We start from the raw sequence: 57,671 nt of genomic DNA, 5'->3' as shown, positions 1-57,671 counted from the left end.
CCACGTGGCTACCGGGTCTCCAGTTGGGCCAGCAGGCAGATCATCGCGGCGACGGTCACCGACGTGACGATCGCGCGGCGGTTCAACGAGGTCGTCTCGTTGCGGGAACATCCGCGTTCGCTGGCGTCACCCGGCGTGATTCTGGGCGCCCTGCGCGCCAACCGGCGAGCGCGCTGATCGGAGCGTTATCGCGGGAGCTTGCGAAGGATGTCGACGACGAAGCGGTGGTCGTCCAGTTGCGGAAGACCGGAGACACCCACCCAGCCCACCACGCCGGTGCCGCGAACGCGCAGCGGCACCGCACCTCCGGCGGCCGCGTACCGGGAGGCCGGCAGGCCGTACTTCTCCGTCAGCGTCGTCTGCTTGTCCTGGCACAGCCGGGCCATGTACAGCGACGAGTGCTCGAACCGCATCACCACGCGTCCCTTGCGGCGCAGCCACGCGTCGTTGTCCACGGTCGAACCAGGCAGACCGCAGTGGAAGAGCTGACGCCCGGCCCGCCACACACCCACCGCGACCGGGAGCCGCTGCTCGCTCGCGGCGGCGACGGCCAGCATGCCCAACTCGTACGCGTCGGTCTCCGACAGGCCCGGCAGCTCCAGCTCGATCTCCTCACGCTGCAGCTCGTCCAACGTCGGCCAGGCGTCACGGTCAGATGGCATGCGTACCTTCTCCTCATCGAGTGGCGGCCGCCCCGGGTGTGGGTAGGGCCGCGTGTGCGTACCTGGTGATTGTCGCAAACCCGCTGGACGCGCCGTGGCGGGTGGAAGCGCCGATCACCAGGCGCAGGGCGCGTAGTCCTTCAGGAAGCAGCCGTAGAGGTCTTCGCCCTGCTCGCCACGGACGATCGGGTCGTACACCCGGGCGGCTCCGTCGACCAGGTCCAGCGGGGCATGGAAGCCCTCGTCCGCCAGTCGCATCTTCGTCGGGTGGGGTCGCTCATCGGTGATCCAGCCGGTGTCGACGCTGGTCATCAGGATGCCGTCGGTCAGCATCTCCTGGGCGCTGGTCCGGGTCAGCATGTTCAGCGCGGCCTTGGCCATGTTGGTGTGCGGATGCCCCGGCCCCTTGTACCCGCGGCCGAACTGCCCCTCCATCGCCGACACGTTCACCACGTACTTGCGGCGGGCCTTCGCTGCGGCCATCGCCGGTCGTAGCCGGCTGACCAGCATGAACGGCGCCGTGACGTTGCACAGCTGCACTTCGAGCAGCTCGACCGGGTCCACCTCGTGCACCCGCTGCACCCAGCTGTTGACCGAGTCGAGGTCCGGCACGAGACCGCCGGCGTCGATGGCCGTGGACGCCGCGATCCGCTCCGGCGAGGCGGAGCCGCTGGTCAACGCCAGTGCGGTGAGCGCGTGCGGGGTGAGCGCGGTCGACTGCGGCCCGGCGGTCAGGCTGCCCACCGGCGCGCCCTGGCCGCCCGGCTTGGCGAACGTGATCAGCTCCGGCAGCGGGCCGTCCGGCAGGGCCGCGGCCTCCGCGGCGACGAGCTGCGCGTACGCCCCGGGCGAGCGGCGGACGGTCTGCGCCGCATTGTTGATCAGGATGTCGAGTGGACCCTGGCTGCTGACCGAATCGGCGAGGGCGATCACCTGGGCGGGGTCGCGCAGGTCGATCCCGACGATCCGCAGGCGGTGCAGCCAGTCCGCGCTGTCGGGCATCGCGGCGAACCGGCGGACCGCGTCGTGCGGGAACCGCGTGGTCACCGTGGTGTGCGCGCCGTCACGCAGCAGCCGCAGCGCGATGTACATGCCGATCTTCGCCCGGCCGCCGGTGAGCAGCGCCCGCCGGCCGGTCAGGTCGGTGCGGGCGTCCCGGCGCTCGCGGTTGAGCGCGGCGCAGGAAGGGCAGAGCTGGTGGTAGAAGGCGTCCACCTCGCGGTATCGCTGCTTGCAGACGTAGCAGCCACGCGGATTGTGCAGGAGCCCGGCCGTGGCACTCGCGGTGGGAGAGGCGAGCGGGATGCCCTGGGTCTCGTCGTCGATCCGGCCGGGGGCACCGGTGGCGGTGGCCGCCGTCACGGCGCGGTCGGCTGCCGCGATGGCGTCGCGCCGCTCCTCGCGTCGCCGCTGCTTGATCACCTTGTAGAGCTTCGCGGTGGCCCGCTGCACCCGCACCACGTCGGGGTGATCGGGAGGCAGGGCCTCCAACGCTTCGAAGACGCTGAGACAGGTCTCCAGCCGGCTCCGGTCAATCGCGTGCTGACCGTTTTCGGTAATGTCGTCCGCCGTCATACGTCTCTGTCTCGTCCCGTTCCTGTACCGGATTCCGCCCGGCCCACCTCACGTCCGACCAGGAACTGTACGCACCGTGCGGCCTCCGACGCATCCCGCGCCGCCTTGTCGGCCAGCCGCACCTGAGGATCGGTCCGCACCGGCACTCTGGTCACCGGTGGGCCCGCGGAGGCCGGCAGCGTCGGCTCTGCCTGAGCAGTGCGTCGATCTGGGTGCCGAGTTGGTCCGGATGGCGTATCGGGGCGGGAAACCTCAGCCGGATGTCCCGGTCGCAGTTCAGCAGTTCGAGTCGTAGCACGAGGCCGTGGCGGTCCAGCCGCAGCGGGCGGACCATACGGACGCCGTGCAACTGGTGGGGATCCACCAGCCGGCACAGTCGTTCGACCGTGTGCGGGTGGTGATGGTCGAGGTGGCACAACAGCTCGGCTTCGGTGGCGGCCAGCGGGTCGGGCTGGGCAGTGGTGAAGTCGGTCGGGTCGATCGCGGTGGTGCCCTCGCTGGTGGTCAACTCGGCGGTGGCGAGGTCGAGAACGGTCACCAGTTGGTTGTCCTCGGCGTCACAGTCGATGGTGTCGGCCGGGCTCAGCCAGCCGGTGAGCGTGCCGCGTGCCCGGACCCGGTCGCGTACCGGGGTGGGTGCCAGGTCGGTCACCTCGATCATCGCCACCGTCTCCCGCTGGTGGGCGATGTCCTGCGCCATGCGGCAGCCTGCCGGCAGCTCGACCCGTACCCGCCCGTCGCCGGTGACGGAGTGCCGGCCGGCGATGTCCGCCCGATAGCCCGGTGTGTGCAGGCCCAGGGACTGGGCGGCGACGAGCATCGATCGGAGCCGGCTTGCCGGGCTGTCTGTCGCGTCCGTCATGTCGGTCGGCTGGTTGCTCAACCCGATCACCTCCTAATAAGGTAAGGCTTACCTTAGTTGAGAGGTGAAGGATGAATCAGACCCGCCCCAAGGTCAAGCGCTCCCGCGCGTTGGGCATCGCCCTGACTCCGAAGTGCGTGCGGTACTTCGAACGCCGTCCGTTCCCGCCGGGTCAGCACGGCCGTGCCCGCCGTACCACCAGTGACTACAAGGTCCGCCTGTTGGAGAAGCAGCGCCTCAAGGCGCAGTACGACCTGCACGAGGGCCAGCTACGGCGCGCGTTCGACCGGGCCGTACGCCGGCCGGGCAAGACCGGTGAGGAGTTGATCGTCGACCTGGAGACCCGGCTCGACGCGCTGGTGCTGCGGGCAGGTTTCGCGCGCACGATCTATCAGGCCCGCCAGGTCGTCACCCACCAGCACCTCACAGTGAACGGTCGTCGGCTGGACCGGCCGTCGGCACGGCTGAGCCCCGGCGACGTCATCGCGGTGGCGGACCGGAGCCGGGGCAAGGCCCCGTTCGTCGTGGCGGCGGCCGGAGCGCACGCCCCGGAGCGTCCCGCGCCGTATCTGGAGGTCAACCTGACCGGTCTGACCGCACGCCTGGTCCGGGTTCCGCTGCGGACGGAGGTTCCGATCCTCTGCGACGAGCAGCTCGTCGTCGAGTACTACTCGCGCTGACCACTCGGGCCGGTCCGCATCCAGGACCGCGACGGTGGGCCGGTACGCCCGTCGGTCCAGGTATCCGGCCCGGCGCGACCGGGGGGCCAGTCCACCGACCCGGGACCCGACGGCGACGGTGATCGCCCGGGCGACGGCGGTGACCTGGACGACGGACGGCATCCTGGTTGGCGGGAACCGACGGTCGGGCGGTTCAGGTACCGCAGGGGAGAGCTGACGGGATGCGAAGGTGGTTGGCGACCGCCCTGGCCACGGTCGTCGCGGTCACCGGCTGCGCCGACACCACCTCGACCGGACCCGCGCCGGACGGCAGCGGGAGCGGAGCCCCGGCGTCGGCCAGCGGTGCCGGCCGGCCCGTGGTGCTGCCGCCAACCAACGGCAGCTTCGACTACCAGATCGGCGGCGCCTACGAGCCGGACGTGGGTGTGACCATCGTCGAGCGGGACCACTCCGGTGTGCCCTCCGGCGCCGCCTACAACATCTGCTACGTCAACGCCTTCCAAACCCAGCCGGAGGCTGCGGCGTGGTGGAAGGCGGAACACCGCGACCTGTTGCTGAAGGCGGCGGACGGCTCGTACGTCGAGGATCCAGAATGGCCGGGCGAGATTCTGTTGGACACCACGACGCCGGCGCGCCGGACCGCCATCGCCGGCGTCGTTCAAGGCTGGATGGACGAGTGCGCGGCGAAGGGGTTCCGGGCGGTCGAGCCGGACAACCTCGACTCCTGGACGCGGTCCGGCGACCGGTTGACCCACGACCACAACATGGCGCTGGCGCGGTTGCTGGTCGAACATGCGCACGACGCGGGGCTGGCGGTGGCGCAGAAGAACACGCCGGAGCTGGCGCCGTATGGCCGCGACCAGATCGGCTTCGACTTCGCCGTGGTCGAGGAGTGCCAGCACCACGACGAGTGCCAGAGCTACACCGACGCGTACGGTGACCATCTGATCGAGATCGAGTACACCGACAACCCGGTGGGCGCGTACCTCCGGGCCTGCGCCACTCGTGGAGCCCGGATCTCCGTCATCCTGCGCGACCGTGACGTCGCTCCCCTCGGACGCCAGGGCTACCACTACGAGCGGTGCTGACCATCGCGCGCCTGAAGCGCCATGGTCAGCGGCCCGGTCACACCGAGCCGACGAACTGGCTGACGTGGTAGGCGGTGCTGCGACCGTCCGGCGTACGCGTCCACTTCGAGACCATCAGGTGCAGGTCGTTGGCGTTGCGGCTCGACCAGGGATGGATGAACCCGCCGTAGAGAGCGGGCTCCTGCCAGCTCGTCACCTGGATCTTCTCCGCCGTCCACGCCCGGTCCGGCCCGGAGGCGGTCCGGGTGACCACGCAGCCGGTCTGGCAGTTCAGGTACGACATCACCCAGGTGCCATCACTCAGGCGGCGGACCGACGGCTCGCCGAAGCGGCCCGTGAGAATGGGTGTGCAGGGCCGCCCCCAGCCCCAGTTCGCGCCGTTCCAGCCCCATCCCTCATACGATTCGGGGTAGAACAGCCGGTCCCACCGGACGCGACGCAGCATCATCGGGCCGTCCTGGCGCCCTGATCGCACCGAGAAGACGTAGACGTGGTCACCGTCCCGCTGCATGGTCCACATCTGGAACGGGTCCTTGTTGTCGGAGCTGTTCCACCACTTGAGCGGCGTACGGATGAAGTCGTTGCCGTTGTCGGAGTAGGCCAGCCCCGCGTAGCGCGACTTCCAGTGCGGTCCCGCCGGGCCGGCAGAGTTCCAGTTCTCGATGCTCATGTAGGAGATGAGCTGCCGGCCCGTCTCGGGAAAGCCGATGCCGTCGTTCGGGATGACGGTCACCTCCGGAAGACCGTCGATGCCGATGCCATGGTGGCCGTTGTGCATCAGTTCCGGCGCGCGTCCGTTGCCGGCGACCCGTGCCGCGCTGTCGAAGACCACGCCGCCCGGCGCGCCCGGGTGGACGGCGGAGCGCAACATGACCGGTGATCGCCAGTCGTTCGGCAGGGGCGGGCCCTCCGGCCACGGTGTGTCGAAGGTGTCGCCGAAGAGGTAGCCGATCGATCCGTTCTCCAGCACGTAGGGAATGCCCAGGTCCGTGCCGGCGACCCGCCACCGGCTGTTGGTGTCGAGGTCCGCGCCGGTCAACCGCTTCTTCCACACCGCCGCCTGGGCCGGACCGGCGGTCGTCAGGACGGCTCCGGCGCCACCGAGTGCGCCGACCGCGCCAACTGCGGCGACGCGACCGATGAACGAGCGGCGACGCATACCCATGGTCGTCCTTCCCGGCGGCAGGACATCGATTGCCGGCGAGTTAACCTGCGACAGTGGCGGATGTCAATGCCTGACCTTCATCGCCATCACAGCGAAGGAAATCTTCAGATGACATTGACGGCGATCATCGATTTGGTGGCACTCTCAGCATTCGACACCGGCGACGCCGGCTGACCGCGGGCGTCCCGGCCAGGCCGGAACCCCCGCGGTCAGCCGATGGCTACGACGACCCTGCCGTCGGCCGCTGACTGGTCAGGGTGCCCAGGGAGCGGCGATGTTCCAGGTGCTGTCCGCGGCCCACAACGTCGGCGTGTTGTACGCGTCGCCGCCGGTGCCGTTGCTGAGCCAGACCTCCGAGTTGTAGTGCCGCAGGTACCTGCCCCGGAAGTTGTACGACTCCAGCGACACCCCCGTGCCGCTCAGGCCCACCCGGGCGCACCAGGTGGCGTCGGCGCGCGTGAGCGCGGAGCCGTCGTTCGGCGAGTTGCGTACCCGGGACGCCTGATGGCGCAGGTACTGCCCCGGATAGTTGACCGACTCGAACGAGTAGCAGTTGGTGTCGGCCAGGCCGGGCCGGATGGTGTAGGTGGCATCGTTCTTGAGCAGGTCCGGGCTGCCGGCGTCGACCACCTCGGTGTAGGCCAGACTGTCCTGGTGGCGCAGGTACCGGTTGGTGTAGCCGGGCGTCGTCACCTGCAACGACCGCCGGGTGTTGACCGGGAGCGCGACGGGTGCCGAGCTGCCGATGGTCTTCGACGCGTTGATCAGTGCGGTGTTGGCGGCACGGACGCGGGCCGGATCCATCTTGATCACCTGGCGGTCATAGGTGAGGAAGCCGTTCAGCTCGCCCTCCAGGTCGGTGATCTCCGTGTAGACCGAGGCACTGAGTCCCTTGCCGAGCATCAGGTTCTGGGTGCCCTGCACCAGCCCCACGTAGCGGTCCGTGAGCGCGGTCGAGCTGGTCTGCCACTCGTAGGCGAAGAATTCGCCGTTCGGGCTGTACTCGTGGCCCGGGGTGTGGATGCCCAGGCCGCCGAACTCGCCGAGCGCGGCGACGCGGCTGTTCGACGGTACCGGGGAGTCCGGTCCGAGGTAGACGTGCCAGTCGTCGATGTCGCCGTTACCGGGGTTGCCGAGGGACTGGCAGCAGTTGTGGCCGCTGTGTGGGTTGACCAGGCGGGTCGAGTCCTGGTTCTTGATGTTCTGCGCGACCCGACGGGTGTCGGCCAGGGCCCGCTCACCCCAGCCCTCGTTGTACGGCGTGTATTCGATGACGGCGGGGGAGCTGCGGTGCTCGTCGACGATCTCGCGTGCCTCGGTCTCGAACTGTGCCTGCTGCGCGTCGGTGGGGTTGATGTCCTGCGCCGTCATCGACGGGATGTCCTGCCAGACCAGCAGGCCGAGCCGGTCGGCGTGGTAGAACCAGCGCTGCGGTTCGACCTTGATGTGCTTGCGCACCATGTTGAAGCCGAGGTCCTTGTGCTTCTGCAGGTCGAAGGCGAGCGCGGCGTCGGTCGGCGCGGTGTACAGCCCGTCCGGCCAGAAGCCCTGGTCGAGGGTGCCGACCTGGAACACGAACTGACCGTTGAGTTTGGGACGCAGCACCCCGTTCACCAGGCCGGTGGTGATCTCGCGCATGCCGAAGTAGTGCGTGGTCCGGTCGACGGCGGCACCGCCGGCGTTGCGCAGGGTGATCCGGAGGTTGTAGAGGAACGGGTCGTCGGGTGACCAGCGGCGGACGTTGGGCACCGGCACGCTGAAGTCGGTGAAGCCGCCGGTGGCGGTACCGACCACGGTGTTTCCGTTCAACGCCTCGGCGAGCACGCTGTGCCCGCTGACGTCGCCCCGGGTGAAGACCCGCACCCGCAGGGTGTTGTTGCTCAGGTTCGGGTAGACGTCCACGCTGCTGATCGAGGCCGTGGGCACCGGCTCCATCCACACTGTCTGCCAGATGCCGGAGCTGGGCGTGTAGAAGATCCCGCCGGGTTGCTTGGTCTGCTTGCCGATCGGGGGCAGGCTGCCGTTCTGCCGGGTGTCGGTGGGGTCCCACACCTTGACGACGATCTCGTTAGCTCCACTGGTGAGCTGCGGGGTCACGTCGAAGGTGAAGGCGTCGTAGCCACCGGAGTGCGCTCCGACGCGGACGCCGTTGACCCAGACGGTGCTCTGCCAGTCGACCGCCCCGAAGTGCAGCAGCGTCCGCCGGCCGGACCAGTTCGGCGGGATGGTGACGGTGCGTCGGTAGAACAGGTAGTTGCGGTTGTCGTTGGCGGCCCGCTGAATGCCGGAGAGGGCGCTCTCCACCGGGAACGGCACGTTGACCCGCTCGGGCAGGTTGGTGTTGAACTGCGGGGCGTCGTCGGTGGCGGACTGGCGTAGCTGCCACTCGCCGTTGAGGTTGAGCCAGTCAGGCCGGGTCATCTGCGGTCGCGGGTACTCCGGCAGGGGCGTGCCGAGCAACGCCTGGTTGGTCCACGGGGTGGTCAGCGGCGGCGTTTTGGGCGGTACGGCGTGGGCTGGCGGCGCCGGCGCGGCGAGGACGCCGGCGATCAGCGCGAGGATGAGCAGCAGGGGCAGGGCGGGGCGGATTGGGACGTGACGTGTCATGCCGTCTCCGAGGGGCGAGTCGCCGCGGGCGGTGCAGCTGGGCCCGAAGCGCGTTGGCGGTGGGCATCGGGTGGTCACTCGACCGGGGGCGGGCCTCATCGACAGATGTCCGTGGGATTTCCATCAGCAAGCAACGGCAATCATATTGACATCCATCACCACCTGTTTAACGTTATAGAGGCACGGCGGACGTCCCGTCAATCCTTGCCAGCCGCCGGTGGCACCCGGAAGGGTCGGTGGATGGGCGTCAGCCTGAAGGACATCGCCGAGCGCGCCGGCGTCTCGCTGGCCACGGTCTCCAACGTGGTCAACGGGTACCGACCGGTGGGGGAGCAGACCCGGCAGCGGGTGCAGCAGGCGATCGACGAACTCGGTTACAGCCCCAACCTGAGCGCCCGGCACCTCCGCCGGGGGCGTACCGGCCTGATCGCCCTGGCCATTCCGGAGTTGAACAATCCCTACTTCGCCGAGCTCGCCGAGATCGCCATCCGGGAAGCCGCCGGGCTTGGCTACACACTCCTTATGGAGAACACCGCCGCGGACCGGGACGCGGAGCTGCTGCTCCTCGACGGCTCCCGGCGACACATCATCGACGGCCTGATCTTCAGTCCGGTGCGGATCGGTCGGGAAGAGGTGCTGGCCCGGACCGCCGACAGCCCGCTCGTGCTGATCGGCGAGGGCGTCTACGACGTACCGCACGACCACATCGCCATCGACAACGTCGCCGCGAGTCACGCGGCCATCCAGCATCTGGTGGCGATCGGACGCCGCCGGATCGCGTTCATCGGCGCTGCTCCGGGTGGCGACAGGCAGTCGGCGCACCTGCGCATGCGCGGCTACCGGGAGGCCCTGGAGGCAGCCGGCCTGCCGTTCCGCCCGTGGCTGGTCGCCCGTACCGACGAGTTCGGCCGGCTGGACGGCAGGAGGGCCATGCGCGACCTGCTCGCCCTCGGTGAGCCCCCGGACGCGGTCTTCGGCTACAACGACCTGATCGCCATCGGCGCGCTCCGGGCCTTGACCGAGGCCGGTTGCCGGGTGCCGGAGGACGTCGCGGTGATCGGCATCGACGACATCGAGGAGGGACGGTTCAGCACCCCGACCCTCACCACCATCGAGCCGGACAAGGAGGAGATCGGCCGGCTCGCGGTGCGCCGCCTGGTCGCCCGGATCGAGGGCACACAGGTCGCGGCACCGCTGACCGTGCAGACGCCGTTCCGCCTGATCCGCCGGGAGAGCACCGGTACACCAGGCGCGTGACGACCAGGCGTTTCCCCATCAGGCCGGCGGAGCGTAGCGGCAGCTTCCGGCGTGTTCAGCGAGGTCAGGTGCCCCATTTCAGTGACATCCGTGAGAGTCTGGCCTCGCTCCGCAGCTCGACGTACCCCGCCGTGCTCCGTCACCTTGCTCGGCGGGGGCTCAACCGGACGGCCGGTGGTTGGCGCGCTCATCCCGCGCCGAACTCCGCCTGCCCACCGTCAATAACCGGAGGAACCCCGCTATGAATCCGTATCCCGCCCGGCGCTGGCTTGCCGGGTTGGCCGTCGTCGGCGCGCTCCTGACCGCGTCCACGGGCATCCCCGCTGCTGCCGCGGCACCTGCTGCTGCCGCGGCACCTGCTGCTGACGTCGCGATCTACGCCAACAGTGTCACCGTCGCCCCGGACGGCCCGCAGAAATGGGTGGAGCTCAACCCGGTCGGCAGCCGGCGTCCCAGCGCCTACACGGTGCGGGTGGACCGCAGTGCGGTTGCCGCGTTCGCCGACGTCGAGGAGGAAGGTGAACGCGCCTGCACGACGGAGGGTGCCATCATCACCTGCACGGGCGACGACAAGCCGGACTCCACGGACCTGCTCAGCCTGCGTGTGACGGCTCGCGCGGGTGCCGAGGTGGGTCAGCGAGGCGAACTGTTGTTCACCGTCACCGTGCCCGGCGTGGGCACCGGAACCTACCGCTCCACCGTCGCCATCGGCGAGGGCGTCGACCTCGCCACCGAGTCCGAGTTGTCGCTCGACGGCACGCTCGGCTCGTCGGTCACCGTACCGCTCAGGGTGGCGAACGCTGGTACCAAGACCGTCAACGGGGCAGTGCTGTACGTGTTCGGCTCCTACGGGTTCACGCCGTCCAAGCGGTACGAGAACTGCGAGTACAGCGACAGCGTCACCGAGATGAGCGGCTTTGCCTGCACGTTCGACGATTCGCTGGCACCCGGTGAGGCGGTTGGCGTGGACCCGACGTTCGGCGGAACGATCCCTGCCGACAGTTGGGCGCCGAACCGGCACCTCAGCTGGGCCTTCTGGTTCACCCCCGCCGACTGGGCGGAGTTCCGTAACCAGTACCGGCCGGAAGGGCCGCTGGGCCCCAAGGGGACCGACCCGGCTCTGAAGCTGGTGCCGGTCAGCGGCGCACAGGCCCGCTCGCTCGGGCAGACCGACACTGAGTCCGTCAACAACGACACCACGGTGACGCTGACCGTGGCCGGCGACCAGCGCGCCGACGCCGCCGCGGTGGGCGCCACCGTCACCGGTGCGGTCGGCGCCACCGTCCCGATGACCGTCGGCTACACCAACAACGGCCCCGCGCGCGCCGGAGCCGACGGCCAGCAGGGGCTCGCCATCGCGACCATGGTGACCCTTCCCGCAGGCGTCACCGCGGTCACCGTGTCGAAGTCCTGCGTCGACCCGACGGAGGAGGAATGGCTGCCGGGCAAGCCAGGCGCGCGGCACTACGAGTGCACGGCCGGCCACACGATCGCCCGCGGCGAGCGGGCGACGTTCGAGTTCGGACTGCGGATCGACCGGCCCGGCAGCCAGTCCGGCACGGTGAAGCTGTACACCTACTCCGGCGACGGCCCGCTCAAGGACCTGAACCCCGCCAACGACAGCGCGAAGATCATGGTCAATCCGGCCGGCGGCGGGGGCGGTTCGCTGCCGATCACCGGTGCCTCCACTGGGCTGATCGCCGGCCTCGGCGGCCTACTGATCGCCCTTGGCGTGGGCGGCTACCTCCTGTCCCGCCGTCGGCACACCCGTTTCGCCGCCTGATCGACCGCGCCTCCACCGGTGCCCCGCCGACCCTGGTCGGCGGGGCGCCATCGTCGTGCGTGCGGGTGACCGGGTGGTCCCGCCGTGCGGTCGTGGGCGTGAGCTGGCGAAAGGGAAGGGGCGGACGGAAACCCGGGTGCTACCGCCGGACCGATCCGCTATGGTCCGCGGATGGATCTTGAAATCGTGACGGTCGCGCAGCGGCCCGAACTGGCGCCGCTGCTCGACGACTTCGACGACGCCTGGCCGGAGTTCATGAGCTGGGATCCGATGGCATCGCTGTACTACGCGGTGGCCGACAGGCTGTACCCGGAGTTCGTTCTCCTCGCCGTCGACCCCGCTGAGCCGGACCGGGCGGTGGCGCGTGCCTACAGCGTGCCGCTGTCCTGGACCGAGGAACGGCTGCCGCCGGGCGGATGGGATCGGATCGTGCAGCGGGCGACGATCAACCGCCTCGCCGGCACGTCGGCGAACACCGTGTCGGCGCTGGAGATCTGCGTCCGCCCCGAGGCCCGCGGCCGAGGCCTGTCCGCTCGGATGCTCGACGCGATGCGCGAGAACGCCCGCCGGCTTGGCTACCACACCCTGGTCGCCCCGGTACGCCCCAGCGGCAAGCACGAGGTTCCCGACGAGCCGATGGACCGGTACGCCTTCCGTGTCCGCGACGACGGCCTGCCGGTGGATCCGTGGTTGCGTACGCACGTGCGCGCTGGCGGGAGGATCGAGTCGGTGGCGCCACGGTCGATGACCATCCCGGGCACGCTGCAGGAGTGGCGGCGGTGGACCGGTCTGCCGTTCGACCGCACCGGCCAGGTGCACGTGCCGGGTGCGCTCGTCCCGGTCTGGTGCGACGTGGAACATGACCACGGCGTCTACGTCGAACCGAACGTGTGGGTCCGCCACCAACTCTGACCCGCCACCGCGATCCATAGCGTCGGCAGTAGGACCCAGAGGGGATGTCCTGCCTGATCCATTGATATCAATATGATGGCCGCAATCTTGAATCAGGTGCGCTCACGAGGCGTGCCTTCCTGATGCGGAGGAATGCATGGTTCGCTGGCGTACCCTCACTGGCCTGTTGGCCACCGTGTTGGCCGCGGTGACCGCGGGCAGCCTGGCTCTCGCGGCGCCGGCGGCCGCGGCCGACAGCCCCATCACGCCGAACGTTGTCGGTGGCACCCGCGCCGCCCAGGGCGAGTTCCCGTTCATGGTGCGGCTCTCGATGGGCTGCGGTGGGGCCCTGTACAGCGCGCGGTTGGTGCTCACCGCGGCGCACTGCGTGGGTGCCACCGGCACCAACACCAGCATCACCGCGACGCTCGGGACGGTCGACCTCCAGTCGCCCAGCCGGATCACCGTCCGGTCGAACTACGTCTACCGGGCTCCCGGCTACAACGGCAGCGGCAGGGACTGGGCGCTGATCCGGCTGGCCACCCCCGTCACCGGGCTGAGCACCCTGAAGATCGCCAACACGACCGCCTACGACACCGGCACCTTCACCGTCGCCGGCTGGGGCGCCGCACGCGAGGGTGGAGCGCAGCAGCGGTACCTGCTCAAGGCGACCGTCCCGTTCGTCAGCGACTCCGTCTGCAACTCCAACTACGGCGGCGACCTCATCCCCGCACAGGAAATCTGCGCCGGCTACGCCAGCGGTGGCGTGGACACCTGCCAGGGTGACTCGGGCGGCCCGATGTTCCGCCGCGACGCCAACAACGCCTGGATCCAGGTCGGCATCGTCAGCTGGGGCAACGGCTGCGCGCGACCCAACTACCCCGGGGTCTACACCCAGGTGAGCTACTTCGCCTCGACCATCGCCTCGGCCGCAGCAAGCCTCGGCGGCTGATCGTACGACCGATCGGGCGGCCCGGCCGGCGACGGCCCGGGCCGCCCGCGTGTGCTCGGAGCAATGACTGTGGTGGATATCGTGGTTACGGTCGTGGGTGAGGTTTCCCGACCACCTGAGGAGCGACCGCATGCCACCCTCCCCGTCCCGGCTCTTCGCGGAGATAGCAACGGCTGAAAGTCCCGCTCAGACCACAGTGGTCATGCGGCGTGCGGTGGTACTCGGCGGCAGCATCGCCGGGCTGATGGCGGCCCGGGTTCTGAGCGACCACGCCGAGGAAGTGCTGATCATCGAGCGGGATCCCTCCGATATGGATGGTGAGCCCCGGCCCGGTGTGCCGCAGGGCAGCCAGGTGCACGCGTTGCTGCCCTCCGGTCAGATCCAGTTGGAACGCTGGTTTCCGGGCGTCGTCGACGAGGCGCTCGCGCTCGGCGCCCCGCCGCCGCCAGGCGACGTGGGCACGGCGAAGATCTTCGTGAACGGTGAACTGGGGCTGCCGCCGGAGCCGTCCGGCACCGGGCCGGCGCTGATCACGACGCGACCGTTCCTGGAAGCGCTGATCCGGCGGCGGACCCTCGCCGTCGGGAACATCCGGATGGTGTACGGCCGGGCGGACGGCCTGGTCCTCGCCGACCGGCGCGTCACCGGCGCCTCCTACGTGCCGGAGGGCGGCAAGGAGCCGGTCGTCGAACCGGCGGACCTGGTGGTCGACGCGATGGGGCGGTCCAGCCGGCTGAGCGACTGGCTGGCGGACAACGGGTGGCCTCGCCCGCCGATGCAGCGGATGCCGATCAAACTGAACTACGCGACCGCGCTCTACAGGCAGGACGAGAAGGTCAGCGATACCTGGGTGGTGGTCTACCACACCATGGCGGGCAAGGGCCGTACCGCGCGAATCGGCGGGATCAACTCGGTCGAGGGAAACCGCTGGATCATGTTGGTGGCCGGCTACGACGAGGACAGGCCCAGCCGCGACGTCGCCGACTTCACCGCCCGCTGCCGCGAGCACTATCCCCGGATGTTCGGCGACATCGCCGAACATGGCGAGATGCTCGGCGGGGTGGTCACGTACCACCAGGCAGACAGTCGACGCCGGGACTTCCACAAGCTCGACCGGATGCCCGCCGGCCTGGTGGCCGCCGGCGACGCGGTCGCCTCCTTCAATCCGGTGTACGGCCAGGGCATGACCTCCGCGACGTTGCACGCCTCCTGCCTGTCGGCGTACCTGCGGTCGAACCCAGAGCTGGACGAGCCGGCGCGGGCGTACTTCGACCAGGTCCGCGTGATCGTCGATGCCGCGTGGCAGGTCTCCACCTCCGCCGACATCGAGCTTCCGCACGTCGACGGACCGTACCCGCCCGGCTACAAGGTCACGAAGTGGTTCGGTGATCTGCTCTTCCGGACCTCGCTGACCGATCCGGTGCTCAACGCCCGGCTGAGCCGGGTCACCACCATGCTCGACCACCCGGCGACGCTGGGCCGGCCCGGCACCCTGCTCCGGGCGCTCCGACTCGGCCTGTTCCGGAGCCGTTCCGCCACCGCCTCGCCCGACAGCCACTGACCGCCTGAACCTGGACGCCTCGCTCAGCGCAGCCGGCGGATGTCGCCGTACGCGCGGTAGAACCCGCCGCGGCCGGACTCGCGGATCTCGGTCACCAGGTAGCGGGCGCCCGGCTCGCGGATGCCCTTGGGGAACTGCACCGACCAGTCGCGCCGGTAGCCGTCGGAAACCACCTGGACCCGCAGTCGCCCGTGATCGTCCAGGCACTGCACCACCACGCCCGTACCGGCGTCGCTGGTCACCTCGACCACCATCGGCTCCACGGTCCGCGGCGCCTGGCGGGGCGCCTTGACGTCCAGCACCTCCGGCACGTCGCCGACCTGGGCCGCCCGGATCGCCGGCTCGCTGGCGTCGATGCAGGCCAGATGACCGCCGGTGGTGACGACGTAGAGCCGATCGTCGCGGTACTGCATGGAGTACGCCGAGCCGCAGCCGGTGCCGAGCTTCCACAGTCGGGTGCCCGCCGCGTCGAAGCAGTAGATCGAGGACTGGCTGTCGCCGGCGAAGACGTACCGGCCGCCCTCCGCGGTGGCGCAGGAGAAGACCGGGGCGTCGCACCGGTAGCTGCGCTCGACCCGACCGTCCTTGGCCAGCCGCACCACCTCACGGGTGCCCGTCCCGGCGAACACGCTGCCGGGCTCCTGCCACCCGAAGAGCACGGAGCCGGTCGTGGTGTGCCACAGCTCGCGGCCGGTACGCCAGTCGTAGCCGGTCACGCCCTGCGAGTGGCCGTGGTAGAGCGCGTCGGCGTCGCAGCGCACCATCCAGGCGGAGCGACCCCGCCCGGGCCGGCGCCAGAGGAACTCGTCCTCGTGGTCGATGGCGGCGATCCCGCCGTCGGCGTCCGAGACGCCCAGCACGCCGTCGTGGATGTCCAGCCAGTAGATGTCGATCTCGGGAGCGATCGCGTACGCCACCCGGGGCACCTTGCCGGAGAGGTCGTAGACGTTGCCGTCGTCGCAGCCGGCGTAGATCCAGGCGTCGTCGGCGACGATGCACTTCACCCCGTCGGGGAGGCGGACCTGGCTGCGGACCTGGGCGTCGTGGCCGAGGGTGGTGATCACCCCGTGCTCGTTGCCCACCATGCAGTGCTGATCGTCGACGAAGATGCCGAAGGCGGGGGCGCCGGAGTCGTAGCGCCAGAGCACCGGGGCGGTGTGGGCGGTGGAGCGGGTGCTGACGATCTGCCGGCGGGAGACGCTCCGCCTCTGCCGGACGCCGGGGACCGCCGGGGCGTACCCCTTGCGGACCTTCTCCCCGATCTTCTTCGCCGCGGCCGCCCGGGCCCGGGCGTTGTCCGGATAGGCGCTTGCCTTGATCTGCCCCTGGTCGCCGATCCGGCCGTAACGCACGGTCAGCATGGCGTCGTCGACAACGACCTCGTAGAACTTGTGCGCACCGTCCACTTCGGACAGTTCGAGGTAGGTCGTCTCCTGGGACATGGGGGCCTCCGAGGGGGTCAGCGACCGGCCCGACGTGGCCGGCGCGGCGACAGTGCCCACACACTAACCGTCACCCCCGACAAGATCAGTTGCCGGTGACGGCGGCGAGTACCGGCCGGGGTTCGGCCTCACAGCAGTTTCCTAGCCTCGGCATAGCTGGCTCCCCGGAACCGCGGCCATCGTCGAACTCGCGGAGACGCCGTGAGCCGCGACCGGAGGTATCTGATGCAGCATGACCAGCAGCGCCAGCCAGGGCCGATGTACGAGGGCCGCCCGCTGGAGCGGCCCGAGGAGGATGTCGTCGACCAGGGTCTCGGCTTCGACATCGGAACCCTGATGGGCCGCCGGCAGTTGCTGCGGGCGGTCGGCCTGGGCGTGACCACTCTCGGCCTGGCGGCATGCGGGAACGGGTCGGGCGGCAGCCCGTCACCATCGACGTCCTCGTCCGCGGGCGCGAGCGCCACGACCGGTGAGATTCCCGACGAGACCGCTGGCCCCTACCCGGGCGACGGCTCGAACGGCCCGGACGTTCTGGAGCAGAGCGGCGTCGTCCGCAGCGACATCCGGTCGAGCTTCGGTGGGGCCAGCGGCACCGCCGAGGGTGTCCCCATGACGCTTGAGTTGACCATCCAGGACCTGGCGAAAGGCGGTGGAGCCTTCGCCGGAACGGCCGTCTACGTCTGGCAGTGTGATCGGGAAGGCCGCTACTCACTGTATTCCGAGGGCGTCACCGACCAGAACTACCTCCGCGGCGTGCAGATCGCCGACGCGCAAGGGAAGGTGCGGTTCACCAGCATCTTCCCGGCCTGTTACACCGGTCGCTGGCCGCACATCCATTTCGAGGTCTACCCCGACCAGGCCAGCATCAGCGACTCCACGAAGGCGATAGCCACCTCCCAGGTCGCCCTTCCGAAGGACGTCTGCGACAAGGTCTACGCCGAAAAGGGTTACGAGGTGTCAGTCAGGAACATGTCGCAGGTCTCCCTGCAGAACGACAACGTCTTCGGCGACGACGGCGGCGCGCTCCAGCTCGGCACCGTGACCGGTGATGTCAGCCACGGCTACGCCGTGTCCCTCGCCGTCCGGGTCGACACGGCCACGACCCCGACCGGCGGCGGTGCCCCCGGCGGCGGTATGCCCGGTGGCGGCGCCCCGTCCGGCGCGCCCCCGCGCCCCGACATGTCCGGTGGACCCGGCGGACCCGGTGGGCCCCCTCCGACGGGACAGTCGCGCCCGAGCGGCACAAGCTGACATCCTCGCGCCCAGCACCGCGTTCGCGCGGCGGCAGATCACGGTGATCACGAGGTGAGAGTGCGGTCCGGGTGGGCGGCCCGCGATGCGGCGATCTGAGGCGGCGGCGGTGCTGGCAGCACCGCCGCCAGCGTCGTCGTGGGGCGTGCTGCCGTGAACGGCTTGCCCACGGTCACGTCTCCGCTCGTCGGGTGTTCGAATCGCCGACATCAGCGCGGAACCCCTTGGAAACATTGACGAGGGTCTCGGTGCTCGATTACCGTGCCGATCGAGAGAGCGCTCTCTCACCTAACCTTCTCCTCAATTACGACGAAACGCGTCGAGGCCGGTAAGCCGGCGTGTCGGCGCGCGATGGAGGCACCATGAAACCTCCCGTCCCACACCGCCGATGGGCCCTGGCCGCCACCACCGCTCTGGTCCTGGCCGTCAGTGGCCTCGCGGTCGCCGTCACCCGCCCCGCGGAGGCTGCCCCCGTCGGCGCCGGCAGCTACACCACCACCCCGGTCGGCCCGCTCCCCACCGGCTGCGGCCCGATGTCCAGCAACCCCCGACAGTTCGCCACCGCCAACGCGCCAGCCGGTGCGATACCCACCAACGACTGGTGGTCCTCGCTGCTCTGGAAGCGCACCGACTGCGCCTTCAGCGAGCCCCTGCACGCCCACCCGCTCTCGTACGACACCTTCACCGACGGCCTCGGCTTCTCCGCCAACTCCACTCCCGCCATCAGCGGCACCTCGACCGGCGTCGGGGAGTACCACTACCCGTACGTCCAGGACATCCGGGTCGGCGTGGCCGGGCTCGGCGCGCCCGTGGTCAAGGTCGACGGCTGGACCGACTGGACGGTCAGCCCGCACTGGAGCGACGGAGCGCGGACCATGCGCGCCACCATCGGCCACGGCCTGCCCTTCGCGTACTTCCAGACCAGCGGTGGGGACGCGGTGATCAGTACGGCCGGCACCGCCGACGTCTGGTCCAACCGCGGCGCCACCATCGGCTTCCGGGTCAACGGCCACGACTACGTCGGGTACGCCCCCAGCGGCGCCAGCTGGACTGTCGGCGCCGGCCGAATCTCCTCCACCCTGGCCGGTCGGGGCTACTTCTCCGTCGCCCTCCTGCCGCCCACGGCGAACGCCACGGAGCGCGCCGACCTGGCGACGACCTACGGCCGGTACGCGCACGCCCACGTCACCGGCACCACCGTCTCGTACGCCTACGACCAGGCGACCAGCGGGCTGACGACCACGTACGCGTTCACCACGACCGCCCGGGAGGGGAGCGCCACGCAGACCGTGGTCAGCCTCTACCCGCACCAGTGGAAGTCGCTGGCCGGCTCGACCCCGATCACTCCGACGTACTCGTCGGCGCGTGGCCGCATGAAGGTGCTCACCGGCGTCAACCAGTTCCGCACCTCGATGAAGTTCCAGGGCGTCCTGCCGGAACTGCCGGCCGTCGGCGACGGCAGTGGCGCCGACCTGGCGACGCTCAACAGCCACCTGGCCGCCGCCCGCGCGAACCCGATGGACCAGCGCGGTGGCGACACGTACTGGACGGGCAAGGGGCTCGGCCGGGCGGCCCGACTGGCCGAGGTGGCCGACCTGGTCAATGACACCGCGACGCGGGACAGCGCGCTGAACGCGATCCGCACCACGCTCACCGACTGGTTCACCGCCTCCAGCGGCAAGGCCGCGAAGGTCTTCTACTACGACGCCAACTGGGGCACGCTGATCGGCTACCCGGCGTCGTACGGCTCCGACCAGGAACTCAACGACCACCACTTCCACTACGGCTACTTCATCGCGGCCGCCGCGACGCTGGCCAAGTTCGACCCGGCATGGGCCGCCACCAGCCGGTACGGCGGCATGGTGGACCTGCTGATCCGGGACGCCAACAACTACCGCCGCGACGACACCCGCTTCCCCTACCTGCGCGACTTCGACATCTACGCCGGCCACGACTGGGCGTCCGGGCACGGCTCGTTCGGCTCCGGCAACAACCAGGAGTCCTCGTCGGAGGGGATGAACTTCGCCAACGCCCTGATCCAGTGGGGGCAGGCAACCGGCGACACCGCCGTCCGTGACGCCGGCATCTTCCTCTACACCACACAGGCCGCGGCCATCCAGGAGTACTGGTTCGACGTCAGCGACCAGAACTTCCCCGCCGCCTTCGGGCACTCGACGGTCGGCATGGTCTGGGGCGACGGTGGCGCGTACGCCACATGGTTCAGTGCCGAACCGGAGATGATCCAGGGCATCAACCTGCTGCCGGTCACCGGCGGACACCTCTACCTGGGCAACAACCCGGCGTACGTGCGGACGAACTACGCCGAACTGGTCCGCAACAACGGCGGCCAGCCGACGGTGTGGCAGGACATCCTCTGGCAGTTCCAGGCCCTCGGTGACGGCGACACGGCGCTGGCGAACCTCCGTGCGAACCCCGGCTACGCCGTCGAGGAGGGGGAGAGCCGCGCACACACCTTCCACTGGATCCGCAACCTCGCGGCGCTGGGCACCGTCGACACGACGGTGACCGCCAACCACCCGCTGTCAGCGGTCTTCTCGCGCAACGGGGCGCGCACCTACGTGGCGTCGAACCCGACCGCCACGCCGATCACGGTGACGTTCTCCAACGGCACCACGCTGGCCGTAGCGGCCGGGCGGACGGCCACCACCGGTGCGTACACCTGGAGTGGCGGCAGCGCCGCGGGCGGCGTACCCCCGACCACCCCACCGCCCACCACCCCACCGCCGACCACCCCGCCAACGACGCCGGGCACTCCGACGCGGTACCTGCTGCCGGGCGGCGGGCTGGGCGCCGCTGGCGGCGCCGCCACCACCACGGTCGCGGCGGCCAACGGAAACCACGACGGTACGCCGACGAACCCGCAGGTCTTCACCGCGACCGGCCTCAACCTCGCCTACTCCGGAGGGCAGACCGCGTTCGACCTGATCCTGGACGCCGGCTCGGCGGTCGGTAACGGCGTGCAGGTGCGGGTCTCCTACGACCTGACCGGCAACGGCAGCTGGGAGAGGGTGGAGACCTCGCGTTACTTCGCCACCGACCCGGTTCCCGGCTACGAGCACTACACCCAGAACGCCGGTCTGGCCTCGGCCACCGGCACGTTGGGCGCGCTGAGCAACGGCACGGTCCGGGTCGAGGTCTGGTCGGCGATCGGCAACAACCCGAGCACCCTGGGCATCGGCAACCAGTCGGTGCTGCGCCTTCCGTACTCCTGATCCACCCGCCCACGCCGCCGCCGGTCGAGACACGGCCGGCGGCGGCGTGGTGCGACGGGATGGGCCACCCGGATGTGGTGGGGATCGGTGCGGTCAGCCCCGCGGTGCGTCGGCGAGCAGGTCGACCGAGACCTGCCACAGTCGCTCCGCCGCCGCGGGGTCGATCGCATGGTCGGCGACGCCACTCAGCGGTGTCTCGGCGGTGTGGCGCGCGGCCTGGTTGCAGTCCTCGAAGTACCGGCCGCCGATGCCCTCCAGCTGCGGCCAGGCTGCGAGCAGCACCGAGGTGGCCGCCCCCTGCTCCGGGTTCTTGAAGTCGTACTCCGGAAGCTGCGCGTAGTCCTCCTCGGTGAGGTGGCGCCCCAGGTTGGTGGTGACCGCGCCGGGGTTGGCCGCGTTGACGGTGATGCCGTCGCCGGCCCAGCGCCTGTTCGCCTCGACCGCGAACAGCGCGGTGGCCGTCTTGGACTCGCCGTAGGCGAGGAGGCGGTCATAGGGGCGTTCGTGGAAGTTGATGTCCTCGAAGACGATCGGCGCCTGCACGTGTGCGATGGAGCTGAGCGACACCACGCGGGCCCGGCCGGCCGCTGCGAGCGCCCGGTGCAGCCCGGTGGTGAGCGCGAAGTGGCCGAGGTGGTTGGTGGCGAACTGCAGCTCCCAGCCCTCCGGCGTCCGCATCTCCGGGGTCGCCGACACCCCGGCATTGTTGACCAGAATGTGCAGGGGGTCTTTCCAGGCGGTGACGAAGGCGGCGACGGACCCCTGGTCGGAGAGGTCCAGAGGGACGACCCGGACCAGCTGGCCCGTGGTGGCGTGGATGTCCTTCGCTGTCCGCTCGCCGGCCTCCCCGTTCCGTACCGCCAGGGTCACCTCGGCGCCCGCGGCGGCGAGCGCCCGGGCGGTCTCGACGCCGATGCCCGATGAGGCGCCGGTGACGATGGCGCGTTGCCCGGTGAGGTCGACACCGGCCACGACGTCACTGGCGGTGGATCGGGCGTTGAAGGGTGTGGTGACGCGGTCTGCACTCATGAATGGGCTTCCTTCGAGATCTTGTCGTTGCGTGTCCGGCGGTGCGAACCGGGTCGGCAACTGCACGTGTGTCCGGTTCCGGCGCTCGCCGCGGCCGGCGATTCCGGCCTGTCCTGCCGCCCGGCTGGTCATGTCCGCACGGCCCGGGCCGTGTCCGCACGCCGGTGCGGGCTCCCGGAACGATCCTGCGCGGCGGCCCGCGAAGCGTCCAACACACGCTTCCTGGCGTGGCTACAGTCTGATCCTGTGACCACCCCTGAGCTGCGGCAACTGCGGTATTTCCTGGTCCTCGCAGAGGAACTGAGCTTCACGCGGGCCGCCGCCCGCCTGATGATCGCCCAGCAGTCGCTGTCCCAGCAGATCACCGCCCTGGAACGCGCCCTCGGGGTGAAGCTGTTCGACCGCGGCACCCGCGGCACCACCCTGACCGACATCGGCGCCCTGTTCGTCCCCGAGGCCCGCGCCGTGACGGACCGCGCCGAGGAGGCCGTCGCCGTCGTGGGACGGGCCCGCAGGGGCGAGGTGGGAAACCTCAGCCTGGCCTTCCTGACCACCGTCGCCAACCACCTCCTGCCGCCGGTGGTCCGGGCCGTGCGCCACCAACTCCCCGACCTTCGCCTGACGACGGAGTCCACCGGCATCGCGCCCCTGGTACAGGGTGTCCTCGGCGGACACTATGACCTCGCCTTCACCCGACCCCCGCTGGTGCCCGGCCTGCAGTCCAGGACTCTGGCGACCGAACCGGTGTGCGCCGTACTACCCGAGGGCCATCCGCTCGCCGAGCGGACCGAACTGAAGCTCTCCGACCTCGCGGACGAACCGTGGGTGATGACCCCGCACAGCTCCTGGGAACCCTGGCACCGCACCTTCGACGATCAGTTCCGGGAAGCGGGCTTCGTACCGAACGTCGTCCAGGAGGAAGCCAGCGTGCAGAGTCTCCTCGGCCTGGTCGCCGCCGGGCTGGGAGTCACCCGCCTGGCCCGCTCGGCACGCAGCCTTCGCCGCACCGGCGTGGTGTTCGTTCCGCTGACCGGCGCCTTCGTGCACACCGAGATGGTGTGGTTGTCGGGCAACACCTCACCCGTCCTGCGCCGGCTCGTGGACGTGGTCACCGAACTCGCGGCAACGACCGACCTGACCCAGACCGGCTGACACGGAGTGCCGTGGCATGAGCGACGCCCCGTCGGGTACGCGAACGGGGAGCGACCTTTGCAGCACAACGCCGAGTCAGCGGCGAGCGCCGCCGCGACGGTGGACGGCACGGCTGTGCCGGATCGTCCTGCGGGAGCGGGTATGACCAGGAGAGGGTGGTTGCGATGAAGGTCAGGAACTCTCTGCGCGGGTTGAAGAACAAGATGAACTCGATCGTGGTACGCCGCCGGGGCAGGACTTTCGTCATCAACAAGAACGACCGGCGCCAGAAGGCCCGACAGGGCTGAGAGCCGACTCACCCACCACCGCTGGCCGGCGTGCCATCAGCCGTCAGCTTTGCGTGCCTCCTTGACCTCAACCAAAGTCGAGGTTCTAGATTCGCTCCACAAGCGATCTTTCAACGGAGGCTCCGCATGGCGACGCAGCACCTTTCCGATGCCGAGCTGGCGGCTCAGCCTGCCGCGTACTGGACCGGCGTGGCCTATGAGGCCCTCATCGCCTTCACCCGGGCCCGGCAGGCCGAGTTCGGCTTCACCCAGCCCCAGTTCTGGCTGCTGCGCAACCTGTCGAAGAACGACATCTCGCCGGACGGCCACGGCATGACCATCACCGAGCTGAAGCTCGCGATGAGCAGTTACCTCAGGCCCGAGGACGATCTGGAGGCCGAGGCAGAGGTTCTGCTGGAGCGGGCTTGGCTCACCCGTGATGACCAGGGACGGTTGTGGATCACCGAGGACGGCGACGAGGCTCGTGCCGACCTCAAGAAGCACGCTCCGGCGATCCGCGATCGCATCCACCAGGGCATCGAGGACACCGACTACGTGACGGCCCTGAAGGTGCTCCGGCAGATGATCCGAAACACGGACGGCCCCGTGACCTGAGCGCCTGGACAGCCCCCGAGCCGTGCTGTTCGTCGCGCTATGTGGCGAGCACGTCGCGGCGAAGTAGACCGAGACGGTCGACTGCGGTCGACACGAGCGCGGCCGGGGGCAGCGCGAGGTCGAGCACCAGACCCGGCTCGCCCGACCCGAACCGTTCCAGGATGGCCAGCTGGGAGTCCAGGAGGCTTGCCGGCATGTAGTGCCCGGCGCGCTGGGACATCCGCTCCCGGATGATCTCCGCCGTCCCGTCCAGGTGGAGGAAGTCCACGGTCGGTGGTCCTTCCCGGAGCACCTCCCGGTAGGACCGCTTCAACGCCGAGCAGGCCAGCACCGTCGACACGCCTTCGGCGTCCCGGCTGGCCATCCAGTCGGCGAGGGCGCGGAGCCAGGGCCAGCGGGCGTCGTCGTCGAGAGGTACGCCCGAGCGCATTCTCGCCACGTTGGCCTCGGAGTGGAACTCGTCGGCCTCGGCGAAGGTCAGGCCGGTCAGGTCGCTGATTCCCCTGGCCACGGTCGTCTTTCCCGCCCCGGACACGCCCATCACGACGACATGTCGGGGCGGGTCGTGGCGAGGGGGAGTGGCACGGTGCTCACCAGTCATGGACGGTCCCGTCCTTCAGGCGGTTGAACGGGAGGTAGGCCGGCACGTACGGGAACCGGTCGGCGGCCTTCTCGTCGAGCTCGACGCCCAGCCCCGGCTGCTCACCCGGATGGAGGTAGCCGTCGGCGAACGTGAAGGACTGCCGGAAGACCTCGTTGGTCAGGGCTCCGTGCCGCATGTACTCCTGGATGCCGAAGTTGTGGATGGCCAGGTCGAGGTGCAGGGCGGCAGCCATGCCGACGGGTGAGATGTCGGTCGGGCCGTGGATACCGGACTTGATCTGGTACTGCGCCGCGAAGTCCAGCAGCCGGCGCATGGCAGTGATGCCCCCGGTGTGGGTCACGGCGGACCGGACATAGTCGATCAACTGTTCCCGGATGAGCGTCTGGTAGTCCCACACGGTGTTGAAGACCTCGCCGATCGCCAGCGGCGTGGTGGTGTGCTGGCGTACCAGCCGCAGCGCCTCCTGGTTCTCCGCCGGAGTGCAGTCCTCAAGCCAGAACAGGTCGTACGGTTCGAGATCCTTGCCGAGCCGGGCGGCCTGGATCGGCGTCATCCGGTGGTGACCGTCGTGCAGCAGCGGAAGCTCGGGCCCGAACTCGTTGCGTACCGCCTCGAAGACGCTGGGCAGATGGCGCATGTAGGCGCGGGTGTCCCAGTCCTCCTCGGCCGGCAGCGGGGTGCGCTGCGCTGGTTCGTAGTCGTACCGCTTGCCGTCGGCGCTGGGCTGCGCGGCCACCCCGTAGACGGCGTTGATGCCCGGGACGGAGGTCTGGACCCGGATGGAACGGAAGCCGAGGTCGAGATGGTTGCGGATCGAGTCGAACAGCTCCGGGATGTCGCGACCCGAGGCATGGCCGTACGCCATGATGCCGGTCCGCGACGCGCCCCCCAGCAACTGGTAGAGCGGCATGCCGGCGGCCTTGGCCTTGATGTCCCAGAGCGCGACGTCCACGGCCGCGATCGCCGCCATCGTCACCGGCCCGCGCCGCCAGTACGCCGAGCGGTACAAGAACTGCCAGGTGTCCTCGATGCGGTGCGGATCGCGCCCGATCAACAGCGGGACGACGTGATCGCGCAGGTACGAGGCGACCGACAGTTCGCGCCCGTTGAGGGTGCCGTCGCCCAGGCCGGTGAGCCCGTCATCTGTGGTGATCTTCAGGGTGACGAAGTTGCGGTCAGGGCTGGAGACGATGACGTCCGCTGCGACGATCTTCACGTGGTGCCTTTCTCAGGTGCCGCCTGGGCGGGGTTAGCGGATGGTGCCTGCGGTCCCGTGGCCGTCGAGCAGGCTCACCATTCCGCGTAGGAGCCGTCGGGGTGCCGGAAGGTGGGGCTGCGCCAGGCGTGCCCGCGCTTGTCCGCTGCCCGTACCGCCTGCTCGTCGATCTCGATGCCGAGCCCGGGGGCGGTGAGTCGCTCGATGTGCCCGTCGACGAAGGTCAGCGGCGTGGTGTCCAGGACGTAGTCGAGCACTTCGGCGCCAAGGTTGTAGTGGATGCCGATGCTCTGTTCCTGGATCAGGTAGTTGGGCGTGGCGAAGCCGATCTGCAGGCACGCCGCGAGGGCGATCGGCCCGAGCGGGCAGTGCGGGGCGAGCTGCACGTCGTAGACCTCGGCGAGTGCGGCGATTCGGCGTACCTCGGAGATCCCGCCGGCGTGCGAGAGGTCCGGCTGGGCGACCGCGATGCCGGCCTGGAAGACGGGCAGGAACTCCTGCCGGCTGTAGAGCCGCTCTCCGGTCGAGACGGGCGTGGTCGTGGACCGCACGAAGTCGCCGATGAGGTGGGAGTTCTCCGGTACGACCGGCTCTTCGAGGAAGAGCGGCCGGTACGGCTCGAGCAGCGGGGCGACGCGGCGGGCGTTGGCGAGGGTGAACCGGCCGTGGAAGTCGACGGCGACGTCACGCTCGTTGCCCAGCACCTCCCGGGCGGCGGCGACCCGCTGGACCACCCCGTCCAGCTCGGCGACCGACGCGATCGGGCTCATCCGCCCGGAGGCGTTCATCTTGACCGCGGTCAGCCCGGCCTCCACCTGCGCGGCGATGTGGTCGCGGACCTCGTTGGGCTCATCGCCGCCGACCCAGCCGTAGACCCGGATCCGGTCCCGGACCGGGCCGCCGAGCAGTTGGTGCACCGGCGCTCCGTACCGCTTGCCGGCGATGTCCCACAGCGCCTGGTCCAGGCCGGACACAGCGCTGGCCAGGATCGGGCCGCCCCGGTAGAAGGAGCCCTTCGTCATGGTCTGCCAGTGGTCCTCGATCCGCAGCGCGTCCCGCCCGATCAGGAGCTCGCTGAGCTGCTTGACGGCGGTCCGGACGGTTTCGGATCGGCCCTCGCAGGTCGCCTCGCCCCAGCCGACGATCCCGGATTCGGTCTCGACGCGGACGAAGAGCCAGCGGGGGGCGACCAGGAAGGTTTCGACCCGCGCGATTGTCGTCACGATGTCCTCAGCCCTTCGTCGCGCCGGCGGTGAGGCCGGAGACGACGTACTTCTGCACGAACAGGGCGATCACCATGATCGGCAGGGTGACGACGCTGGCCGCCGCCATCAGGCCGCCCCAGTCGATGCTGGCGTAGCCGACGAAGTCGAAGATCGCGACGGGCAGGGTCTTGGTGTCGGCGCCGGAGAGCACGAGGGCGAACATGAAGTTGTTCCAGGAGAAGATGAACGACAGGATGCCGGCGGTGGCCACGCCCGGTATCGACAGCGGCAGTGTGATCCGGCGGAACGCGCCGATGTGGGTCAGCCCGTCCACGAGCGCCGCCTCCTCGAGTTCGTGGGGCAGGCTGTCGAAGTAGCCCATCATGATGTAGACCACCAGCGGCAGCGACACGAACATGTGGCTGAGGACGAGCACGCTGAACCCGCCGACCATCTTCAGGTTGGAGAAGACGTAGTACCAGGGGACCAGCAGGGAGACGCCGGGGATGACCCGCGCCATCAGCACCACGAGCGCCGACTTCTTCATGTTGAAGCGGCTCATGGAGTAGGCCGCGGGTATGCCGAGGACGAGGGAGAGCGCGGTCGCCGCGAAGGCCACCCAGAGGCTGTTGCCGATGAACTGGACGTAGTTGGCCTGCTCCAGGACGTTGGCGTAGTTGTCCAGGGTGGGCGAGAAGGCGATCGCCTTGCCCGTGTCGTAGATGTCGACGTTCGTCTTGAACGACGCGGCGACCATCCAGAGCAGCGGTGCGAGCAGCGCGATCACCACGACGGTGAGCGCCACGACGCGGAACACCCGGTAGGCGGGGCTGGACCTCATCGCTGCGACTCCTTCCTACGGGACGTCAGGGCCCACATCGACCCGATGATGATCAGGAAGAAGATGATGAGGACTGTCGATGAGATGCCGTACTCGTTGTAGTCGAAGCTCAGGCCGTAGGCGTACACGTTGAGCGTCTCGACCTCGTGGAATGAGCCGCCGCCGCGACCCTTCGTGGCGTAGAGGATGTCGAAGGTCTTCAGCGCGTCGATGCCGCGCAGCAGGATCGCGACGACCACGGTCGGCATCACCAGCGGCAGGGTGACGTGCCGGAACCGCTGCCAGGCGCTGGCGCCGTCGATGCGCGCCGCCTCCTGGGGCTCGTCGGAGAGCGAGGTCAGGCCGGCGAGGAGGATCAGCACCACCATCGGGGTCCACTGCCAGACGTCGATGAAGATCGTCGTGGGCAGCGCCGAGTGCTGGCCGGCCAACCATGGCTGGGGTCCGATGCCGATCCAGCCGAGGGCCTGGTTCGCCAGACCGATGTTCGGGTCGAAGATGAGCCGCCACATCATGCCGACCGCGACCGGGGTGGCGACCAACGGCATCAGGATGGCGACCCGGACCCATTTCTGGCCCCGGAACGGTCGCCACAGCAGCAAGGCGACCGCCATGCCGAGGACCACCTCGAACAGCAACGCCACGACGGTGAACCCGGCGGTCCGACCGACGGCGGGCCAGAACCGGTCGGTGTCCGAGAGCACCTCGACGTAGTTCTGGAAGCCCACGAACTCGGACTCCGCCCGGACCGAGCCCTCGGCGTCGGTGAGGCTGAGATAGCCGGTCCAGGCCAGCGGGAAGATGATCAGTGCGGCGACGAAGGCCATGGCCGGCGCCGCGAAGAGCCACTTGCGGTGGTCGTTGGCCCAGCGTGCCCACGCCGGAGTGTCCGGCGTCTCGGTGGCGCGGCGGGGCGGTCTGGTGGGAGTGGTCACTGCTGCCATGAGATCTCCGGGGTGGGCGGGCCGGACGGGGGTGGCGGAGCCGCTCGGCCCCGCCACCCCCGCGCCAGGCTTACTTGGCCTCGTCGTCCAGGAACTTCTGGAACGCCTCGTTGGCGGTGTCGGCCGCAGCCGCCGCGTCCTTGCCGGCGATGGCGTCGACGATCGGCTGGCCGACGATCTCCCGCGCCTGCGCGACCTTGTTGACCAGCGGGCGGTCGTGACCCACGCCCTCCTTGGTGCTGGCCGCGATGGCCTCGACGAGGTCCTTCGGGTACGTCGCCGTGCCCTCCGGGTTGGCCCAGACCGAGGTACGCGCGCCCGGCACGCCGGACTTCTGCTGCGCGAGCGTCTGCTCCTTGCTGGTCGCCCACTCGACGAACTTCCAGGCGTTGCTCTGGTTCTCGGAGTTGTCGTTGATGCCCAGCGCCCAGGAGGGGATGTTGTACGGCTTCGAACCGGCGGGACCGGCCGGGAAGGGCGCGAAGCCGACGGTGTCGGAGACCTTCGACTTGGCCGGGTCGGTGGCGTTCTTGTAGAGCGAGTTGGCCTCGGTGTAGAACGCCGCCTTGCCCTGGGTGAAGATGGCCATCGCCTCGGGCCAGCTCATGTCGGTGCTGACGTTTGCCGGGCCGTGGTCCTTGAGGAGCCCGCCGTAGTAGGCGTACGCCTGCTTGGCCGGCTCGCTGTTGACGGCGGACTTGCCGCTGCTGTCGACGAAGTCACCGCCGAAGCTGTAGAGGAAGCTGGAGAACTGGGTGACCGCCGGCGACTTGCCGGTACGGGCCACGAAGCCCGCCATGCTCGGGTCAGCGGCCTTGATCTTGGCTGCGGCCGTCTTGAGCTCGTCGAGGGTCTTCGGCGGGGCCGTCAGACCGGCCTTGGCCAGCAGGTCCTTGCGGTAGTAGAGGACCTCCTGCTCGGTGATGATCGGGACGCCGACCGCCTTGTCCTCGTACGAGGTGGCCGTCACCGGGCCGGCCTGGAAGTCGCTGAAGTCCCAGTCCTTGTTGGACTTCACCTCGTCGGACAGGTCGGCGAGGTACTTGTTCTTGGCGAACAGCTTCCCCTCCTGCAGGGGGCGGTACATCATCACGTCGATGTCGCTGGAGCCCGCGTTCAGCTTGACGTTGTACTGGTCGGAGAGCTGGTCCTCGCCGAGCTGGGTGATCTCGACCTTCAGGCCGGTCTGCTTCTCGAACTCGGGCAGAGCCTTCTTGATGTTCTCCGTCCACACGTGATTCGCCAGGGTCACCCGCACCGTCGTCGACGCGGCGCTGTCGTCACCGCCGCCGCATGCCGACAGGCCCATGGCGGCAACCACGGCCAGAGAAGTTCCGAATATCGATCGACGCCGCACGTCCATCTCTCCTTCTGTCGTGGTCGCCGCCCCGGGGGTAGGGCGGAACCTCGTGTTTACATCCGCTTAACGTCCGGATGCTAGGCCGATAAAGCGGATTTATTCAAGGGGTGATCTTCAACTGATATGCTTCATGGCGTGGACCCGTCCTCATTAGGGGTTGCAGCCGTCCAGAAGAAGGCCCCTGCCGAGGCCGGGCTGCACGCGCAAGTTCTCGACCACCTCGGCACCGCCATCTGCGGTGGCCAGGTGACGCCCGGCTCCGTCCTGAACATCGACGAGCTGGTCGACCGCTACGGGGTGTCCCGCTCGGTCGTCCGCGAGGTCCTGCGGGTGCTCGCCTCCATGGGCTTCATCGAGACCCGGCGTCGGGTCGGGGTGCTGATCCGGCCGGCGCGCGACTGGAACGTCTTCGACCCGCAGGTGATCCGCTGGCGACTGGCCTCGGCCGGCCGGATGGCACAGATGCGCTCGATCACCGAGTTGCGGACCGCCGTCGAACCGCACGCCGCCTGGCTGGCCGCCAGCCGGGTCGACCACGACGAGGCGAGCGATCTCGTCGGGTTGGCGGCCAAGATGTGGGCCGCCGGGAAGGCCGGGGACGAGGCGCGCTTCCTCCAGCTCGACATCGAGTTCCACCGGCGGGTGCTGGCCGCCTCGGGCAACGAGATGTTCGTCAAGCTGCAGGAGTTGGTGGCGGAGGTGCTCACCGGCCGCCACCACTACGACCTGATGCCGCACTACCCCCACGAGCAGGCCCTCCAGCTGCACGCCGACGTGGCGCAGGCGATCCAGCGGCACGACGGCGACCGTGCCCGGGCCGCCATGGTGCAGATCATGGAGCAGGCGTTCGGCGAGATGAAGTCGATGTGGGACCAGACCGGCGAGCCCGGTCAGGGCTGAGCACAGTCGCAGTGCTGGTTGCGCGCAGGGTTCGCCCTGCGCGCCGACTTTCCAGCTGAGCTTCGCCACGTCGTCTCCGTGATGGTGCTATCCGCGCCAGGTGCAACGCCGTTCTCTGCCGCCGGCCGGTCACTCGGGGGACGGACACCGGCGGCACCTCGCTCGGCGCAGCCGGCCGTGGTCGGCGTCCGGCTGCCGAAACCCTTTCGCAAGCTTTTCAGCGGCCCCGTCAGTCGTTTGCGGTCCCATGCTTCCGGCAACCGAAGTGCGCAGGCATCGTCCTGAGGCCGGCAAGGACATCGGCGAAGACCGTTCAGTTTTTACTGCTTCGACATCTTGCCGAAACCGTTTTCGTGCGACACGCTAGCGGCGGAGTGACATCCACCACCTCGGTCGCGGCGGTAACGACGTGACGCACGAGCCGCGCCGGATCCGGCGGGAGGCGGAGGCGCGATGAGGACGTACGCGGCACCGCGCACGGAGGCGGTGCGATCAGCAGCGTTGTCGAGGGTCAACCCAATACGTCGAGCGGTCAGCTGCGACAGCGCGGCGCAGACGATCCACATAGGGCGGCAACACGGCACGCCACCGCAAGCGACTGACGCGGGCGACGCGGACCGGATCCACCGGCGGCTCTAGCCCCGTCTCAGCAACCCGAGCGAACCAATGATCCGGTCTGAGCCTCAGCTCGCGGGGACCGCCTGGCGGCTCCCTCCGAACGATGAACCCTAGGAGAGGAATCATGAGAAAAACCTTGGGCAGACGCACTGCCCTTCGTTCGCTGGCGGGAGTCCTCGTGGCGGCGCTGACTGTCGGCATGGCCGCGTGCAGCGGCGACGACTCGGGCGGCTCGAGCGCGGCCGAGGCCGGACCCAACGGCGTCGACGACGGCAGCGAGCTCACCCTGTGGACCCGCGCCCCCCTGGAGAAGCAGGCGAAGCTGCTCGTCGAGGCGTACAACTCCAGCCACCAGAACAAGGTCAAACTGACCGTCGTACCCAACGACGACTACGTCGCGAAGGTCGGCGCGGCGGCAGGCTCGGACGGCCTGCCGGATCTCTTCGCCGCGGACATCGTCTATGTGCCGAACTGGGTGAACCAGGGCCTGTTCCAGGATCTCAGCGCGAACATCGACGGCCTCAGCTTCAAGGACTCAATCAACAAGGGGCACCTCTCGGCCGGCACGCTCGACGGCAAGAAGCACGTCCTACCCTTCGTGCTGGACCTGTCGATGCTGTTCTGGAACAAGCAGCTGTTCAAGGACGCCGGGCTGGACCCGGAGAAGGCGCCGGCAACGCTCGACGAATACGCCGCCGCCGCCAAGGCGGTGCAGGCCATGAAGAAGCCCGGCGTCTACGGCACGGCGGCGGGTCTGAACTGCGGCGGCTGCCTCGTCTTCACCTGGTTCCCCTCCGTCTGGGCGGGCGGCGGTGAGGTGCTGAGCGAGGACGGCACCGAATCCAAGCTCGGCGACGACACCGCCCAGAAGGTCTACAGCACCTGGCATGACATGTGGAAGTCCGGTGCCGTGCTGCCCTCCTCGGCGGGCGAGACGGGTCCGACCTGGACTGCCGCATTCACCGAGGGCAAGGTCGGACTGATGCTCTACCCGGCGACGCTGCTCTCCTCGACCCCGTTCGACGCCGGTGTCGCCGCTATCCCCGGCCCGACCGGTGGTGGCTCCACCTTTGTCGGCGGAGACGGCATCGGCGTCTCGAAGGACTCGAAGAAGGCGGCGCAGGCCTGGAACTTCCTCAGCTGGATGATGTCCGAGGCCGCCCAGGTCGAGGTGCTGGCGAAGAACAAGGACGTGGTTTCCCGCGCCGACCTCGCGAGCAACAAGTACGCCGCCGAGGACCCACGGCTGGTCACCATCAACGACGCGGCTGGTAAGGGTGACACGCCCGTCGCGCTGAACTTCCAGCAGGCGTTCAACGCGCCGAACAGCCCTTGGCTGACCCTCGTCCGTAATCGGGTGCTGAACGGTAGCGGCGACCTGCAGAAGGACAACGGCGAGATCAACGCCGTACTCAAGCAGTAGGTGTTCGCCGCAGGCGTGTGCCGTCCAACGGCCTTGTCGGCCGGCATGCGCCTGCGGCGGGACACGACTTGCACGTGTCAACGACCGCCCGTCGCGACTGAACGAGAGGTTTCCATGAGAGTCACCGCACCGTCTCGCCCGCCCAGTGCGGCGATGCGGGACCGCGCCCGCCCACGCGGCCGTCAGGCCCTGCTTGGCTGGCTCTACGCGACGCCGACCGCGGTGTTCGTGGTGGCGTTGTTCGCTGTGCCGCTGCTGCTCGTCATCAAGATGTCGGTGTCGAGATGGCCGCTGTTGGCCGGCGATCAGGGGATCAACGCTCCCGACAACTTTGTGAAGGCGATCAACCACCGGTTCTTCACCGACTCGGTGGTGTTCACCATCAAGTACACGGCGCTCGCGACCGTGCTGCTGCTGGCCCTCGGGTTGGGGCTGGCCCTGCTCGTGCAGGAGTCGAGCCGGTGGAACAACCTGCTCCGTGCGTCGTTTCTGATTCCCAGTGCCCTCGGGCTGGCGTCGGCGTCCCTGTTGTTCTACGTGCTCTATTCGCCGTACGCGAGCCCACTGGCGCCCTTGATGGATCGCCTGGGCGTCACCTTCCTCGGTTCACCGAACGCGGCGCTCTTCTCGACGACCTTCCTCATCGTGTGGCGCTACGCCGGCTTCTACATGGTGCTCATGCTGGTCGGCTTGCAGGGCATACCGGCGGACGTGTACGAGGCCGCACGCGCGGACGGAGCCAGCCGCTGGCAGACCTTTCGGAAGATCACCCTGCCGCTGCTGCGCCCGACCCTGGCACTGACGACCGTGCTCTGCGTGACCGGCTCCCTGCTCGCCTTCGAGCAGTTCTACATCCTGACGAAGGGCGGGCCGGACAACAGCACGATCACGGTCGTTCAGCTCATCTACATGGTGGCGTTCCAAGGTCAGAACGACCTCGGTGTGGCGGCGGCCCTCTCTGTCATCGTGCTGGTGGCCCTGGTCCTCATCAATGCGCTGCAGTTGCGCGCCTTCCGGTCCGAGGAGAATTGACGACGATGGTCGCCCTGCCCAGTTCCACTTCAACCACTGCCGGAGGGCCACCTCTGTCACCCGTGGCGCCAGTCAGCCGGCGCAGAACCAAGGGCGTCACCATCTTCGGCATAGTGCTGCGCACACCGTACTGGGTGTTCACCGGATCGGTGGGATTGATCTTCCTGGCTCCGCTGCTCTGGACGGCGGTCGCCTCGGTCGGCCCGCAGGCCGGCACGAACCAGGTCGATGGTTGGGGATTCGGCAACTACGAGACGCTGGCCAACTACCAGGCCGGCATCTGGCGCTACCTCGCGAACTCGACCTTCGTCTCCCTGCTCACCGTCACCCTGACGCTGCTGATCTCCCTGTTCGGCGGTTACGCGTTCGCGCGGTTCCGCTTCCCGGGCAAGAACATCCTGTTCCTGGTGACGCTCGCCATCCTCATGGTCCCGTACGCGACGTTGCTCATCCCGCTCTATGTGCTGCTGAACCAGGTGAGACTGGAGAATTCCCTCGTCGGCGTGGCCCTGGTCCTCACGATGTTCCAACTGCCGTTCTCCACCTTTCTGATGCGCATCTCCTTCGAAGCGGTGCCGCGCGAGCTGGACGAGGCCGCGATGGTCGACGGGTGCTCGTCGTTCAGCGCCCTGTGGCGAGTGCTGTTACCCGCCGTGAAGCCGGGCCTGATCACCGTGGGGCTGTTCGCATTCCTCGCCGCGTGGAACGACTTCATGGCGCCGCTGATCCTCATCAACGACACCGAGCGCATGACACTTCCGCTCGCTGTTTCCAATCTGCGGGGCCAGGTTCAAGGTGTCGTCGACTACGGGGCTACTGAAGCGGGCGTCGTCGTTCTCGCCCTTCCGTGCATCGTGCTGTTCCTGCTGCTTCAACGACACTACGTGCGCGGCTTCATGTCCGGCGCGATGAAGGGATGACCATGAGCGGCACCGTACCTGCGGCCGCCCCTGTCCTGCCGATTCGTGGCCGTCTGCGGCCCGTCGGGCTGGACAAAGTCCGGATCACGGGCGGATTCTGGGCTGAGCGTCAATCAATCAACGGCGTCGCGACCCTCGAGCACATCGAGCACTGGCTTGAGCGGGAAGGCTGGATTCGAAACTTCGACCTCGCCGTGCAGGGCGACCTTTCGCGCGAACGCCGTGGACGCGAGTTCTCCGATTCGGAGATCTACAAGTTCCTCGAAGCAATGGCGTGGGAGATCGGCCGGACCGGCGATGCGGAGCTCGAGACGAGATTTCGGGCCATCGTGCGCCGGGTGGCCGCGGCACAGGAGTCCGACGGCTACCTCAACACCAGGTTCGGTCGCCCAGGCCAGGCACCGCGGTGGTCCGACCTCGAATGGGGTCACGAGCTCTACTGCATCGGTCACCTTCTGCAAGCCGCGGTCGCCCGCGCGCGAACGCGTCCGGGCGCGGACGACGGGCTGCTCGACATCGCCCGCCGTGCCGCCGACAACGTGTGCGAAACGTTCGGGCCGGACGGCATCGACGGCCTCTGCGGACATCCGGAGATCGAGCCCGCGCTGGTGGAGTTCGCCCGGGTCACCGGTGACGACCGCTACCTGACCCAGGCCGCTCTCTTCGTCGACCGGCGGGGCCATGGCCGGCTCAGCGATGTGGAGTACGGTCGCGAGTACTTCCAGGACGAGCTTCCCGTGCGGCAGGCGACAGTCCTGCGCGGGCACGCGGTGCGGGCGAACTACCTTGCCGCCGGCGCCACCGACGTCGCGGTCGAGCTGAAAGACGCCAGCCTGCTGGAGGCGGTACGCAACCAGTGGAAGAACGCGGTGGCCCGGCGCACGTACGTCACCGGCGGTCAGGGCTCCCGCCACCAGGATGAAGCCTTCGGCGAGGACTGGTTGCTGGCCCCCGACCGCGCGTACTCCGAGACCTGCGCCGGGGTCGGCTCGGTGATGCTCGCGTGGCGGTTGCTGCTGGCCGACGGCGACCCCCGGTACGCCGACCTCATCGAGCGGACGCTGTTCAATGTGGTGTCGACCTCGCCGTCGGCCGACGGGCGGAGCTTCTTCTACACCAACACGCTGCACCGGCGTGAGCTCGGCACCCTTCCCGACGCCGACCGGCCCAGCCTTCGCGCGGCGGCCTCGCTGCGGGCACCCTGGTTCGAGGTTTCCTGCTGCCCGACCAACGTCGCCCGTACCCTGGCCAGCCTGACGGCGTACATCGCCACGTCCGACGACGAGGGCCTCCAACTCCACCAGTACATGCCCGGCACCGTCGAGCACCGCCTCGCCGACGGGCGTGACCTGTGCGTGAGCATTGCGACCGACTACCCCCACGATGGGCAGATCCGCGTACGGATCGACAGCGACGATGACCGTCCCTGGTCGCTCTCGTTGCGCGTGCCCGGTTGGGCGGCCCAGGGTGCGACGGTGACCATCGACGGAGACAGCCGCCCGGTCGGTCCCGGCTTCGTCACCGAGAATCGGACGTGGCGACGAGGCGACGAGGTTGTCCTGTCGCTGCCGATGGCACCCCGGTTCACCTACCCGGACGCGCGGATCGACTCGGTCCGTGGCTGCGTCGCGGTGGAGCGCGGCCCTCTGGTGTTCGCCCTGGAGTCGGTGGACGTACCCGGCGTCGATTCCGTCGATGAGCTTCGCGTCGACACCAGCCAGCCGCCCCGCCTGGTCGATGGCCGGGTCACGGTGCGCTGCCGGCGCGTGCACCCGCAGGACCACGGCTGGCCCTACCGACCCGACGCGGCCGGGGCGGCGCCGATCGTCGGCGAGGTACTCGACGAGGTGGCGCTGGTGGAGTACCACGCCTGGGCCAATCGCGGGCCCTCGACGATGCGCGTCTGGCTGCCCATGGACCGCTGACCCGGACGTCATGGGCTGAAGGGCAGGCCCGATGTTAGCGCTAACGCTCCACCCGTTCGGCCGCACCGACAACAAGGAGGAAAGAACATGATCCATGGACGCGTGCGGAGGGTGCCCCTATGGGCCGCCCTGGCCGCGCTGGTGGTCGGAGGGGCTGTGGGTGTGCCATCCCCAGCCAACGCCGCCAGCCCGATTTTGCCCGGCAACGAGGGCGACGTCGGGGTTTACACCGACGGGCAGAGCCATGCCATGGACATCGGCGACCCGGCCTACAGCAACGTCGGCGACGTCGCCAACCAGCTCATGCCCGGTGTGCCGTTCACCGCGGGGAACATGCACCAGTCGATCTTCGAGAAGGATCTCGCCGCTGGCGGCACGGACTACTACCTCGACCGCATTCTGGGTGTCCACGGGACACTCGGGTCAGCGGTCCTGATGACCCGAGGCCGATCCCTGTACATGCGCGGCGCGAGCAACAACAACTTCACCACCATGGGCTTCGCCGGCAGCGCCTACGTCGGCGGCCCCAACAACCTCGGCAACCTGTACACCGTCACGGTGCCGGGGCAGACCGTCACCGAGGTCAACGCGAACCGGTTCAACGCGCCGAGCCACGCCAAGAGCCGGTACACGATCGGGACCACCGGCGTCACCGCCGACCTGACCAAGTTCATCACCGACGACAACGTCGCGGTCACCGCCATCGACTTCAAGAACCCCGGCGGCTCGCCGGCGACCTTCACCGTCCGCGCCGCTTCCCCGCTGGCCACCCAGGCCGGAACGGGCACGGCGGCGCTCACCGGCACGCGCACCATCACCAGCGGCGCCAACAACGGACTCGTCGACACCGCGTGGAACTCGATCAAGATCGACCTCACCGGTGCCGGTTTCAGCCGTACCGGCACAAACCTGGACCGTGAGATCACCGTGCCCGCGGACGGCTCGCTGTCGCTGTCGGTCGTCGGCGCCGTCTCCTCGGCCACGCTGACCAAGACGGTCGAGAGCTACCAGGAGTACGCCGGCATGTCGGCGGCCACGGCCGTGCGTACCGGCATCACCGCGTTCAACCGCCGCTGGGCACAGGACGTCCCCTACATCGACCTGCCCGACCCCGCCCTGGAGAAGGCCATCGTCTACCGCTGGTGGGGCGAGCGGTACAACAGCCTCGACGCGAACGCATCCGGTCACGTCTACCAGTACCCGACGACGATCGAGGGGGTGAACCTCTACCAGAACGCCGTGGCGCTGACCCAGCCGATGCACCTGCAGGACACCAAGTGGCTGCGCACGCCCTACCTGCCGTACGGCCAGATCCTCAACATCGGCGAGCTGTCCGGCTCCTCGGCCTTCCTGGACAGCCCGGGGCACACGAGCTGGAACAACCACTACTCGCAGTACCTCGGCACGGCGGGGCTCGAGGCCTACAACGTGCACGGCGGTGGCAAGGAGATCGCCGGGAAGTTCGCGCACTACTTTGAGGGCGACGGCGTCGGCCAGCTTGAGCACTACGACGGCAACGACGACAAGCTCATCGCGTACGACACCAACTACATGCCGGGCAACGACGCCGACGCCATCACCTTCGGCTACCCGAAGACCAACGCCGGCGCACCCGGGGCGCGCACGATCGAGCGACCCGAGTCGGCGTACGTGTGGGGCGCGTTCGACGCCGCCCGCCAGCTCTACCAGATCGCCGGCGCCGACCAGGCCAAGGTCGACGAGATGGCGACCGGTGCCAACGAGATCCGCGCAGCGATCCTCGACCGGCTGTGGAGCCCCGACACGCGGATGTTCCTGGCCGGCACGTCGCACGGAGCCACCAGCGCGGCCAGCTCCAACGGCCGGCCCAACCCGCTGCCCCAGTCGGCCCGTGACCTGATCCCGGCCAAGGAGTCGAACCTCTACGACATCTACGCCGAGAACCTCATCCCGTTCGACCAGTGGCAGACCTACGTCGACGGGTTCCGCTTCCTGACCTACGGCGACAACTTCCCGATCTTCCCGTTCTACACCGCCAACCAGTACGACCGGTCGGCCTACGGGGTGGGCGGCTCCAACAACTTCTCCAACATCAACTTCACCGTGCAGTACCGCAGCGTCCGCTCCGCGCTGCGCCACTACGACCCGGAGCAGAAGTACATCACCCCGGCGTACGCCAAGCGGCTGCTGGACTGGATGGCCTGGAGCATCTACCCGGGTGCGGACATGCGGGTCGCGAACCAGGCGGAGTACTACTCCAACTGGAACGCGACCGCGAAGACCTACAACCGCAACAACCCGAACCACATCATGCTCGGCAACATGAACTACATCTTCGTCGAGGACATGGCGGGCCTGCAGCCGCGCTCCGACGACAAGATCGAGCTGTCGCCGATCACGTTCGGCTACGAACACTTCATGGCCAACAACCTTCGCTACCACGGGCAGGACGTCACCATCGTCTGGGACCCCGACGGCAGCAAGTACGGCCTGGGCGCCGGCTACAGCCTGTTCCTGAACGGCGAGAAGAAGGTCAGCACCGACAAGGTCGGCAAGTTCACCTACGACCCGGGCACCAACCAGGTCCAGGCCGAGGACGGCCTCACCGTCACCTTCACCGCGACGACCGGGGCCAACTTCCCGAGCGCGGTCGACGCCCCGATCCAGGACGACCGCGTCGTCTCGTACCTCAAGACGGCCGGCATCGACCTCACCGAGGACGCGCCGAACCTGACGGCGGGCGCCAACCTCAGCTCGTCGTACACCCAGCAGGGTGTGCGGCCGACGCCGTGGCGGCAGTTCCACACGCCGGGCTGGAGCACCACCTCGATGAACTACACGCCCGGCGCCATCAAGGAGACCGAGCGGCCGGTGTCGCTGGCGGCCGTGACCGACGGCGTCACCGCCAACGAGCCGTACTGGGGCAACTACGGCACCGCTGACAAGAACGGCTACGTCGAGCTCGACCTGGGTTCGGCCAAGTCCTTCGACAACGTGAAGGTGTTCTTCGTCAGCGACCGTCAAGCCGGTGGCTACCGCGAGCCCGCGCGCTGGTGGGTCCAGGTGCCCGACGGCAACGGAGGGTGGAAGGAGGTACCGGGCCAGTTCAAGAGCCCGACCGTCCCGTCGGCGAAGTTCAACGAGGCGTTGTTCGACACCGTGACGTCGAACAAGCTGCGCATCGCCTTCACGAACAACCCGACCTTCTTCACGGCGATCTCCGAGATCCAGGCGTTCGACTCGGGGCGTGACGTACCGGAGGTCTCGAACCAGGCACCCGCGGTCACCGCCACCCGCGACGGCTCGGCGGACGGCAACCTGTCCACCAGGCTGGTCGGCACGGCGTCCGACGACGGCGTCCCCTACGACAGCGAGCTCACCTTCGGCTGGGAGACCGTCTCGGCGCCGCAGGGCGCGGGCGTCATCTTCTCCGACGCGAAGGCGCTGGCGACCCGGGTGACCGGCACGATCGAGGGTGACTACGTGTTCCGGCTCTTCGCCACTGATGGCGAGAAGCGGTCGGAGGCGACCGTGGCGGCGACCCTCGCCAAGCGGGAGGTCGTCGCGGAGTTCGGCTCCTCGGCGACGATCAGCACCAGTGGGACCTCGTCGTGGGAGAACCACCAGCGGGTCAACGAGAGCAGCACCCCGAACAGCTCCAACCCGGGTGCCGGAAACGGCTGGGGCAACTGGGGCCAGACGCAGAACGGCACCAGCATCGAGCGTGCCGCGTGGCTCCAGTACCGGTGGACCGCACCGGTGCGGCTGTCGTCGACCGACATCTACTGGTACGACGACAACGGCGGCACCCGTCGGCCCACCGCCACGACGTACGCGATCGAGAGTTCCGAGAACGGCACCACCTGGACGCCGGTCACCCTCACCAAGGGCTCGACGTACGCCGCTGGGCTCACCACCAACACCTACAACCACTTCGACTTCGAACCCGTCACAACCAGCTACCTGCGCATCCGCATCTGGGGCCTGATGGATGGCGGTGCCGGCACGGGCGTGCTGCGCTGGCGCGCCAACGGCGAGACCGTCAACTCGGTGCGCTCGCCGGTGCTCATCCGGACCGGCGTGGGCCAGGTGCCCGCCCTGCCGAGCACGCTCGACGCGATCTACGCCAGCGGCGCTCGCGGCACCGTCGCGTTCAACTGGCAGGAGATCACGCCAGCGATGGTCGCGGAGCCCAACGTGGACCCGTTCGTGGTCTACGGCACGAACGACGCGTACGGCCAGATCGCCGAGGCCCGCATCTACGTGCGGCCCGAGATGTCCCCGGGCGGCATCTCGATCCAGGGCGCCGAGGCGTTCGAGCAGGCCGTCGAGGTGGGCGAGCTGCCCTACCTGCCGAACAAGGTGGAGGTCTCCTACAACGACGGCTCCCGGGACAACCAGGCCATCGGTGTCGACTGGGACTTCGACGAGAACATCGTCAACACCCCCGGTCGCTACACCATCATCGGTGACCTGATCCTGCCCTACTACGTCAGTGAGGCGGGTGCCACGCGGACCACGCTGACGCTCACCGTGGGCGACCCGCCGGAGACCCCGGCGTGGGACGTCGAGGTGCAGGCACGCACACAGTGCACCGGCACCAATGTCTATGTCTCGGTCAACGCTCGCAACGCCGAGGACGTGCCGCTCACCATCGAGCTGGTCACGCCGTACGGGTCGCGCACGGTGGCCAACGTCGCGCCCGGGAAGGCCGCCTACCAGGCGTTCAACACCCGCGCCAGGACGGTGCAGGCCGGGATCGCGACGGTGAAGGCCACCGGAACCGTCAACGGCCAGCCGGTAACCGAGGAGTTTGAGGCGCCGTTCGGCGCACTCAGCTGCGGCTAGGCATCCGTGGTGGCGGCGCCGCACCGGTGCCGCCACCACCCCCGCCAACAGTGAGGAGATCGACACCGTGAACACCACCGTGGTGCGCGGCGCCGCCCCACCAACCGCCCGGCCGTCGCGTCGGCTCCGCAGGATGGCCGCCGCGACGGCGGTCGCCGGGCTCGTCGCCGCTGGCCTGGTCGGGGTAGCCGCGCCGGCCTACGCCGCCGATCCGTACACCTTCACCGTCAACCCGATCCTCGGCGACGGCAGCTACTACTCGGCCGATCCGGCGCCGGTCGTCGTGCCGGCCGGCGCTCCCGGTAACGACACCGACCGGGACGAGCTCTACATCTACACCGGCCATGACCAGGCCGGACCGTCCACCAACGACTTCATCATGAACGAGTGGGGCGCGTTTCGTACCACGGACGTCGAAGCCGGCGAGTGGACCCACCATCCGTCGCTGATGCGCCCGGAACAGGTCTTCGCCTGGGCGACACCGGGACGCGCGTACGCGGGCCAGGTCATCCAGGGCGTCGACAAGCGCTACTACTGGTACGTCCCGATCAACGAGCGGGACAGCCCGGCGGCCGACAAGTTCGCCATCGGCGTGGCCGTCTCGGACAGCCCGACCGGCCCGTGGACCGACCACGCGGGCGGGCCGATCATCTCCCAGCGGGTGCCCGCGGCCAACACCATCCACAACATCGACCCGACGATCCTCATCGACGGCACCGCCCCGAACCAGCGGGTGTACGTCTGGTGGGGCTCGTTCAGCCAGCTGCGCATGCAGGAATTCCAGCAGGACATGAAGACCCCGGTCGGCACCCAGCGCACCGTCACCGGCCTGACCGGCTTCTTCGAAGGCGCCTGGGTCTTCAAGCGCAACGACACCTACTACATGGCGTACGCCGGCAACAACGCCGGCCCGACCTCGCAGTGCACGCCGGCGAACTACCACGCCTGCATCGCATACGGGACGGCTTCGTCGCCACAGGGGCCGTGGACCTACCGGGGGACCGTGCTCCGGCCGGTCTCCTCGACGACGAGTCACCCGGGCATCCTGGAGTTCAACGGCACGTGGTACCTCGCCTACCACACCGCTGACGCCGTTGGCGGCGGCCACTTCCGCCGCTCGGTGGCGATCGACCCGCTGGAGTGGGACGACACGCTGACCCCGCCGCGGATGAAGCTCGTCACGCCGACACCGATCAGGGGACCGGACCGCACTCCCCGGCCGAACATCGCCCAGGAGGCGACAGTCACCGTCTCCAACCAGCCGGTGCCCACCCAGTACTGGGTCAAGGCGCTCAACGACGAGATCGTCCGATCGAACCCGCTGCCACCGGACATGTGGGGGACCTGGACGGGCAACAACCCGCCACAGCAGTGGGTGCAGTACACGTGGGACCAGCCGATGCGGATCTCCGGTTCGCAGATCGACTTCTGGAACGACCAGCCGCAGGGCAGCGGCGTCGGCGTCGCCGCACCCGCCCGCTGGCGCGTCCAGTACTGGAACCTCGACACCGGGCAGTGGGCCGACGTGCCCAATCCGAGCGGCTTCCCGACCGGCACGCAGGGCTTCCAGGACACCACCTTCGACCCGGTGACCACCACGCAGGTACGCGCCGTGCTCGACGCGTCGACCAACGGCAGCACCTACTCGGCGGTGGCGGTCGAAGAGTGGAAGATCCTCGCAGCGCAGCCGGAGACCGTCAGCGCACCGACAATGACGGTGGAGGTGGGGGAGACCGAACTGCCCGGCAGCGTTCCCGTGTCGTTCGGCGCCGAAACGCTGGGGGTGCCGGTCTTCTGGGACCCGGTCCAACCCGACGACGTCGCGACGCCCGGAACGTTCACCATCCAGGGCAGTGTGCTCGGCTACGCCGCCAGTCGCGTATCCGCGCAGGTCCGAGTCATCTCGCCCGGCGACACCGAGGGCGACAAGACCCCGCCGACACTGACGCTCACGCCCAGCGGCAGCGCGGGCAGTGCCGGCTGGTTCCGGTCCGCGGTGCGGGTGCGCGTCGCCGGCACCGACGACCGTGGCGGTCGGCTGACCATCGAGTCGCGGGTGGACGACGGCGAGCCGGTCACCGCGAGTGACGTGCGGTCGGTTGACGTCACCGTCTCCGGAGACGGTCAGCACACCGTGCGGGCGACCGCGACCGACCGCGCCGGCAACGTCTCCGCGCCCGCGAACGTCCCCGTACGCATCGACGCCACGGCACCGGTCAGCACCGCCACCGCGAACAGCGCCACCCGGACGGTCACGGTGACCGCCAGCGACGCGACCTCCGGGGTCGCCCGCATCGAGTACTCCATCGGCACCGGCGCGTGGACCGCCTACAGCGGCGCCATCGCGGCACCCGACTCCAACCGGCACACCGTGTTGTTCCGTGCGCTCGACGTGGCGGGAAACCTGGAGACCGCCAAGACGGTCACCATCCCGGCGGACCTGTCCGGGCCACTCACGGGCAACATCGGGCCCATCGCGACCCCGACCGCCTCCTACACGGCGGGTTGGAACAGCGTCACGGCCCTCAACGACGGCGCCGACCCGTCGAACCCGAGCCAGGCCCAGCTCTGGGGCACCTGGTCCGGCACCCGTCCGGCGACCCAGTGGGTCCAGTACGACTGGTCGCGCCCGGTACGAATCACCGGCGCCGAACTGAAGTTCTGGCGGGACGCCAACCGCGGCACCGGCGACGGCGTCGCCGAGCCCGACGGGTGGGTGCTGCAGTACTGGGACGAGCCCGGCTCGGCCTGGCGCGACGTGACCGGCGCATCCGCCTACGGCACGAGCACCACCGCGTTCAACACCGTCACCTTCGACCCCGTCACCACGCCCCGGGTGCGGGCCACGATCCGGGCCAACGGGAACGGCACCACCTACTCGGCGGTCGCGATCACCGACTGGCGGGTCTTCGCCGACGACCCGGGCGTACCACCGGAGGTGCCCGTCACGGTCAGCGCGCAGGCGCGGTGCGTCGGCGGTAGGGCGTACGTCGCCGTGCAGGCGCGCAACGAGCACGACGCGCCGGTGGACATCGTCCTGGAGACGGCGCACGGCCAGCGTTCGGTCGCCGATGTGGCGCCGGGTGCGAACGCCTACCAGTCGTTCGCGACCCGGGCGGTCTCGGTGGCGGCCGGCTCGGCGACCGTCCGGGCCACCGGGCCCATCAACGGCGAGGACGTGACGACCGTCCGCACCGCAGACCACGCCGGTGTCGATTGTGCCGGCGATCCCCGTCAGGCTCCGTAACCACTAGTGACATTGGAGTAGCAGATGAACACGTGGAATCGAAAGCGGTTGATCGCGGCGGGCGCGGTGCTGGTCGGGACGGTGGCGTTGCAGTCGCCGGCCCGGGCGGAGCCCGGTGACAACGCCGACGTGCAGGTGACGGTCGACATCGAGGAGATCACCGAACCTGGTGTGCTCGCCATGTCGATCGCCGGCAACTCGGTCGCGCTGTCCGAGGACGGCTCGACCCTGCTGGTCCGTCAGTTTGTCGGCACCTTGCCGACGGTGACGGTCACCGACACCCGTACGGCCGAGGAGGTGCCCGACAACGCCGCCTGGGCCGTGCTGGGTAGCGCCACCGACTTCGTCGGCGGCGCCGGTCAGGCTCCGATCAGCGCCGGCCACCTTGGTTGGAAGCCGCGCCTGCTCGACGGCGGCGACACCGGCCTGGTCTCCGGAGGCGAGGAGGTGGTGACCGTCCTGGACGAACCGACCCAGCCCGGCAACAACGTGGGCCTGGTCGACCAGGAGCTGTTGGTGTCGACGTTCGACTCCGCGGCGGTCACCGGCGACGCGTACTCCGTCAACGCCGACCTGTACCTGCGGACCCCGGCGGATGTCGCCGCCGGCTCGTACACCTCGACGTTGACCCTGTCCCTGTTCGAGTGACGCACGGGTGGGGGCCGTCTCGCCGCGGCCCCCACCATCACATCCCTTCGTCGAAGGACCCCGCGATGATCCGGACCTTGCCGCGGACGCCGATGCGGCTGCTCGCCCTGCTGGCCGCGGTGCTCGTCACCGTGCCGATCGCACCCGCCACCGCAGCGGCGGAACCGACCAGTCCGACCCTGACCTGGGCGGTCCAGCCAGCCAACCAGCAGGGTCCCGACGGCCGCCGGTGGATCGAGCGCACGCTCGACCCGGGTCAGGTGGTGACCGAGCACCTGGCCGTGCGGAACCTCAGCGACGGCAGGGCGGTCTTCGCCCTGAAGGCCGCCGACGGCTACCTCACCGACAAGGGGCGCTTCAACATGCTCCCGTCCGACCGAGAGTCGGACGACGGCGGCACCTGGATCACGGTGCAGAGGACGGTCACCGTCGGGCCCAAGGAGACGAAGGTGGTGCCGTTCACCATCACCGTGCCGCACGACGCCTCGCCGGGGGACCACCCGGCCGGCATCGCGGCGACGGTCACGAGCACGGGGGGCACGGTCGCCGTCGAGAGCCGGGTCGGGTTCCGGGTCATGCTGCGGGCCAGCGGTACGGTCACGGCCGCCCTGGCGATCAGCGGTCTCACCGCCAGGTACGAGCGCTCGTGGAACCCCTTCTCGGCCGGCGCCATCCACCTCAGGTACACCACGACGAACAACGGCACCGTGGCGGTGACCGGTACCGGCCGGACGACCGCCACCGGGCCGCTCGGCCTGGGCACGCGGCAGACCTCAACGAAGGTCGACGAGATGCTTCCCGGCGGCAGCCGGGAGGTCGACGCCCGCGTCGACGGAGTCCGGGCATGGGGGCGACTTCGGACGAGCGTCGACGTCACCCCGGCCGTCCCCGGCGCTGGCCCCACCGGCGCCGAGATCCAGTCCGCCACCGCCACCGTCACGACCTGGGCTCTGCCCTGGCCGCAACTGGCCCTCGCTGCCATCCTCGCAGCCCTCGCCCTCACCATCCGGAGCACCGCCCGGCGACGCCGGCGGCGACTCGCGCAGCTGCTCGCCGACGCCCGGGACGAGGGCCGGGCGGAAGCCGGGAGGCAGGCCGCACCGTCAGCACGTACCCCCGCCTGAAAGGACGATTTTCACGTGGTCCAATCCGAGAAAATGCCCGCCAGTCGACGTCAGGTACTTCAGGCATCAGCCGTCGGTGTCGCCGCAGTGGCCACCGCGGGCGCGCTCCCGACGACCGCTGCCCAGGCAGCAACAACCTCCGAGGCGACAATCGGCCCGACCGCGCGGGGCGCGACCCCGGCCGATCCCGGCCCCGGCGGCACCGCCCCGGTCAGGCCGTTCCAACTGCGCGACGTGACGCTGGGCGACGGCCTGCTCCAGGAGAAGCGCGACCGGATGAAGAACTACCTTCGGCAGCTCGACGAGCGGCGCTTCCTCGTGCTGTTCAACAATCAGGCCGGCCGGCCGAACCCGCCGGGCGTCTCCGTCCCCGGAGGCTGGGAGGACGGCGGGCTGCTCAGCGGCCACTGGGCCGGCCACTTCATGACAGCCCTGGCGCAGGGCTACGCCGACCATGGAGAGCCGATCTTCAAGAGCAAGCTCGACTGGATGGTCGACGAGCTCGCGGCGTGCCAGGCCGCTATCACCGCGCGGATGGGCGGCGACCCGGGCGGTGAGGAACCGGAGGAGCCGCAGATCGGCCGGGTGCCGGGCCGCTTCGGAAGTGGCCTCCGCCTGAACGGCCCCAGCCGGGCACAGCACGTGGCCCTTCCCCAGGAGGCGATCAGCCAGCTCGCCGACTTCACCATCGCCACCTGGGTGAATCTCGCATCCGCCCAGAGCTGGAGCCGGCTGTTTGACTTCGGCCAGAACACCACGGTCAACATGTTCCTGACCCCGCGTGCCGGTGTCACCGGCAACGTGCCGAGGTTCGCGATCACGGTCAGCGGAAGCGGCGGGGAGCAGCGGATCGACGGCGCCGCGGCATTGCCGACCAACCAGTGGGTGCATCTGGCCGTCACCCTCACCCAGAACACCGGCACGCTGTACGTGAACGGCCAGCAGGCCGGCCAGAACACGACCATGACCCTCAGTCCGGCCGACCTCGGGAACCCCGGAAACCGGTGGATCGGGCGGTCGCAGTACGGCGATCCATTCCTGGACGCGACCGTCGACGAGTTCCACATCTTCGACCGTGCCCTAAGCCAGCCAGAGGTCCAGTCGCTGCTGGACTCGGCGGACGGGAGCACCGGCGGCGGCTCGATCGCCTGGTACCGGTTCGAGGAGGAGGAAGGCTCCACGATCAGGGACGCCTCGCCCAACGGCCGGGACGGCGGCATCGTGGCGAGCCAGAGCGGCGGTGCCGCCGTCTGGGTCCCGACCCACCCGGGTTATCTGGGCGCGATCCCGGAGGACGCGGTGCTCCGACTCGGTCCACCGAGGTGGGCCGTCTACGGCGGCGACCTGACCACCAACACCTGGGCGCCGTGGTACACGCAGCACAAGATCATGCGTGGTCTGCTCGACGCGTACTACCACACGGACAACCAGAAGGCCCTCGACGTGGTCGTCAGGATGGCCGACTGGGCTCACCTCGCGCTCACCGTCGGGGACAAGAACCACCCCGCGTACTCGGGCCCGATCACCCGGGACAACCTGAACTACATGTGGGACCTCTACATCGCGGGCGAGACCGGGGGCGCGAACGAGGTGTTCCCCGAGATCTACGCGCTCACCGGCGACGCGAGGCACCTGGACACCGCCAAGCGCTTCGACAACCGGGAGTCACTCTTCGACGCCTGCGTCGAGAACCGCGACATCCTCGTCACGACGCCACAGACCCGTCCCGGTCGTCGTCGGCCGGACCGGCTGCACGCCAACTCGCACGTGCCGCAGTTCGTCGGCTACCTGCGCGTCTACGAGCACAGCGGCGACCGCGAGTACCTCCAGGCCGCCAAGAACTTCCTCGGAATGGTCGTCCCGCACCGGATGTACGCCAACGGCGGAACGGGCGGCAACTACCCAGGTTCCAACAACAACACCGAGTTGTTCCAGAACCGGGGCAACATCGCGAACTCGATCGCCCAGGGCGGCGCGGAGACCTGCACCACCTACAACCTGATCAAGCTGGCTCGTAACCTGTTCCTCCACGAGCACAACCCGGCCTACCTGGACTACTACGAGCGCGGCCTGCTCAACCAGATCCTTGGTTCGCGCGCCGACAACACGAACGTCAACAACCCGCAGGTCACCTACTTCCAGCCGCTGACCCCGGGGGCCACCCGCAGCTACGGCAACACCGGCACCTGCTGCGGCGGCACCGGCATGGAAAACCACACCAAGTACCAGGAGACGATCTATTTCAAGTCGGCCGACGGCAGGACGCTCTGGGTCAACCTGTACGCACCGTCGACGCTGACCTGGGCCGAGAAGGGCTTCGTCGTCACTCAGGAGACGAGCTACCCGCGAGACGACCGCACCAGGCTGACCGTCAACGGCCGCGGCCGTCTCGACATCAAGCTGCGGGTGCCGGGCTGGGTGCAGAAGGGCTTCTTCGTCACGATCAACAGCGTCGCTCAGAAGGTCGCCGCCAAGCCCGGCAGTTACCTGACCTTGAGCCGGACCTGGAAGCCGGGCGACACGATCGAGATTCGGATGCCGTTCAGCATCCGAATCGAGCGGGCCCTGGACCGCCCCGACACGCAGTCGGTCTTCTGGGGTCCCCTCCTCATGCAGATCCTGGGGAACCCGGGTGTGGGCAACTACCGGGAACTGTCCCTGTACCGCCACTTGAAGCGGGACGGCGACTACGCCCGCTCGGCGATCACTCACGACAGCACCACGGCGACGGGTGACGCGCTGTTCACCACGCACGGCTTCACCCTGCGGCCGTACCACATCGGCGACGCCCAGGCCGCCTCGACGTACTTCCGGCGGGTCGAGCCGACGATCGTGTTCGGGTCGGTCGACACCGGTGTGCCGAACCGCAAGCGGAACGACGGCCTGCCGAACTACGACGTACCCGTAGCGGGCATTCCGTCGCCCGGCAGCGACGGCCCCACCTTCCTCGACCTGGTCTGGGATCAGGCGCCCTTCAAGAACCACGGCCAGTTCGTGTCGACCGTCAGTCACATCGCGAAGGCGTTCGTCGAGGCCGGCATCTTCAGCCGGGGGGAGAGGTCGATCGTCGTGACGAGCGCCGCTCGATCGAACAAGGAGCTCGCTCCGTAGGCGGTGCCGGCTGTTGCCCGCCCACTTCATGGATGGCCGTGGCCCGGTCGACCCGACCGGGCCTCGGCTGTTCCGGTGGCCCAACGGCCGGCTGCTCAAGGTTTCGAGAGAGGTTTCGAGGAGGCGAGTTGCCGCGACCCCGCCTGCCACAAGAGCGGCGGGATCCCCGTGTAGTGTTCGGGCTGCAACCCCGCCGCAACGTCGCCGAAAAGGTTTTAGGATGTGCTTCCGCTGGCTGACCGACACGACACTCCGGCGGCGGCCTCGCCGACGCCCACTGCTGCGGTGTGGGTCGCTGGGAGGGAGCAAGCATGACCACCGAGCCTGAGGTCCCCGCTTATCGCCCGCCCACGCTCACCGATGTCGCCAAGCTCGCCGGGGTGTCGGTGGCTACCGCGTCCAAGGCCATCAACGGACGCGGCGAGGTGCGGACGACCACGAGAGTCCGAGTGCTGGAGGCCGCCGAGTTGCTGTCCTTCGCGCCGAACGCCCTGGCCCGCGGGCTTCTCAGTGGTCGGACCGGGACCGTCGGCCTGCTGACGAGCGACCTGGAGGGGCGCTTCTCGATCCCCATCCTGATGGGCGCGGAGGACGCATCCGGGGCCGGTCAGGTCTCGGTCTTCCTGTGCGACGCGCGCGGCGACGCGATCCGGGAGAAGCATCACGTACAGGCGCTGCTGTCCCGGCGCGTGGACGGCCTCATGGTCGTGGGCTCCCGCACCGACCCCCGCCCGCCGCTGGCCGGCAACATCCCCGTGCCGGTCGTGTACGTCTACGCCCCCTCCGCCGATCCGGCGGACATCTCGATCACCGTCGACAACGTGGGAGGTGGACGGCTCGCCATCGAGCACCTGCTGGCGTGCGGCCGGCGCAACATCGCCCACATCACCGGGGAGGCCGGTTTCCAGGCGGCCCGGGACCGCGCCGAGGGCGCGGCGGCGATGCTCGCTGCCGCCGGCCTGAGAATGGTCGGCGACCGGCCCTACTTCGGGTCGTGGGACGAGTCCTGGGGGAGAGCCGCCGCACACATGGTCGTCGAGCAACATCCCGAGGTCGACGCGATCTTCTGCGGCAGCGACCAGATCGCACGGGGTGTCCTGGAGACGCTGCGCGACTTCGGACGCGATGTGCCGCGAACGATCTCGGTGATCGGCTTTGACAACTGGGAAGCCATCGCCGCGGACTCACGCCCGCGTTTGACCAGCATCGACATGAACCTCAAACATCTCGGCGCGGTGGCCGGCCAACGGCTCTTCGCAGCTATCGACGGTGCCGCGGCCAGCTCGGAGGAGTTCCCCGGTCGCGTCGTGATGCGCGAGTCGACCCTGCCCGTCGGCTGAGTGTCGGGGGGTGGATGCCGGCGCGGGTGGTCGAGGCCCTCGGCGAGCGGGTATCAGCGATGCAGCACGGGGCCGGTGGACTCGCGTACGACGAGGCGGCCGGGTTGCCGGATGACGCCGGCGCCGGCGTTGCCGTCCATGGCGGCGAAGAGGTGATTGACCGCGGCGGCGCCGAGTTGTTCGAGATTGAGGTCCACGGTGGTCAGGGGCGGTCGGCAGTCGGCGGCGAAGAACTCCCAGTTGTCGTATCCGACGATCGCCACGTCGTCCGGGATTCGCCGACCGAGGTCGCGCAGGGTGTCGGCGGCGCCAGCGGCGACCTGGTCGTTGCCGCAGAAGATCGCGTCCACGTCAGGTCGGGCGGCGAGCAGTAGCCGGGCGGCGTGCCGGCCCCACCGTTGCGACCACTCGCCGTAGAGCGGGTCGCCGGCGGGGGTGAGCCCCGCCTCGGCGAGCACCGCTCGTAGTCCGGCGACCCGATCGCGTGCCGCGCGGTAGGTGTCCGGCCCGGTGATGTGCCCGATCCTGCGTCGGCCGTGTGACACCAGATGTTCGGCGGCGAGCCGGGCGCCGCCCTCGTCGTCGGCGACGATCGACAGGTCTCGCGGATCGGTTGACTCGGCGTAGGCGTAGACCACCGGGACCGGGATGTCCTGTGTCAATGACGGGCGCAGGTCGTTGCTGTCGCCGACCACGATGAACCCGTCGACCTGGCGGGCGAGCAGGGTGCGGATGTAGTGCTGGCGGCGGATCGCGTCGCCGCGAGCGTCGCAGAGCAGGACGGACATCTGCCCGTTGCCGAGGGCGTTCTCGGCGCCGAGCAGGATGGGTATGGCGAACCGGCCGCCGAGTTCGTCAGTGAGCAGCCCGACCGTGCGGGTGCGCCCGGAGATCAGACCGCGGGCCAGCACGTTGGGCTGGAAGGACAGTTCGGCGGCGGCCCGCAGCACCCGCTCCCGGGTTTCCGGGGCGACCTCGGCGCGGCTGTTCAGTGCCTTGGACGCGGTGGCCACGGAGGTGCCAGCCCGGCTCGCCACGTCGCTCAACGTCACTGACTGGGATCGTCGTCGGCCCACCGAAAGCCTTTCGCAAACATTTCAGGGTGGTTGGTGGCTTGCTTGCTGCCCGTTGGTTCTCGTAAGAGTAGTGCGCAGACCGGCTCCGGGGAAGGCGACGAAGCCGCCGAGGCAAGGTGGACGGCCGATACCGACGACAGTCAATCGAAAGCGTTTTCGGACCGCAGCGCCTCGACAGTTAACCACCGACCGCGTCAGGTCCTTCACGCGGCATCCGGCCCCGGGCAACCACCCTACGTCAATCTTCCGTTACCCGTAGTGTCGGTGGCGGTGACGGTGGACGGGCGCGGCAGGGTGGTCGATGACAGCGGATGGCGACGCCGGGGTTGCGGTTTCCGGCCGGAGGAATCCGGTGCATCCGGCACTCCTGGAACTCTTCTTCGACCTGGTCTACATCTTCGCGCTGATCTCCCTCGCGGAGAAGCTGGCCACCGAGCTCACCTGGACGGGTGCCGCACAGACCGTGGTGCTGCTGCTCGCGTTCACGTTCATCTGGGCGCTGACCGCGTGGGCGGGTGAGTCGCTCGACCGGGGCCGGCCAGCGGTCCAGCTGCAGTTCATCGGGGCGATGGCAGCGAGCCTGCTGTTGGCGGCCACGGTCCCCGACGCGTACGGCAGCCGTGGCCTGCTGTTCGCGATCACCTACGTGGCGATCCACGTCGGCTCCGGCGTCTACCACCTGCTGATCGTGCGGGAGACGTCCCGGCGTGGCAGGAACGGTCGGGTCCTGTTCTGGGAGGCCATCGCCGCAATCGGGTGGATCAGTGGAGGGTTGCTCGGCGACACGGCTCGGCTGGTGCTCTGGGCGGCGGCGGTCGGGGTGGAGTACACCGCGGCCGCTCTCGGCTGGCCGGTGCTGCGACTGGGGCGTCCGCGCTCCGAGGAGTGGGGGCCGGCCAGCGAGAGACTCTCCGAGCGGTACCGGCAGTTCGTCATCATCGCGCTCGGCGTCTCGATATTCACGACAGCGGAGACCTTCAGTCAGAGCGACTACACGGTTCCGCGGGTCTGGGCGCTCGTGGTCGTCTTCCTGGTCGTGGTGCTGATGTGGCGGATCTACATCTACCGTGCGGGAGAACTCCTGACTGACGCGATCGCCAAGTCGACGAACTCCGCCCTGCTGGGCCAGTCCGCCGCGGTCACTCACCTGATCATGGTGGCCGGTATCGGGGGCGCGGCAGTCACCAGCAAGCTCGTCATCGACCGCCCGTTCGGCGAGACCCCACCGTCGTGGGCCGCGGTCATCCTCGGTGGACCGGCTCTCTTCCTGATCGGCCGTGGGCTGCTCGACTACACCGTGTTCGGTCGGGTGTCCAGGTCGCGGCTCGCTGGTCTGGTCCTGCTGGGCGGGGTGGCACCGGCGACGCACCTGCTGCCGCCGCTCATGGTCGTCCTCCTCGCCGTGGTCGTTCTCGCCCTGGTCGCCGTGGCGAACCTGCTGAGCACCCGGGTGCACACCCGGACGGCGAGGCCACCGGCGTTGAACTGACGTCGACCGGGCGGCAGCGCATGCACTCCCGCGGCTCACCGGGCGGGCATCGGGGCACTGGTCAGCCGCGAGCGCGGGGCCGCCGTCTCCACGATCAGCGTGAGCAGCAGGACCAGGTTCGCCACGATCATGATGGCGAGCGGTGGCAGCAGCGGCATCGCGGGTCCGACGGCGCCCAGCACGACCATCCCCACCACCCGTGACCAGAGGATCCGACCGGTGACCACGAAGTCGAACAGGCAGCCACCGAACAGGAAGAGCGCGGGTCCACCCAGGATGGCGACGATCCAGCCCGACGGGGCCTCGCCGAACGGGCGGTCGATGACGAGTGAGTCACTGGCGGAGATGACCACCACCCCCGCCACCATGACCAGGTGGGTGTACGAGGTGGCGGTGCCGGAGCGGAACCGTTCCACCGTCGACACGGCGGTCGGCGCCAGTAGCTGCCGGATCCGGTGGAAGTAGATGTGGAACAGCAGGAGCGCGTTGGCGAACGCGATCGTGCACGCGACCACCCGGCCGGCCTCGAAGCCGCTGGCGGCCAGGCCCATCCCGATGGCCAGGATCAACTCGCCGAGCGAGATGATGAAGATCTGCCGGTGCCGTTCGGACAGGTGTGCGCCGGTGAAGATCTGGCTGGCGAGTTCGGTGCGACCGAGCCCCGGCGTCGGCCAACCAATCCGGGCCGACCCGAGGTCGACCGCCACCGCGATGGACCAGAGCACCAGCCTGGCTGTGCCGTCCACGAACACGCCGGCCACCCATGGCCCGACGGTCACACCGAACCAGAAGAAGACCCGGATGCTCCTGGCCTGGATTGGCCGGTTCACCCGGGTGCCGGGGATGAGAACCGAATCCCGGGCGAGGTGGATGGCGAAGTACGCCGCGACGAAGAGCCACGCGTGTGTGCCGAAGGCACGCGGCACCGCGACGGCCATCAACAGGGTGCCGAACATGACCACGAGAACGGTGGCCTGGATCAGCGGCAGCCGCGGATTGAACAGGTCGGTGAGCCACGCGGTCAACACCCAGACCCACCATGCGGCCAGCAGCAGGACGGCGGTCTGCGCCGCGTTGCGAGCGCTGAGATCGTGGACCAGCCCCGCGGAGAGCCGGGAGAACATGAAGATGAAGACCAGATCGAAGAAGAGCTCCAGGAACGTCGGAAACTCGGGCGCGCCGGGTCGGCGAAGAATCCGGGGTAGCGGACTCGACGTCACGGCGTCTGCCTCCTATGGGACGCCGGACCGGGAGCGGAGGCGCTGGCAACCTGGCAAGGTTCCTGTCACCTCTGAACCTATAAAACAGGACATGCCCGGGCACCCGAAAGGGCTCAGCCCGTCTCAGTTGTTTCTTTGATCTTCAGGCATTGAAGGTCACCGGGGCGCGGGCCTATCGTGTCCGGGACCAACCACGTCACAACCAGAGGAGCCTCGGTGACGGACGCGCCTTCCACGGACGGGGGCCGGGCGAGCACAGTGGACACCAGCGTCCCGCACTCGGCCCGGTTGTGGAACTACCTCCTCGGCGGCAAGGACAACTTCGCCGCTGACCGGGAGGCGGCCGAGCAGGTGCTCGCCTTCATGCCGGAGTTGGTCCAGTCGGCCCGGTTCAACCGCGAGTTTCTGGGCCGTGCCGTGCGGCACCTCGCCGGTGACGCTGGCATCCGGCAGTTCCTCGATATCGGCACCGGCCTACCCACCGCGAACAACACCCACGAGGTCGCCCAGGCGACCGCCCCGGAATCGCGGATCGTCTACGTCGACAACGACCCGATGGTGCTGGTGCACGCTCGGGCGCTGCTGACCAGCAGCCCGGCGGGCGCCACGGACTACCTCGAGGCCGACCTGCGGGACCCGGGCCCGATCCTCGTGCAGGCCCGCCGGACACTGGACTTCGGACAGCCGGTGGCGATCATGCTGTTGGGGATCCTGAACTTCGTCGTCGACGACGACGAGGCGACGCGGATCGTCCGGCGTCTCGTGGACGCCGTACCCACCGGCAGCTACCTGGTCATCTCCCACCCGACCCGCGAGGTCAACCCGGAAGCGGTCGACCAGGCCGTGGAGATGTGGAACGCCGGCGGCGCCGCGCCGATGTGCGTGCGGACACCGCAGGAGATCGCCAGGTTCTTCGACGGCCTCGACATCCTCGAGCCCGGCCTGCTCACCTGCTCCCAGTGGCGTCCGGACGGCAACGACACCACACCCGTCTCCGAATACTGCGCCGTGGCCCGCAAGAGCGGCTGAGCGGTCGGCGAGGCCGCGAGTGACCGCCGGTCTCAGGCCTCCGGCAGGAACTGGGCGGCGAGGGTACGCGCCGTCGCCGTCAGTTTGTCGATGTCCAGGCCGGTGCGGCCCATGAACACGAGCCCCTGCTGCGCGGCCAGCAGTGCGCGCGCCGTCTCGACCGGGTCGGCATCGCTCGGCATGTCACCCTCGTCCTGGGCTCGTACGACGCACTCGGCGACCAGGGCGGTGGTGCTTTCGTAGGTACGCCGCGCCTCCGCCATGACGTCAGCGTCGGTGGTGGCCAGCTCGCAGGTGCTGTTCGCCATGAGGCAGCCGCGGCGGGCGGCGGCTCCGCCCGGGTCGCTCACCGGTGCCATCACGAACGCCCGCAGGGCGTCCAGGGCACGGGGAGTGGAGGTGAGCATCTCCCGCAGGTAGCCCCCACTGGTGTCGGTGTAGCTGCGCAGCGCCCGAAGGAAGAGCTGGTGCTTGTCGCCGAAGGCCCCGTAGAGGCTGCCCTTGCCCAGCCCGCTGACGCGCATGAGGTCCTCCAGTGAGGTCGCCGCGTAGCCGGCGTCCCAGAACTGGTCCCGGACGGCGCGTAGCACCTGCTCCTCGTCGAACTGCCGCGGTCTGGCCATGTGACCAGCGTAGCAATTATTGACCGACCGGTCCACCAACCGTATGGTGGACCGGACAGTCAAAAACCTGGTCACGTGAAGGGAACACTCATGTCACAACCTCTCCAAGGCAAGATCGCCCTCGTCACCGGCGGTTCCCGGGGCCTCGGCGCGGCCACGGCCCGTTCGTTGGCCGACTCCGGCGCGGACGTCGCGATCACCTACGTCGGCTCCGCCGACAAGGCCGCCGAGGTCGTCGAGGAGTTGACGGGCCGGGGCGTACGCGCCGCCGCCTTCCAGAACGATCAAGCGGACACCTCGCGGGCACCCCAGCTGATCAACGATGTCGTGGCCCGGTTCGGCGGCCTGGACATCCTGGTCAACAACGCCGCCATCTCCGTGGAGCAGGGCAGAACGGTCGACGACCCCGACGCGGACATCGCCGCCCTGGACCGGATGCACGCCACCAACTACACCGGGGTCATCGCAATCATCCGCTCTGCGGCGAAGGTGTTGCGCGACAACGGCCGGATCGTCAACATCGGCTCGGGCGTCGGCTCCCGCGTCGGGGTCCCCGGCCTCGCTGACTACGCCGCGACCAAAGCCGGGCTCATCGGCTACACCAGGGGCGCCGCCCGCGACCTGGCACCGCGCGGCATCACCGTCAACATGGTGCAGGCCGGCCTGATGCTGACCGGCATGGAGCCGCCGAACCCGGAGGTCCTCAAGACCCTGGTGTCGAGCCTCGCCCTCCAGCGGCTCAGCGACCCGGCCGAGACCGCGGCGGCCGTCACCTTCCTGGCCAGCCCGGCCGCCTCGTACATCACCGGCGCCGTGCTCGACTCCAACGGCGGGTACACCGCCTGACCGGATCGGCCCAGGCGTCTCGTGCTCGGCTG

The 57,671-nt window shown here is 69.2% G+C and carries 43 protein-coding genes (1 of these 43 running past the window's edge); 27 read left to right on the top strand and 16 right to left on the bottom strand.

The features are described 5' to 3' along the window. Positions 1 to 177, top strand: partial view of an FAD-dependent oxidoreductase gene (locus ACFY29_RS32845; RefSeq protein ID WP_386992333.1) — the final stretch only. Its footprint begins 1,419 nt before the window's first position; only the last 177 of its 1,596 coding nucleotides appear in the window; the start codon falls outside the window, past its left edge; the stop codon is at positions 175 to 177. Positions 178 to 185: 8 nt separating this feature from the next. Here the strand turns inward: ACFY29_RS32845 and ACFY29_RS32840 are convergent, their stop codons facing one another. The 3 genes from ACFY29_RS32840 to ACFY29_RS32830 all read right to left on the bottom strand — a co-directional run bounded on the left by ACFY29_RS32840 (position 186) and on the right by ACFY29_RS32830 (position 3,099). After that, positions 186 to 662 carry a heme-degrading domain-containing protein gene (locus ACFY29_RS32840; protein WP_386992331.1) on the bottom strand — a complete coding sequence of 159 codons (477 nt, stop codon included), beginning with the start codon at positions 660 to 662 and terminating at the stop codon, positions 186 to 188. 114 nt (positions 663 to 776) lie between these two features. Beyond that, a complete protein-coding gene (locus ACFY29_RS32835) occupies positions 777 to 2,237 on the bottom strand; it encodes an SDR family NAD(P)-dependent oxidoreductase (RefSeq protein ID WP_386992329.1) in 1,461 nt (486 codons plus the stop codon). A 151-nt stretch (positions 2,238 to 2,388) separates the two neighbouring features. Next, a complete protein-coding gene (locus tag ACFY29_RS32830) occupies positions 2,389 to 3,099 on the bottom strand; it encodes a DUF2470 domain-containing protein (RefSeq protein WP_386992559.1) in 711 nt (236 codons plus the stop codon). Positions 3,100 to 3,170: 71 nt separating this feature from the next. On the opposite strand from ACFY29_RS32830, the gene rpsD reads away from it, so the two are divergent. Both rpsD and ACFY29_RS32820 read left to right on the top strand, forming a co-directional pair. After that, on the top strand, positions 3,171 to 3,779 hold the full coding sequence (gene rpsD, locus ACFY29_RS32825) for a 30S ribosomal protein S4 (RefSeq protein ID WP_355602924.1): 609 nt from the start codon (positions 3,171 to 3,173) through the stop codon (positions 3,777 to 3,779). Between the two features lie 221 nt (positions 3,780 to 4,000). Further along, positions 4,001 to 4,867: an endo alpha-1,4 polygalactosaminidase gene (locus ACFY29_RS32820; protein ID WP_386992326.1), complete on the top strand. Its 867-nt coding sequence runs from the start codon at positions 4,001 to 4,003 to the stop codon at positions 4,865 to 4,867. A 37-nt stretch (positions 4,868 to 4,904) separates the two neighbouring features. Here the strand turns inward: ACFY29_RS32820 and ACFY29_RS32815 are convergent, their stop codons facing one another. Both ACFY29_RS32815 and ACFY29_RS32810 read right to left on the bottom strand, forming a co-directional pair. Then, the gene (locus ACFY29_RS32815) at positions 4,905 to 6,026 is read right to left on the bottom strand and encodes a DUF4185 domain-containing protein (protein ID WP_386992557.1); all 1,122 of its coding nucleotides are present in this window, start codon (positions 6,024 to 6,026) and stop codon (positions 4,905 to 4,907) included. A 258-nt stretch (positions 6,027 to 6,284) separates the two neighbouring features. Continuing rightward, entirely contained in the window at positions 6,285 to 8,639 is a 2,355-nt protein-coding gene (locus tag ACFY29_RS32810) for an AbfB domain-containing protein (RefSeq protein ID WP_386992324.1), read from the bottom strand. A gap of 240 nt (positions 8,640 to 8,879) precedes the next feature. Between ACFY29_RS32810 and ACFY29_RS32805 the strand changes: the two genes are divergently transcribed. From ACFY29_RS32805 to ACFY29_RS32785, 5 genes are all read left to right on the top strand, one after another. Next, the gene (locus tag ACFY29_RS32805; protein ID WP_386992322.1) at positions 8,880 to 9,896 is read left to right on the top strand and encodes a LacI family DNA-binding transcriptional regulator; all 1,017 of its coding nucleotides are present in this window, start codon (positions 8,880 to 8,882) and stop codon (positions 9,894 to 9,896) included. A gap of 241 nt (positions 9,897 to 10,137) precedes the next feature. Beyond that, positions 10,138 to 11,679 (top strand): LPXTG cell wall anchor domain-containing protein, encoded by a 1,542-nt coding sequence (locus ACFY29_RS32800; RefSeq protein WP_386992320.1) that lies wholly within the window; start codon positions 10,138 to 10,140, stop codon positions 11,677 to 11,679. 171 nt (positions 11,680 to 11,850) lie between these two features. Next, complete coding sequence (locus ACFY29_RS32795; protein WP_386992318.1) at positions 11,851 to 12,591, top strand: GNAT family N-acetyltransferase; 741 nt, start codon at positions 11,851 to 11,853, stop codon at positions 12,589 to 12,591. A 136-nt stretch (positions 12,592 to 12,727) separates the two neighbouring features. Continuing rightward, complete coding sequence (locus ACFY29_RS32790) at positions 12,728 to 13,522, top strand: S1 family peptidase (RefSeq protein WP_386992316.1); 795 nt, start codon at positions 12,728 to 12,730, stop codon at positions 13,520 to 13,522. A gap of 130 nt (positions 13,523 to 13,652) precedes the next feature. Beyond that, positions 13,653 to 15,083 (top strand): FAD-dependent oxidoreductase, encoded by a 1,431-nt coding sequence (locus ACFY29_RS32785; protein ID WP_386992314.1) that lies wholly within the window; start codon positions 13,653 to 13,655, stop codon positions 15,081 to 15,083. 23 nt (positions 15,084 to 15,106) lie between these two features. Here ACFY29_RS32785 and ACFY29_RS32780 read toward each other — a convergent pair whose 3' ends face one another. Continuing rightward, complete coding sequence (locus tag ACFY29_RS32780; protein WP_386992312.1) at positions 15,107 to 16,525, bottom strand: WGR domain-containing protein; 1,419 nt, start codon at positions 16,523 to 16,525, stop codon at positions 15,107 to 15,109. Positions 16,526 to 16,750: 225 nt separating this feature from the next. Here ACFY29_RS32780 and ACFY29_RS32775 point away from each other — a divergent pair, with 225 nt between their 5' ends. Both ACFY29_RS32775 and ACFY29_RS32770 read left to right on the top strand, forming a co-directional pair. Further along, positions 16,751 to 17,776, top strand: a complete 1,026-nt coding sequence (locus ACFY29_RS32775) for an intradiol ring-cleavage dioxygenase (protein WP_386992309.1) — start codon at positions 16,751 to 16,753, stop codon at positions 17,774 to 17,776. A 362-nt stretch (positions 17,777 to 18,138) separates the two neighbouring features. Beyond that, positions 18,139 to 21,009 carry a glycosyl hydrolase gene (locus ACFY29_RS32770; protein ID WP_386992307.1) on the top strand — a complete coding sequence of 957 codons (2,871 nt, stop codon included), beginning with the start codon at positions 18,139 to 18,141 and terminating at the stop codon, positions 21,007 to 21,009. 93 nt (positions 21,010 to 21,102) lie between these two features. Here ACFY29_RS32770 and ACFY29_RS32765 read toward each other — a convergent pair whose 3' ends face one another. Beyond that, on the bottom strand, positions 21,103 to 22,038 hold the full coding sequence (locus ACFY29_RS32765) for an SDR family NAD(P)-dependent oxidoreductase (RefSeq protein WP_386992305.1): 936 nt from the start codon (positions 22,036 to 22,038) through the stop codon (positions 21,103 to 21,105). 246 nt (positions 22,039 to 22,284) lie between these two features. Here ACFY29_RS32765 and ACFY29_RS32760 point away from each other — a divergent pair, with 246 nt between their 5' ends. The 3 genes from ACFY29_RS32760 (at position 22,285) to ACFY29_RS32750 (ending at position 24,071) form a co-directional block, all read left to right on the top strand. Next, entirely contained in the window at positions 22,285 to 23,190 is a 906-nt protein-coding gene (locus tag ACFY29_RS32760) for a LysR family transcriptional regulator (RefSeq protein ID WP_328417694.1), read from the top strand. Between the two features lie 164 nt (positions 23,191 to 23,354). Further along, entirely contained in the window at positions 23,355 to 23,477 is a 123-nt protein-coding gene (locus ACFY29_RS32755; RefSeq protein WP_328417692.1) for a ribosomal protein bL36, read from the top strand. A gap of 126 nt (positions 23,478 to 23,603) precedes the next feature. Then, on the top strand, positions 23,604 to 24,071 hold the full coding sequence (locus ACFY29_RS32750; RefSeq protein WP_328417690.1) for a MarR family winged helix-turn-helix transcriptional regulator: 468 nt from the start codon (positions 23,604 to 23,606) through the stop codon (positions 24,069 to 24,071). Positions 24,072 to 24,108: 37 nt separating this feature from the next. Here ACFY29_RS32750 and ACFY29_RS32745 read toward each other — a convergent pair whose 3' ends face one another. The 6 genes from ACFY29_RS32745 to ACFY29_RS32720 all read right to left on the bottom strand — a co-directional run bounded on the left by ACFY29_RS32745 (position 24,109) and on the right by ACFY29_RS32720 (position 30,190). Continuing rightward, the gene (locus tag ACFY29_RS32745; protein ID WP_386992302.1) at positions 24,109 to 24,672 is read right to left on the bottom strand and encodes a gluconokinase; all 564 of its coding nucleotides are present in this window, start codon (positions 24,670 to 24,672) and stop codon (positions 24,109 to 24,111) included. Next, positions 24,662 to 25,891, bottom strand: a complete 1,230-nt coding sequence (gene manD / locus ACFY29_RS32740; RefSeq protein WP_386992300.1) for a D-mannonate dehydratase ManD — start codon at positions 25,889 to 25,891, stop codon at positions 24,662 to 24,664. Before manD ends, ACFY29_RS32745 begins: the two co-directional genes overlap by 11 nt. Positions 25,892 to 25,965: 74 nt before the next feature. Further along, positions 25,966 to 27,114, bottom strand: a complete 1,149-nt coding sequence (gene dgoD, locus ACFY29_RS32735) for a galactonate dehydratase (RefSeq protein WP_386992298.1) — start codon at positions 27,112 to 27,114, stop codon at positions 25,966 to 25,968. Between the two features lie 7 nt (positions 27,115 to 27,121). Next, the gene (locus ACFY29_RS32730; protein ID WP_355602890.1) at positions 27,122 to 27,937 is read right to left on the bottom strand and encodes a carbohydrate ABC transporter permease; all 816 of its coding nucleotides are present in this window, start codon (positions 27,935 to 27,937) and stop codon (positions 27,122 to 27,124) included. After that, the gene (locus ACFY29_RS32725) at positions 27,934 to 28,881 is read right to left on the bottom strand and encodes a sugar ABC transporter permease (RefSeq protein ID WP_328417680.1); all 948 of its coding nucleotides are present in this window, start codon (positions 28,879 to 28,881) and stop codon (positions 27,934 to 27,936) included. Before ACFY29_RS32725 ends, ACFY29_RS32730 begins: the two co-directional genes overlap by 4 nt. A gap of 70 nt (positions 28,882 to 28,951) precedes the next feature. Further along, positions 28,952 to 30,190, bottom strand: coding sequence for an ABC transporter substrate-binding protein (locus tag ACFY29_RS32720; protein ID WP_386992296.1), 1,239 nt, complete (start codon positions 30,188 to 30,190; stop codon positions 28,952 to 28,954). Between the two features lie 186 nt (positions 30,191 to 30,376). On the opposite strand from ACFY29_RS32720, the gene ACFY29_RS32715 reads away from it, so the two are divergent. From ACFY29_RS32715 to ACFY29_RS32665, 11 genes are all read left to right on the top strand, one after another. Beyond that, positions 30,377 to 31,141, top strand: a complete 765-nt coding sequence (locus ACFY29_RS32715) for an FCD domain-containing protein (RefSeq protein ID WP_328417676.1) — start codon at positions 30,377 to 30,379, stop codon at positions 31,139 to 31,141. A 796-nt stretch (positions 31,142 to 31,937) separates the two neighbouring features. Next, positions 31,938 to 33,182, top strand: coding sequence for an ABC transporter substrate-binding protein (locus ACFY29_RS32710; protein WP_386992293.1), 1,245 nt, complete (start codon positions 31,938 to 31,940; stop codon positions 33,180 to 33,182). Between the two features lie 114 nt (positions 33,183 to 33,296). Beyond that, positions 33,297 to 34,214, top strand: coding sequence for a carbohydrate ABC transporter permease (locus ACFY29_RS32705; RefSeq protein ID WP_386992291.1), 918 nt, complete (start codon positions 33,297 to 33,299; stop codon positions 34,212 to 34,214). Positions 34,215 to 34,276: 62 nt separating this feature from the next. Next, positions 34,277 to 35,134, top strand: a complete 858-nt coding sequence (locus ACFY29_RS32700) for a carbohydrate ABC transporter permease (protein WP_386992289.1) — start codon at positions 34,277 to 34,279, stop codon at positions 35,132 to 35,134. 2 nt (positions 35,135 to 35,136) lie between these two features. Next, complete coding sequence (locus ACFY29_RS32695) at positions 35,137 to 37,059, top strand: glycoside hydrolase family 127 protein (RefSeq protein WP_386992287.1); 1,923 nt, start codon at positions 35,137 to 35,139, stop codon at positions 37,057 to 37,059. A gap of 87 nt (positions 37,060 to 37,146) precedes the next feature. Continuing rightward, entirely contained in the window at positions 37,147 to 41,886 is a 4,740-nt protein-coding gene (locus ACFY29_RS32690) for a discoidin domain-containing protein (protein WP_386992286.1), read from the top strand. 67 nt (positions 41,887 to 41,953) lie between these two features. Further along, on the top strand, positions 41,954 to 45,133 hold the full coding sequence (locus tag ACFY29_RS32685; RefSeq protein WP_386992284.1) for an OmpL47-type beta-barrel domain-containing protein: 3,180 nt from the start codon (positions 41,954 to 41,956) through the stop codon (positions 45,131 to 45,133). Positions 45,134 to 45,157: 24 nt separating this feature from the next. Then, positions 45,158 to 45,781 (top strand): hypothetical protein, encoded by a 624-nt coding sequence (locus ACFY29_RS32680; RefSeq protein ID WP_328417664.1) that lies wholly within the window; start codon positions 45,158 to 45,160, stop codon positions 45,779 to 45,781. 65 nt (positions 45,782 to 45,846) lie between these two features. Next, positions 45,847 to 46,905: a hypothetical protein gene (locus ACFY29_RS32675; protein ID WP_386992281.1), complete on the top strand. Its 1,059-nt coding sequence runs from the start codon at positions 45,847 to 45,849 to the stop codon at positions 46,903 to 46,905. 87 nt (positions 46,906 to 46,992) lie between these two features. Beyond that, a complete protein-coding gene (locus ACFY29_RS32670) occupies positions 46,993 to 50,016 on the top strand; it encodes a beta-L-arabinofuranosidase domain-containing protein (RefSeq protein WP_386992280.1) in 3,024 nt (1,007 codons plus the stop codon). 311 nt (positions 50,017 to 50,327) lie between these two features. Further along, on the top strand, positions 50,328 to 51,356 hold the full coding sequence (locus ACFY29_RS32665; protein WP_328417658.1) for a LacI family DNA-binding transcriptional regulator: 1,029 nt from the start codon (positions 50,328 to 50,330) through the stop codon (positions 51,354 to 51,356). Positions 51,357 to 51,409: 53 nt separating this feature from the next. Here the strand turns inward: ACFY29_RS32665 and ACFY29_RS32660 are convergent, their stop codons facing one another. Next, entirely contained in the window at positions 51,410 to 52,432 is a 1,023-nt protein-coding gene (locus tag ACFY29_RS32660; RefSeq protein ID WP_328417656.1) for a LacI family DNA-binding transcriptional regulator, read from the bottom strand. Between the two features lie 352 nt (positions 52,433 to 52,784). Here ACFY29_RS32660 and ACFY29_RS32655 point away from each other — a divergent pair, with 352 nt between their 5' ends. Continuing rightward, positions 52,785 to 53,921, top strand: coding sequence for a low temperature requirement protein A (locus tag ACFY29_RS32655; protein ID WP_386992277.1), 1,137 nt, complete (start codon positions 52,785 to 52,787; stop codon positions 53,919 to 53,921). 35 nt (positions 53,922 to 53,956) lie between these two features. Here ACFY29_RS32655 and ACFY29_RS32650 read toward each other — a convergent pair whose 3' ends face one another. After that, entirely contained in the window at positions 53,957 to 55,141 is a 1,185-nt protein-coding gene (locus ACFY29_RS32650; RefSeq protein ID WP_386992275.1) for a low temperature requirement protein A, read from the bottom strand. A 216-nt stretch (positions 55,142 to 55,357) separates the two neighbouring features. Here ACFY29_RS32650 and ACFY29_RS32645 point away from each other — a divergent pair, with 216 nt between their 5' ends. Then, the gene (locus ACFY29_RS32645; RefSeq protein WP_355602863.1) at positions 55,358 to 56,170 is read left to right on the top strand and encodes an SAM-dependent methyltransferase; all 813 of its coding nucleotides are present in this window, start codon (positions 55,358 to 55,360) and stop codon (positions 56,168 to 56,170) included. Positions 56,171 to 56,202: 32 nt separating this feature from the next. Here the strand turns inward: ACFY29_RS32645 and ACFY29_RS32640 are convergent, their stop codons facing one another. After that, positions 56,203 to 56,793, bottom strand: coding sequence for a TetR/AcrR family transcriptional regulator (locus tag ACFY29_RS32640; protein WP_386992272.1), 591 nt, complete (start codon positions 56,791 to 56,793; stop codon positions 56,203 to 56,205). A 90-nt stretch (positions 56,794 to 56,883) separates the two neighbouring features. Between ACFY29_RS32640 and ACFY29_RS32635 the strand changes: the two genes are divergently transcribed. Further along, positions 56,884 to 57,639, top strand: a complete 756-nt coding sequence (locus tag ACFY29_RS32635; RefSeq protein WP_386992270.1) for an SDR family oxidoreductase — start codon at positions 56,884 to 56,886, stop codon at positions 57,637 to 57,639. The last annotated feature ends 32 nt before the right edge of the window (positions 57,640 to 57,671 follow it).

Origin of the sequence: Micromonospora sp. NPDC000668, from assembly GCF_042897975.1 — a bacterium.
GTDB lineage: Bacteria > Actinomycetota > Actinomycetes > Mycobacteriales > Micromonosporaceae > Micromonospora.
The sequence above is the reverse complement of the archived record's forward strand: the minus strand, read 5'-3'. Positions and strand labels throughout refer to the sequence as shown.

Excerpts from the sequence above, each read along its gene's own strand:
- ACFY29_RS32690 (WP_386992286.1), top strand. The coding sequence starts at position 37,147 with ATGATCCATGGACGCGTGCGGAGGGTGCCCCTATGGGCCGCCCTGGCC.
- ACFY29_RS32695 (WP_386992287.1), top strand. The coding sequence starts at position 35,137 with ATGAGCGGCACCGTACCTGCGGCCGCCCCTGTCCTGCCGATTCGTGGC.
- ACFY29_RS32840 (WP_386992331.1), bottom strand. The coding sequence starts at position 662 with ATGCCATCTGACCGTGACGCCTGGCCGACGTTGGACGAGCTGCAGCGT.
- ACFY29_RS32705 (WP_386992291.1), top strand. The coding sequence starts at position 33,297 with ATGAGAGTCACCGCACCGTCTCGCCCGCCCAGTGCGGCGATGCGGGAC.
- ACFY29_RS32750 (WP_328417690.1), top strand. The coding sequence starts at position 23,604 with ATGGCGACGCAGCACCTTTCCGATGCCGAGCTGGCGGCTCAGCCTGCC.
- ACFY29_RS32780 (WP_386992312.1), bottom strand. The coding sequence starts at position 16,525 with ATGTCCCAGGAGACGACCTACCTCGAACTGTCCGAAGTGGACGGTGCG.
- ACFY29_RS32665 (WP_328417658.1), top strand. The coding sequence starts at position 50,328 with ATGACCACCGAGCCTGAGGTCCCCGCTTATCGCCCGCCCACGCTCACC.
- ACFY29_RS32730 (WP_355602890.1), bottom strand. The coding sequence starts at position 27,937 with ATGAGGTCCAGCCCCGCCTACCGGGTGTTCCGCGTCGTGGCGCTCACC.
- ACFY29_RS32635 (WP_386992270.1), top strand. The coding sequence starts at position 56,884 with ATGTCACAACCTCTCCAAGGCAAGATCGCCCTCGTCACCGGCGGTTCC.
- ACFY29_RS32795 (WP_386992318.1), top strand. The coding sequence starts at position 11,851 with ATGGATCTTGAAATCGTGACGGTCGCGCAGCGGCCCGAACTGGCGCCG.
- ACFY29_RS32790 (WP_386992316.1), top strand. The coding sequence starts at position 12,728 with ATGGTTCGCTGGCGTACCCTCACTGGCCTGTTGGCCACCGTGTTGGCC.
- ACFY29_RS32675 (WP_386992281.1), top strand. The coding sequence starts at position 45,847 with ATGATCCGGACCTTGCCGCGGACGCCGATGCGGCTGCTCGCCCTGCTG.
- ACFY29_RS32680 (WP_328417664.1), top strand. The coding sequence starts at position 45,158 with ATGAACACGTGGAATCGAAAGCGGTTGATCGCGGCGGGCGCGGTGCTG.
- ACFY29_RS32720 (WP_386992296.1), bottom strand. The coding sequence starts at position 30,190 with ATGGGCCTGTCGGCATGCGGCGGCGGTGACGACAGCGCCGCGTCGACG.
- ACFY29_RS32820 (WP_386992326.1), top strand. The coding sequence starts at position 4,001 with ATGCGAAGGTGGTTGGCGACCGCCCTGGCCACGGTCGTCGCGGTCACC.
- ACFY29_RS32775 (WP_386992309.1), top strand. The coding sequence starts at position 16,751 with ATGCAGCATGACCAGCAGCGCCAGCCAGGGCCGATGTACGAGGGCCGC.
- rpsD (WP_355602924.1), top strand. The coding sequence starts at position 3,171 with ATGAATCAGACCCGCCCCAAGGTCAAGCGCTCCCGCGCGTTGGGCATC.
- ACFY29_RS32785 (WP_386992314.1), top strand. The coding sequence starts at position 13,653 with ATGCCACCCTCCCCGTCCCGGCTCTTCGCGGAGATAGCAACGGCTGAA.
- ACFY29_RS32800 (WP_386992320.1), top strand. The coding sequence starts at position 10,138 with ATGAATCCGTATCCCGCCCGGCGCTGGCTTGCCGGGTTGGCCGTCGTC.
- ACFY29_RS32805 (WP_386992322.1), top strand. The coding sequence starts at position 8,880 with ATGGGCGTCAGCCTGAAGGACATCGCCGAGCGCGCCGGCGTCTCGCTG.
- ACFY29_RS32745 (WP_386992302.1), bottom strand. The coding sequence starts at position 24,672 with ATGACTGGTGAGCACCGTGCCACTCCCCCTCGCCACGACCCGCCCCGA.
- ACFY29_RS32725 (WP_328417680.1), bottom strand. The coding sequence starts at position 28,881 with ATGGCAGCAGTGACCACTCCCACCAGACCGCCCCGCCGCGCCACCGAG.
- ACFY29_RS32765 (WP_386992305.1), bottom strand. The coding sequence starts at position 22,038 with ATGAGTGCAGACCGCGTCACCACACCCTTCAACGCCCGATCCACCGCC.
- ACFY29_RS32815 (WP_386992557.1), bottom strand. The coding sequence starts at position 6,026 with ATGCGTCGCCGCTCGTTCATCGGTCGCGTCGCCGCAGTTGGCGCGGTC.
- ACFY29_RS32835 (WP_386992329.1), bottom strand. The coding sequence starts at position 2,237 with ATGACGGCGGACGACATTACCGAAAACGGTCAGCACGCGATTGACCGG.
- ACFY29_RS32755 (WP_328417692.1), top strand. The coding sequence starts at position 23,355 with ATGAAGGTCAGGAACTCTCTGCGCGGGTTGAAGAACAAGATGAACTCG.
- ACFY29_RS32640 (WP_386992272.1), bottom strand. The coding sequence starts at position 56,793 with ATGGCCAGACCGCGGCAGTTCGACGAGGAGCAGGTGCTACGCGCCGTC.
- ACFY29_RS32830 (WP_386992559.1), bottom strand. The coding sequence starts at position 3,099 with ATGACGGACGCGACAGACAGCCCGGCAAGCCGGCTCCGATCGATGCTC.
- ACFY29_RS32770 (WP_386992307.1), top strand. The coding sequence starts at position 18,139 with ATGAAACCTCCCGTCCCACACCGCCGATGGGCCCTGGCCGCCACCACC.
- ACFY29_RS32810 (WP_386992324.1), bottom strand. The coding sequence starts at position 8,639 with ATGACACGTCACGTCCCAATCCGCCCCGCCCTGCCCCTGCTGCTCATC.